Origin of the sequence: Peribacillus sp. NPDC101480 (assembly GCF_050277335.1) — a bacterium.
Classification (GTDB): Bacteria; Bacillota; Bacilli; order Bacillales; family DSM-1321; genus Peribacillus.
On sequence record NZ_JBNNSB010000005.1, the window covers coordinates 115,344 to 173,014 of the forward strand.

Sequence of the window (57,671 nt, forward strand, 5' to 3'; positions counted from 1 at the left end):
CGGGTATTTGCGGAGCTGCTGCCATCCTGGCAATTTCCTCCCAAATAAAAGCAAAGGAAAGAGATACAGCAATAGCTGTAGCGACGGTTGCTGTTTTAGGCACAACCTTCACTTTCGGATATACGATCCTATATCCATTATTGGAGTTATCCGATCAAGGATATGGTATTTTTTCAGGTGCGACACTTCATGAAATTGCTCATGTCATCGCTGCTGCAGCACCAGGGGGAAATGAGGCAGTCGACTTGGCAGTGGTGGTCAAATTGACAAGGGTGGCCCTGCTCATTCCCGTCGCCATTTTGATTGGGTTCATCATGAATTGGAAAGACCGATCAACAGTTACCGGAAAGAAATTTTCCTGGAAGTCCATTCAGATACCGTGGTTCATTTTTGGATTTTTATTAATGAGTGCCATTTACTCTACTGGTGCAGTTCCCGAACCTTTAGCTGATAAACTTGTTATGCTTTCCTATATCCTCATGGCTATGGCCATGGCAGGACTAGGATTGAATATTGACCTTGTAACTTTTAGAAAATATGGCGGTAAACCTTTTTTAGCTGGACTGATCGGCTCTATCTTATTGACATGCCTCGGGTATGTATTGGTGCAGGCATTCCATTTAAATTAACTTTTCAAAAAAACAAGCATCCCTTAATCGGCATGCTTGTTTTTTACTATTGGATGCGGAACATTGGCACCATAAAAAATTTCATCCATCTCCGTTTGAAGTCTTTCTATAATTTCTTGCCTTTCCTCTTTATTCAGCTTTTCCTCTGTATAACCGAATAAGTAATTATTAATATCGAACCTTTTCAGCTTACATTTTGTATGGAATATATTTTCCTGGTATACATTCACATCAATCATGTCATATAAACCCTTTACTTCATCAGGAATATAGTTTTGAATGGAATTAATATCATGGTCAATGAACAATTTTTGCCCATCTTTATCTCGTGTAAAGCCCCTCACTCGGTAATCGATCGTGATAATGTCTGTATCGAAGGAATGAATGAGATAATTAAGGGCTTTAAGTGGTGATATTTCCCCACAAGTAGAGACATCGATATCGGCTCTGAATGTGCTAATGCCTTCATTTGGATGGTATTCAGGGTATGTATGTACGGTAATATGGCTTTTATCCAGTTGCATGACCACATTATCAGGCAAAGGCCCTGGTGATTCCTCATAAGTCCCCATAGGTACCTCGACGACAGGACCTTCTGAAACAAGAATGGTTACACTGGCGCCTTGAGGGACATAATCCTGTTTGGCCGTATTTAAAACATGTGCCCCTATTAAATCAGAAACGTTGTGCAAGATCTTCGAAAGCCGCTCTGCATTATATTGTTCATCGATATAATCCAGGTAGGCCTCCCTCTCTTCCCTGGTTTTTGTGTAACAAATATCATACATATTAAAGCTTAAAGATTTCGTAAGATTATTAAATCCATGAAGTTCAATACGCTGCTCTGGTGTAAGTTTCATGATTGATTCCCCTTATATTTTTTTAGGACTATCCTTATAGTTACCCTTTTTCTGAAATAAAAAACTAAGTCTGCGAGCCTAAGCTTCTGCCTTTTTATCGATAAGCCAAGAAAAAGCCATTGCATTAACATGCAACGGCTTTTTTATTATCCTGATTTGTTCTATGCAGTATGAATTTTTTTCTTTTTTATCGGTGAAAGAATTCGTTCCAGCCATCCGAGTACAAGATCTGAGAGAATGGCCATCAATGCCGTCGGGATTGCTCCAGCAAGTATGATTGCCGTTCCATTTGAAGCATTCGTCCCCCTGACAATGATATCCCCCAGTCCGCCTGCCCCTACGAATGTACCGACAGCAGTTACTCCAATTGCAACGACAAGCGCTGTACGTAAGCCAGCCATGATGACAGACAGAGATAATGGCAGTTCGACCATTCTAAGTAACTGCAGCTTCGTCATCCCCATTGCCTTTCCAGATTCCAAATAAGCATGATCTATACTTGTAATACCGACATAAGTGTTCCTCAGGATCGGCAGTAAGGAATATAAAAACAATGATAAGATTACTGTATTTGTTCCTAACCCCATTACTAGCATCAAGAGTGCGAGCATAGCCAATGCTGGTGTGGTTTGTATGACATTCGTTATCGAAAATACCCAATTACTCAATTTCTTATGTTTTGCAATGAAAATGCCTATCGGGATGGCTACAATTGCTGCAAATAAAACCCCATAAGCTGACATTAAAAAATGGCGATAAAATTCAGTAAGTACATACATCCAATTCTGTGAATAATAAGTTCCCAGCTGTTGCAAGGTTTCCATAAGTTTGCACCTCCCATTTATTCAAAATATTTATGTGCTTTAAGGAATTCTGAAGCTACGACGGATGGCTCCTTCAAGTTCCCATCAACTTCATAGTTCAGTTCCTGCATGGTTTCAGTAGTGATTTCGCCAATTAACTTATTAAGTTCATCTTCAATTTCAGGATATCGCTCCAATAATTCTTCGGTAACGACCGGTGAGCAGTCATATGGCGGAAAATATTTTTTATCATCTTCTAAAAGCTTCAGATCATTAACCTTAATCCGTCCATCTGATGAGTATGCAAGAACAATATCCATCTGTCCATTTTTGACTGCATCGTATACCAGGCCTATCTGCATCGGATAAGTTTCTCCAAATTCCAATCCATATGTATCGACGAACCCTCTATAACCATCCCCTTTCCTTTTCAGCCAAGCACTATCTACACCTAACCTTAAATTATCTGCATCCTTTTCTAGGTCAGATATTTTCTGATACCCTTTTTCCTCAGCCAATTCATTTGAAATCGTAAAGGCATACGTGTTATCGAACCCATAGGAATCAAAAAATTTGAACCAATATTGTTCTTTGAATTCCCTTTGAACAATTTCCAACGCCTTTACTGGATCCTTTTCGATTTCCTGTCCCAGGACACTCGTTAAATCCGTCCCTGTATATCGAGTTGCTGCTATGTCTATATCACCGGTCTCCATCGCTTTTTGCTGAACGAAATTGGAACCTAGATTTTTGATGATTTTCGTATCAAGTTCCGTATTCCTTTCAAGGAGTTGAGCAATCATGTTCGCAAGTATTTCGGATTCGGTCATGCTTTGGGCACCGATCTTTACAGTAGTTTCAGAAGATGACCCTAAACCAGGCAAAGAACAGCCGGTGATCATTAATGAACAAACTAAAAGGGCCATTAAAATTGTACGTCTCATTTTTTTATACATGGTAATCCTCCTCAAGCAACTTCCTTCATACCTTTCAATCCTTTTGGAACGACTTTTCGTTCAATGATCGAGAATACATAATCCACAAGGATAGCCATGATGATTACCGGAACTGCACCTGCGATGATATATTCTGTTTGGTATAAATTCAAACCGATAAAAATGTAATCTCCAAGTCCTCCGCCTCCAATAAAGGAAGCCAAGGTGGCCCACCCGATCAAATAGACGGAAGCCGTACGGATACCAGCCATAATGACTGAAAGTGCCAGCGGGAATTCTACCAGACGAATCCTCTCCCAGCTTGTCATCCCGATGCCGCGGCCGGATTCAAGCAGATTTTCATTCACGCCTTTAATGCCTGTATATGTATTCCTGAGTATGGGTAAAACAGAGTAGAAAAATAACGCAATGATTGCGGGAGTTTTCCCAACGCCGAGGAAAGGAATGAAAAAGGCCAGGACTGCAAGGCTCGGCAGTGTCTGCATTATGTTTGCAATTCCGATTATTATCGAAGCGCTCCTTTTCATTCGGGTCAACATAATTCCTAGTGGCACGGCAACTATTATTCCGAGGAAAACAGCGATCATGGATATATATAAGTGCTCCCATGCCTTATAAATCAATTCCTGCCAGTTCGTTTGTAAAAAATTGAGCAAAGCTTCCATCTGATTCACCTCCTAAAACATTTCTGCCATTTCTGCCATTTGATTTTCTTCCTCTCCCCAGATGCTGTCATATACGATGTCGACCAATGTTGCCCTAGTGACAATTCCGACCAAATGTTTATTCTGGTCAACCACAGGCACATATTTGAACCCTCGCTTTAAAATCTTCTGAACGGAATCACGGATTAAAGTATCCTGTTTGACTGAGTAGACTTCAGTATTGATGACTTCACTGATAAATTTAGCTTTTTTTCGATATTCACTGATCGTTTCAACATCAACGAACCCTTTCAAAATATTTTGCTCATTAACCACAAGTAAAGAATCGACCCTTTTATCTCGCATTATTGTAATTGCATCGGTAAGGGATTTTTCTTCTGTAATGGATATTGGATTTCGACTCATGATTTGTTCGACCAACTCAACATTCGGTCTTGTTTGAAGCAAACGATCTTTTCCGATAAATTCTTCCACGAACTCATTGGCTGGGTTTCTGAGGATTTCATCCGGTGTTCCCACTTGGACGATTTCACCAGCCTTTAAGATGACGATCCGGTCGGCTAGCTTAATGGCTTCATCCATATCATGGGTAACAAAAACAATCGTTTTATCAAGTGTGCGCTGCAAATTTTTAAATTCCTCCTGAAGAGCATCGCGGGTGATTGGATCTAATGCGCCAAAAGGTTCATCCATTAAAATGAGTGGAGGATTGGAAGCAAGCGCTCTGAGAACGCCTATCCTTTGTTGCTGCCCGCCGCTCAATTCATAAGGATACCTTTCCAGGTATTCAGGGCCCATATCGACAAGCTTAAGCAATTCCAGTGCGCGTTCCTTTTTCTTCTGTTCATTCCATTTTAGAAGTTTTGGAACGAGGGTGATATTTTCAAGAATCGTCATGTGAGGGAAAAGTCCGATTTGCTGGATAACGTACCCAATCTGTCTTCTTAGCTCGACTGGATCTTTATCCATGATATTTTCACCATTAATAAGTATTTTGCCTTCCGATGGTTCGATAAGGCGGTTAATCATTTTCATTGTCGTTGTCTTACCACATCCACTCGGACCAATGAAGCAAATGAACTCCCCTTTTTTAATATCCAAAGATATATTCTTTACAGCTTTCTTTCCTCCCTTATAGATTTTCGATACATTTTCAATTTTTAACATAACAAGCACCTCCATCATTCGCATACAATTACAAATTTTACAAATATATTAATTTTTCATATGCACAGTCTTTTGTACCCATTAGATAAGCTGAATAAACCTTTTTATTTAAAAGACTAGTCATATGTAATTATATTGAAAAAATGTCATAAAAAAACTACCTCATATTAATTGAGGCAGTTGATTGATTTAAAGTATTAATAATGAATTAAAACCCGATATTTTTAGCAATCAGAATTTTTACGGTTTCATCTGTCCCTGTAAAGAATTTTGAAAAAGGATTGTCCCGGTGACGCCGGGTAATATTATCGTCTTCCATATGTCCGTATCCATCATGTAACTGCATGCACTTTTCAGATATTCGCTTAGACATCTCTGTTATCCAATATTTAGCCATCGATACTTCAGTTATGATATTCTCCCCAGTCATATGTTTACAGATCAACCCATCAACAAACGTCCTTCCCAGTTGAATATCGGTCGCTATTTCAGCAATGGTAAACTGTGCATTTTTAAATTTACTTATTTTCTTTTCAAATGCTTTTTGTCCTTTTATAAAATTCATCGTTAAGTGAAGCATGTCCTTCGCTGCTATTAAAGACCCAATCGCACACATTAGTTTTTCCTGTTGCAGTTTTTGCATGATATATGAAAGACCCTTCCCTTCCTCACCAAGGAGGTTGCCAACAGGTACTAAAGCATCATCGAAAAATAGCTCGGCTATGCCTGAACTTCCCTGTCCAGCATTACCAAGCTTTCTTCCTCGCGAAAATCCTGGCGTATCTTTATCAATGAGCAGCAAACTGATTCCGTCCTGAGAAGGAACAGCATTAAGATCAGTTTTGCATGCTACTATCATGAAATCAGCTGTAAAGCCATTTATGACAAACGTTTTAGCTCCATTAACATTATAATATCCATCTTTCTTGATGGCAGTGGTTTGAATATCCGCTATTTCCGAACCCATTCCCGGCTCTGTGAACGCAAAGGCGGAAATCATTTCTCCTGTAAAGAACTTTGGTAAATACCTTTGTTGTTGATCTATTGTTCCGAATGTAGCTATATAAGGGGCTACAACATCCGAATGAATGGATATTCCACCTAAAGCTGAACCAACCATTTCCAATTCCTCTGCCAGCACAACTGAATATCCAAAGTCCGCTCCTATTCCACCGAATTCCACATCAAGCCAGGGACATAAAAATCCATTATCTCCAATCTTTTTCCAAAAGGAGCGAGGTATTCCCCCCTCTTTTTCCCACTGATCATAAAAGGGGACAGCCTCCTTTGCGAGAAATTCACGAATTGATTGTTTAAATAATAAATGTTCTTCCGTTAGGAAGGAACGGGAATCATCTTTATTGATTGCCAGCGTGCTAACCATAGGTTAACCTCCATTCGCTAATGGTTTTATTAAATACATCAATGTCAAAATAACTTATAATCCCTTCCATGAAAATATGTTAAACGCCTTGATGTAAGCGATTACAATAACAAACATCAAACAGTAAAAATGTTCCACAATATTCATGTTCAACAAAAGTATTGAATTCCCTTTAACAAATCTTTTTTTTACCATTTTAATTATGTATTACTTAACTGCTTTGAATATGGGTTTTCTATATATTCTACCGAGGTTATTTTTGGAATATTAATGGGATTACAATAACATCGACTTCTTTTGTAAAAATCAATTTCCCTTTTTTTCGACAAAATGTTCGTTTTAATTGACTCAATATGGAGGTTAGCAGAATAAGAAACAGTTATATAACAACGTTTATGGTATAATTAACAGAGAAAACGTTTACAAAGAAAGAGATACTAATTGTTCGGAAAATTCATTCTTCTAGGAGTCGATGAAAGTTGACAGTTAAAGAACAAACCATCTTTAATCATATTGGAAATAAAATTATAACAGAAGATCGAGAAATTAACGTAATTGCTAGATTAGAAGAACCTTTAATTGTAGTTTTAGGAAATGTTTTAAGTGACGATGAATGTGACGAACTTATTAGATTGTCAAAAGACAAAATGCACCGTTCCAAAATTGGAGTTACACACGAGGTAAATGAAATAAGAACAAGCAGTAGCATGTTTTTTCAAGAAAAAGAATATGACGTCATAACTAAAATTGAAAAAAGAATATCATCCATCATGAGTATCCCCATTGAACATGGAGATGGTATTCAAATTCTTAAATATACTCCTGGTCAAGAATATAAAGCTCATTTTGATTTTTTCACATCTACAAGTCTGGCAGCAAAAAATAATAGAATTAGCACAATCATCATGTATTTAAATGATGTGGAGCATGGAGGGGAAACTTTTTTTCCTAAGCTGAATTTTTCAGTGTCACCGCGAAAAGGAATGGCTGTATATTTCGAATATTTCTATAACGATAAAAACCTAAACGAACTAACTTTACACAGTGGAGCGCCAGTTATCACTGGTGAAAAATGGGTTGCAACACAATGGATGAGGCGACAAAAAAAATAGTCTGCAGCTTGATAATGTAAACGCTGGACTATAAATACCTCAATTTTAGGTGCCAAATGATCTAAGGCACCTATTTGTTCATTTGGAAACTGTTTACTTAAAATGACCAAACGAATGGCATCAAAAAAATAATGTTCCCTTGAACTTCATAGCTTTCTTGATCCTAAACAATTGATTCGTTTCAAAACATACTTTTGCCCTGGAATTCTCGTTAAGTTTGATTTGATTATACTTTTTTTAAAAACGCTCTCATTTACCTTTGTTGCTCTTTCTAAAATTATCGTAATCAGTCTTAATGTAATGAAATACCTTCGCGTTGCCATTATGGTCAGGGTGAGTTATTTTTAATAACCCTTTATATTCTGCTAATACTTCTTTATTGCTCGCCATTTTAGAAAGCCCTAATTTTTTACTATAATCATTTGATTGAGCAGTGGAATCAATATTGTAATTATTTCTGATGTTTTCTTTTAATTTTATCAATTCATTACGTAATTCAATATTTTCTTTTAATAAATCCTTTGTTTCATTTTGTAATTCACTTTTCTCATTCTTTAGAATGGCAACTTCCTTTTTGAACATATCCCTTTGCTGAATCAATATTCTTTTTGCAGTTTCATGAAGTTCTTCGATTCCTTCTATATGCTTATCTTGAGTTTGTATTTTCAATTTTAATCGATGTATGATTTCGTCCTTATTTTGATCTATGAAATCATTTATGGCCAGCTTTGAAGCAGTTTCATCGCTTATGTATCCAGTGTTCCTCTTTCCGTTTCCCGCATTTTTAATTTTACCTTCACGAAGCCAGCGCCTAACAGTTTGTATGCTATTACTTTCTTTTATTCCTGCATCTTTTAACATTTCAAATGCTTGATCTGTGTCATCCAATATGTATCCAGTTTCTCTAATCCCGTTTCCTCCCTCATATTTAATCTTACCTTCACGGAGCCAGCGTCTAACAGTTTGTATACTGCTGCTTTCTGTTACTCCTGCGTCCTTTAACAGGTCGAAAGCTTGATCTGTGTTCACGTTGTTCCCCCTTCCCCCTTATTACGCAACGTAATATTACTTCGATTGCTATTAGCCTATTAAAAGGAATATATTTTGCAAACAATGCGGCTAATTTATATGCCAATGTTTTAAATGATAGCATAGCCATTTTCTAAACAAAGAACAAACAGATGAAGAATATATGACGAATATCACAGAGAGATAACGATAAGGTATCAAACTTAAAAGTGGGACCAGAACATGGCCCGTAAAATTGTAGATAAAGGGAAAATGACAGCAAGACCCCGTATGGCAGTGAAGAAAGCACGTGAATTGACCCGGAGGAAAAGTGTTTTATTTTTGAATCTTTCTGAAGGGGCGGAATGAACTTAGACAAAAGCGATAGGTATCATACCTATAATTCCATAAGGAGTACCGCAAGCAACACGTGGATTTACAATGTTAAGGATATGCCAATATTAAAAAGCCCAATCTCTCAGTGATATATAATTGAGAAATTGGGTTTGCAACTAAGTCACCAAAGCAGCTGCTATTAGTTAACTAGAGATTATTGTTTACCCTCTGTATACACTTGAAAGGTTACACCGAATTTGTCTGTTACAATTCCATATGCAGGGCTGAAAAAAGCTTCCTGCAGCGGCATTGTCACTTCTCCGCCTTGAGACAATGTTTCAAAGATTCTTTTTGATTTTTCAATATCGTTTATTGAAATACAGATCGTGACTTGATCTCCAGAGTGACTAGGTTGACCTGGAAACGTATCGGAAAACATGAGATCCGTTTCCCCAACCTTTAACATTGCGTGTGCCACAAGATTTTTTGCTTCTTCTGGCAGAGGAAATTCCGGGTTTTCAGGCATTTCTCCAAAAGTTTGATTAAAAAGGACTTTCGCATCAAGTGCTTTTTCGTAAAATTGAATCGCTTCTTTTGCATTTCCGTTCATCATTAAATAGGGGGACAGTCGCATGGTCATAAATAGCTCCTTTTGTTCTAATTTTTGTTAGAAAGCATGAGTAACTTCCAAGCCTCTTTTTGAAGTTGTGGACAATAACCATTATTACCCATGACTGTATTTTATAACAAAGAACGTGTGTTCGTCAACGAAAATCACTTGAATACTAACAATTTTTCAGGTGACAGACTGGTTTAAATAAAATATTAAATGATTATCCCACTATCTTAAAGTGTTTGTTTTGTTCATGACCACATTGTTACAAAAACTGAACCATTCACTTTGGAATTTTCTTCGATTAAACACCAACAGAAGCTTTTGCATTAAATTAATCTATTTTTTGTTTGTTATTCATAAAAGCTATAGAAGCAGGAGAAACCACGGTCCTTATCAAGCCTAATGATCATAACACCCAATTACGTTTAATATGGAAGTTCTTGAATCTCATTGCTGGACTAATAGAAAAATCCTTCAGTGTTTCTCTTTTAGCCTTACTTAACTAAAAAAGGAACCTGATGGATTGCATAGACCAATCAATTTTTTTTTTCCGCAGCCGATTCGTCTTAAAATTCCCCGCCCGGTACATGGTAGATTTTCTCTCCTGCACTTTGCCTACCATATGCAGAGTACCAATAAAAAAATGTAGCGAACAAAAAGTAGCCCCGAAATACACCACTTATGTAGTATATTTTGGGGCTACTTGACGTTTACTTAAATACTGAGTAGCCAGTCATATATTCGGACTATCAGTTCTTTTCATTCCCAAATTTGAAAGTTTGTCTAGTCTTTTATCTTTTGTAGCTTAGAATCATGCTAATTTGCCTCTGGTTGATTAATGGCTCTCAGACTAAATTTGTATCCCACTATTATATAAGTTACCCATCTCGTTTAAATTCTCACGTTCTAAAAAAGATGGAAAATAGCTATAGAATGTTGATATAAGAGGTAATTAATCTTGAAAAAATAAGATATTTATTGTTTGTAGTACAGATTTAACTATATAACCGAAAAAAATTAACGTTTTTCTTCTAAAAATAATAGAAGAATTATAACCAATTTCACTTCCCAATAAACTATAAGTATTAAATTATTTCATGTACAATTCCTAAACTCAAACCTTCGTCATTTGCAAACATGTACCATTCTTCATCTTCCTTTTCAGCATACAATTCTTCTGAAATGTTGGTATTTTCCACAACAAACTTCTTAATACGATTATCTAAACGGTCATAGAAATTCATTGTATTTTTAGCCTTCTTAGAAGTTGATTGAACAGACATACTTCCATCATGAATAAGAATTATTGTATTGGGATATGCTTTTCTATAATGTCCACTAATCAACAGTAACGCACCCATAGAAACACAAGATCCTACACCAATGGTTTCAACTTTCGTTTTACTTGATTTAATTGCATCAATGGCAGAAAAACCAGCCACTACATCTCCACCATCAGATGTTACATAAATTTGTATTGTCTTTCTTTTATCTATTGGAATATTTAACTCTTCATCTTCTCGATTCCATTCTTGAATCCAATAAACAATTTTATTTACAATGGTTGTATCCACATCATAATTATAATAAATTTTCCGTTCTTTCAGTCCAAGGTAAAACTGATACTCCTCAAGAGAATCAGGTAAATTTCCTATTATTTCTAAATATTCATTATTGAATTCAACTTTTTTCATTATAAATCCTCCTTAATAATATGCTGTGTTATAGGAAGAAAAAGTGTAATACACAATCATATCTATTTATTAATTTATTCAGCAAGTACAATCTTCGCAACAGCATTCATCATCATTTTAAAGTCCATTATTTTTTAGAACATAGAAAAGTGAAATGAGAATGTAGAACCTTTTACAAAGGAAAAAACACAATAGCCCAATTTTGAAATTCCAAACCATTAAACCCTGACTCGATTTTCTTTATCGATTATTTGCATACAATAGTAGAAAAAATCAAAGGTTCTGGTGCATTTCAACAGAATATCGCTCCATCAAAAAAAGGACCTAATCGATTAGGTCCTTTTTGACTTTAGTCTATTCGTTTCAATTTGGTGAGCTATAAACTTAACACTGTGATATTGTTTATTTTTATTAACTTGCTTTCATTTCTGAATCTTGTCCTCTTTTAAGATTAGGTAACTTAGAATCTATCGATAGGAATCGACTTCCATTTAAAACTAGATGAAGTGCAATAATCATAAGAACGAGATCCAGTTCGTACCCTGAAGCTTCTCCATTCCCCATAAAACCTGCAGGGAATTTCACATAAACAATTGCACCAGCCATGATGAATACAAGGAGGGCAGATATTATTCTTGTTCCAAGACCTAATATTAAAGCAATTCCTCCAAACAATTCAATAACACCGACTACATAGGCCATAAATCCCGGTATGCCTATACTTTGAAACCATCCTGATGTGTTCTCCAACCCACCTTGGAATTTTGACAATCCATGTAGCAAAAATGAAATTCCCAACATAACTCTTAATAAAAAGGTACCGATCTCTTGTTTATTCATGTCACATCTCCTTTTTTTATTTTACACTACAAAGTGTAGTGCAATGTGGTAAAAAAATCAAGTGAAAGTCATCAGACAATCACTATAGTCATTCCCAAAAGTATAAGCAAAACATAAATAGAAACAAAAATCGTAGTAGTTTCAGCCCTCAAAGGAATTTTTTTATGGGGATCGATTAATTGCTGAAGTCTATAGTTAACTGATTCATTGGAGAAGTGGACAAGGACGGGCGAGGATTTATCAGTGTAACCATGTTTAATTAACTTCAACAAAGCAGTACTTATGCCTAATTCAGTCCCCATTTTATTTATCGCATTTTCATCGGCTGATAATTCACTTATTATTTTGTAATTTTTATGACACCATTTTGTAAGTGGGACAAACCATAAAGCATCTGATATCAACTGTAAAATAAATATTACCAGCGGATGATATTTTTTTTGGTGAAAGGCTTCATGCTCTACTACCGCTTCTAGCTCATCCTGGTCCAATAATTTAATTAAACCAGAACTAAACACAATGAATGGCCGACAAAAACCAAGCGTAAACGCAAGAGGCTGATCAGCATTCACAACTAAGATATCATTGTTGACCCGGTTGAATGTTTCATTTATAAACCTTGTCTTTTCAAAATTTTTGGAAAGAAAAAGCTTTTGTTTAAACCTTCTGGATAAGAAATATTGCTCTGCAATTTTGAAAAGGGTGCTCAATATGCTATAGGATATTATTATACTGAGCAGGGTGACGACTACAAAATAGTATACTGAATCTTCCTTGAATAGACTAAAGCAAAATTTAAAAAAGTTGGCTTTAATATTCACACCAAAAAAGATATGTACCAAAAACGCTCCCATTTGGCACCATACTACACAGGCAATTAAAAGACTCAGGCTTATCACAAAATAAGACTTACTCTTCCACATTATAATTTATCCTTTTTTAACGATTGAATTTTTTGTTCCAATTTTTCAATTAAACCTTGGTCAGCATCTTTCATGGCATCCAGCATATGGCTTATGACCGCTCCACCAAATTCATCGAGCAAATTCTCAGTCAGTTTCTTTGACTGCTCTTCTAAAAACTCCGCTTTGGATTGAACTGGGCGAAATAATGAGAGCCTTCCTTCAGACCTCTTTTCAAGAATGCCTTTTTCGACTAAACGATTCATGACGGTCATTACCGTGTTGAAATTGATAGGTTTGTCAAGTTCCAATGATTGCTGAACCGCTTTGATGCTCTGTTCATCTTTATCCCATAAATATTCCATGATATTTGCTTCCAATGGACCAAAGAAACGATTCAGTCCAACTTCATCATATTTAAAATTTTTAATATTCATCCTTTACCACCTCCCACTACAAATTGTAGTGGATATCACTGTTACAATCAAGTTTCATCTGGAAGATTTGAACGTTTATAAATAAAAACAGTAGGCAAACTGGTGTTTCTTCGAGTTTGACTACAGTCTGAAACGAGCCTTTTACAGGCACGTTTCAATAATTAATAGTAATCCTTTGTCCTCCATTTCCTCAAATTTTTTGACCTTGCTGTTTCTTCTGGTTAACCACCTCTATTACTCTCCACTACCTTTTTTCTGTAGCAATGTTCATCCGTTCGTTTTTCCTTTTAAGCGTTTTAGATTAAAAAACGAGCCTTTTGCAGGCTCGTTTCACTAGTTAACCCTTTGTGCAAGTTTCTCTATTTCATGAGAATCATAAAAATGATATCCTTTAGCCATCGTTTGGGCTGCAGCGTACATTGCAGCAGCTACTTTGTTTGCTTCTATTGCACGATATGGACGTAAAGGGCCTACAAAGACAAATTTCACAAAAGTACTTAGCAGCCCCGAAATCTTTTCACCTGCCCTGAATTCCTCGCGTTCTCCTAGAAGTAAGGAAGGGCGGAATATATGTACAGTATTCATTTCCAAGCGTTGTAGTGTTCCTTCCAGATCTCCCTTGACACGACTGTAAAAAAACTTTGATTTGGAATTGGCTCCCATGGCCGTAATGACGAGTAATTTTTCAACATTCGATGTCTTCGCCATTTTAGCTGCTTCGATTATATAGTCATAATCAACTTTACGAAAAGCTTCTTTCGATTTAGCCTTTTTGATCGTTGTACCCAAACAAATGAAAACATCGGTGACGTTGAATAAATAGGCATACTGGGACAAATTATCGAAATCCACAACATGTCCTGTGCACTTGGGCTCCGTGAATTTCATTTCCCTTCTTGTCAGCAAATGGATTTCACTATAGATTTTGCTGTTGCTTAGCTGTTTAACCAACTGGGTGCCTACCACACCTGTAGCGCCTAAAATCAATGCCGTCTTATTAATCATGATTTCCCACTTTCCGTCATTAGCTGCTGAATAATATAGGACTAAGATAAATGATGCACTTGATTGAAATCATCAATTATCCAAGAATCGACTTCAAATCTTATCGTACTCAAACACGCATTGAACAAGCGCATTTCATTTGATACGATTGACTCGTTTGACATCAAGCGTAAAATAAAATGAATGACTGCACCATGTGCAACAAGTATAACTTTTTTCTCAGGATACTCCTTCTGAATTCCCTGAAGCCCATTCATCAGCCTGTTTCGTAAAGATTCCTGATTTTCCTGACCAGGATATTCTTTATCAATGAATGCTGACGCCCTTTCAGCTGCTGTCATTCCTTCGGCAACGCCAAAGTTTTTTTCAATGAATTCCTTTTTTTCAATGACCGGGACTTCAATATAATGCGAAATGATATCTGCCGTTTCCCTTGCCCTTTTTAGAGGGCTCGAAATAATCACATCCCAAGAAGCTTCTTTTGACAAGAATTCACCACATTGCCGTGCCTGTATCTTTCCTAGTTCATTTAAAGGAATATCAGTCTGCCCCTGCAGTTTCCCTAGTGCATTCCAATCTGTTTGACCATGCCGCACTAAACAGATAGTAGTAATTGTCCTCAAACCCTTCTATGTAGAATGTTAATTTTTCACTTCTTCAATGATGGAGTGTCCTTCAGTCTGATCTAGATCTGACCATTTCCATTTTTCATGCAAGCGTATCCTGCCATCTGGCAATAATTCAGGAGTGGAAAGACAGCTGCCTCCTCTAATTTCACCTTTTTCATTGATATGATTATACCTGAATTCCAAGGAACCATCCATATTGACAAGCCCTATTAAAGTTCCTTTAACAATCTCACCACCATGATAACTTGCTGAAAGAATTGAGCCTTCTTGTGAATAGTGGAAGGAAGTATTTCCCGATACTTCTCCATTTTCAGAATTGACTAGAGCTTTGAAAATCCTACCATCATAATTAAACATCATCATTCCTCCATATGAATTAATAAGGATAATGATACCAAATTAATCAAAAAATGAATATTCAAAAATCTTATAGGATTGTTAATTCTGTGTCCAGAAAATGACACAAAAAATACATAATATTCCCCATTGAATTCCCCTATTATGATGTGGTTAGATTATGGAAGATGTTACTTATGGAATGAACAATTCCCAAGGTGAAACGTCTAATCAAACTGGAAGATGTTGGTGAGGTGCTCAAGTGAAAGAAATACTTCTGATTCTACTATTACAACTTATTTATGTTCCGATTTATACGTTGCGAACCATTTTCTTAGTAAAAAATATTACCATACTTGCCTCGATACTGGGTATCGCAGAAATGTTAATATACGTTTTTGGATTATCCTTAGTATTTGGCGGTGACCAAAGCATACTCGCCATGGTTGTATATGCAGTCGGTTTTGGAATCGGAATAATTTTTGGTACGAAAATTGAGCAAAAACTTGCCATCGGTTTTATTAATGTAACCGTTAATACTCAAACCAAAAATGAACTTTTGGTAGATACATTGAGGAATAACGGATTTGGTGTAACTCTTTATACGGGCGAGGGCAGGGATAGCAACCGTTATCGGATGGAAATCTTGACAAAACGCAATCGGGAACAAGAATTGATAGCAACCGTTGAAAAGTTTGAACCTAAGGCTTTCATCATTTCATATGAACCACGTTATTTTAAAGGTGGTTTTTTATTGGACCGGTTGAAAAATAAAGCAAGCTGAACCGAAATGCAAAAGCCCATCTTGTTATGATGGGCTTTTGCATTATTTCGTTTTTGATTTTCTAATTCTCACTGCCCTCGTTACCGGCTGTTTTTTGATCCACTTTAAGTATTTTTTTAGTGCTTCATCATCTTTTAACAAAGGCACGGTATATAGTCGGATGGCCAGCTCTCGGTTTGAATACAGTGCGTGAATCTGTTTGTGACAAGATTTACAGAGATAGGCAATGGGTAAATGGCTGCCACCTAATTCTCTAGGTGTTAAATGATGGATGGTCAGTTCTATCTCACCCCTGTCACAAAGCTCACAAGTACCTTTCATCTCATTGATCGGCCGTTAAGGCTTAACGGATTTTCCTTCTTCAACAATATGAAACATCAAATGGGCAAGATGATGGATTGGTCCATACTCTTCATTGGCATCATCTTCTTCATCTTCCACTTCGACTTCATCCATGCCTTGTAAATAAAGTGCCATGAACTCATAAAAATCATTTTTAGTAAAAGAGTAACAATCACTTGGATCCTGATTATCTTCTTCATACTGTAAAACTAGATGAGATAAATCACCCTCATCATCTTCAGCATCAAAAAATACAAAATATCCGATATTTGTATCCAGTTCAAATAGTCTGCGAAAACCGCGTGATGTTGCTTTTTCAAACTCAGCCGCCGACAATTTTTGCACTTGCATGCTGTCTACATTATCTTCTTGATGAAAGCCCACGATAAATGTGTTCATAATCAAACCTCCTGTTGAATATGGATAACCATTAGTATCCCCATTTAACCGAATTTATTCCATTTATAGATTTGTTTCCAAGACGACCGGGCAATGATCGCTGCCCATGACATCGCAGTGAATATGAGCATCTATTAAAGATTCCGCCAGACGTTTTGAAACAATGAAATAATCGATTCTCCACCCTATATTCCGCTCCCTAACTTTTGCCATATATGACCACCAAGAGTAGGCCCCTTCCTGGTCTGGATAAAAATGGCGAAATGTATCGATAAACCCTGCATCAAGTAATTCAGTCATCTTTCCACGCTCTTCATTAGTGAAACCGGAATTTCCAATATTGGATTTTGGGTTTTTTAAGTCGATTTCCCGATGAGCAACATTGAGGTCCCCACAAAAGATAACCGGCTTCACCAAGTCCAGTTCACTAAGATAATCTATCATCCCATTTTCCCATTCGAGACGGTAATCAAGCCTTGATAAATCCCTTTTAGCATTTGGGGTATAAACGTTCACCATATAGAAATTTTCGAATTCAAGTGTTATGACCCTGCCTTCCGGCTCCTCGTCCAGCTCCCCAACACCATATTTCACGGAAAGCGGTTTTTCCTTCGTGAAAATGGCTGTACCTGAATACCCTTTTTTCAGTGCATAATTCCAATATTGATGGTACCCTTCCAACTCAAGTGTAATCTGTCCTTCTTGAAGCTTAGTTTCTTGCAGGCAAAAAATATCTGCATCCACATCTTTAAAGTAATCTAAAAATCCTTTTTTAACACAAGCTCTAATTCCATTCACATTCCAGGAAACCAATTTCATATTCTCTTAAATTCTCCTTATGGCCAATTAATTTCTTTACATTTCAACTATACTATTTATCTGCTATTTTTCCCATTAGAGTACATTCGAAAACAATCTGGCAAATGATTCTTTTGAACGTTCCAGCAACCCCCGATTGTTATACCTAATAGGATCTAGTTTGTCACTATCCATCATATCCTCTTTGTAGTGAGTGATGAGATCTTCAATGGAACGGCTGCCCATTAGAAAGACATTCACTTCAAAATTCAGATGAAAACTCCTCATATCCATGTTTGCCGTGCCTATGGAAGCCATATCACCATCTACGATAATAAGTTTTTGATGTAGAAATCCTTTTTTATAAGTGTATACCTCTACACCGAATTGAAGCAGCTCCCCGAAATAGGAGCGACTGCCGTATTGGGTTAAAAACCCATCATTTACTGCCGGAACCATAAGCCTAACTTGTATCCCCTTAATTGCGGCATGTTTAATTGCTGCTTTAATCGCTTGATTTGGTACGAAGTATGGACTTGCAATCCAGATTGATTTTGTGGCGCTAGTAATAAGTGAATAGTAAAAATCACTCATGATTCCCTGTTGTGTATCAGGTCCGCTTGCCACCACCTGGACAGCTCCATCCCCTTGTTCCACTGTATTGTTGAATTCTGGACGCTCTTCTAATACATCTTCCCCACTGACATATTCCCAATCCAAAAGGAAAACAGTATGAAGCATATATACCGCTTCACCTTTAAGGACCATATGTGTATCTCTCCAAAATCCGATCGTTTTATTTCGCCCTAAGTATTCCTCTCCTACGTTTAAACCTCCAACAAAACCAACTTCCCCATCAATGATGATTATTTTCCGGTGATTCCTAAAATTAAACTTTTGATTAAAAAAACCATGTTTCAATGGTGAAAAGGGATAAGCCTTTATCCCTGCATTTTTCATCCGTTTAACTTCATTATTTGAAAGGCTTAAACTACCGGCAGCATCAAAAATGAATAAAACTTCAACACCATTTTTTGCTTTTTCAATAAGGATATCTATAATTTCAGTACCAAGCCTGTCGGAACGAAAAATATAATATTCTATATGAATGAACTTTTCAGCTTTTTTTAATTGTTTAATGATTTCGGTGAACGTTTCGTTACCATTTTTCAACACTTCCGTTTGCGATGATGTACTAATGGTGGTCTCAGATGCATTTTTGGCAAAAGCTGCGAATGATTGCTGATGGTTATTCAAGAACGATAGATTTGGCGATGATACATGTGTAACAAGACTCTTCCATTCTTCGCGATCTTTTTTCCTTTTACTTCGAAATAAATACCCTTTTAAATAGAGCTGACCTGAAAATAGATAAAACACATATCCAAATACCGGGAAAAACAAAAGTACATACATCCATAAAAGGGTCTCGTGTGCAAATCTATTTTCCAGCATGAGTGAAAACATGGTAATAAACATGACAAAAATATACAATCCAATAAAAAATAGCTTCACGTCGAAGCTAACATGAGTGAACAGGATCATATAAACTGCAGCAATCAAAATAAATAAAAATACAAATTCTATTCTTCTTCTTTTCATCGTTTCATTCTCCTACACAGCAATATTTTATATATCTAAACATATACCCATATTTGATGGTAAAAGAAACAAAACACTTACGAAAACAATATTCGTAAGTGTTTTTTGTGTATTACCTATCCAATTATCACTTCATGACAGGAATCAAACTTTCATATAGCTCAATATACTTTCTGGAAGATGATGTCCAACTGAAGTCTAACTTCATTGCACTTTCGGCCATTTTCCTCCATCTTTTCGGCTGGAATTTGTACAGGCCAACAGATTGCTCAATTGTATGAAGCATATCGTGTGCATTATAATTCGTAAAACTGAAGCCATTGCCTTCACCAGTAAATTGATTATACGGGATGACCGTATCACGAAGTCCGCCAGTTTCCCTCACTAAAGGCAGGGTACCATAACGGAGTGCCAATAGCTGGCCGATGCCACATGGTTCGAATTGGGACGGCATCAGGAATATATCAGAACCTGCATATATCTGTCTTGCTAACCCCTCATCAAAATATGTATTGACTGATACCTGATTTGGATATTGGTCAGCTAAATGGCGAAATGCCGATTCATATTGCTCTTCACCCGTACCTAAAAGGATGAATTGAACTCCTTGATTCATTATTTCATGAAAAACATGGAGAATAAGATCTATTCCTTTTTGATCAACAAGCCTGGTCACCATGGATAGAACCGGGACCCCATCATTGACAGGAAGATCCAGTGTTTCCTGTAGCTGACGTTTATTCTCCATTTTACCGTCATAGGAATCGAACGGAACTGCAAGATGTTCATCTGCCGCAGGATTATATTCCTCATAATCGATTCCGTTTATGATCCCTTTAAGGTCACCATTTCTTTTGCGTAAAAACCCATCAAGGTTTTCCCCAAAATAAGGACTCTGAATTTCTTCTGCATAACTTGGGCTTACAGTTGTGACTATGTTAGAGAATGCAAGGCCGGCTTTCAAATAACTGACATTCCCATGGAATTCAAGACCATCGATATTAAAATATAACTCACTCAAATCGAGTAATTCAGCTAAAACAGCTTTAGGATAAACTCCTTGATAGCGTAAATTATGTATGGTAAATATCGTTTTAATATCCTGATAGAATGGATGGTTATGATAATGAGCTTTCAGCAAAACGCTGACAAGGCCCGTTTGCCAATCATGACAGTGTATGACATCCGGTTTTACTTCTAAATAAGGTAAAGCCTCTAAAACTGCACGGGAAAAGAAGGCGAACCTTTCGCCATCATCAAAGAAACCATAACTGCCATGTCTTTTGAAATAATATTCATTATCCAGAAAATAATATGTAATTCCGTTAGCAACAAGTTTTTCGATGCCACAAAATTGCTGGCGCCAACCGACAGGAACTTCAATACTCGTCATATGTTCCAATTCCTGTTTGAATCGGTTAGGTAGATCCCCGTATTTAGGAAGGATGACACTTACATGGACTCCCTGTTTTTTCAGCGCTTTCGGGAGCGCGCCTATAACGTCTCCGAGCCCTCCCGTTTTTATAAAAGGGGCGCATTCTGAAGCAGCAAATACAACATTCATTGCCGCACCTCCTCTATTAAATTACTTCCGCTTTTTTTATTACAGTAGGCTGTTTTAAACCAATAACTGATTTTTCACTAGTAATTCTCACTTCTTTATCAGTTATGGTATTTTCAACGATAGCTCCTTCTTCAATCACGCCTTTTTGCATGATGATGCTATTTCTTATAATGGCACCCTTTTTCACCTTTACCCCACGAAAAAGTATACTGTTTTCCACAGTCCCTTCAATATCACACCCGTTGGCTATCAATGAATTGGTAACCTTCGAAGAACTTGAATATTTGGTTGGTGCCTCATGTTTGATTTTTGTATAAACATCCCAAGTATCCCCGAAGAAAGAACGGATTACCGAAGGATTCAGGAAATTCATATTACTGGAATGAAAGCTTTCAATGGAATGGATGAATGGCATATCTCCAGTAAAATTGTAGCCTTTGACGGTAAAACGATGAAGATTGGCTTTCACTGCGTCTTTCAAAAAGTCATATTCTCCACTGGCAACACAGCTTTTGATCAAGTTCACCAATAGAGTTTTACTTATGATGAATGTTTCCAGGCAAACATGGTCACCAGGTCTAGGGATGGTATAAAAGCTAATGTCAGTAATGTCTTCATCCGAATCTACCGAGCAGGTGTGATAGATTGGTTTCTCAATCAATTCCCCTACATAATCCTTATATACGACCGTGATATCCGCTTTATGTTTTTTGTGATAATCAAGCACTTCATTAAAATCCAATTTGCATACATGGCTTCCAGGGGAGATGATGACAGTATCTGCCTGTGCACGTTCGAAAAAGCTGAGATGATCATAAAATTGCTTCATATCGCCCGTTACCGTTTCATCCGGATGGATAGGGGGCAAGATATATAAGCCTCCTGACCGCCGATCCAAGTTCCATTCTTTACCTGAGCCAAGATGATCCATAACTGAAAGATACTTTTCTTTTGGAAAAACGGCTACTTTTGATACATCTGCATTAATGAGATTCGACATCGTAAAGTCAATCAAACGGTAGCGTCCGCCAAATGGCACAGATGCTACATTACGGTGAGCAGTCAGATCTTTTAAATGTTGTCTTTCATTGATTAAATTAATAATACCCAACACATTTTCCATAGCCATCTTCCCCTTTTTCTAGTTAAGAGTAATCTTTTTTTTGTTTGGATTGATAATGGTCTGATTTTCACCAATTAAGGTAATATCTGATGTAACCGCTGAATTGCCAACTACGGCACCATCTTCAATAACACAATTGCTGGCTATGATGCTTCTTTCTATATGAACATTTTCACCAATCGTAACATTAGGCATGATGACTGAATCTTTTATGGTTGACCCATAGCCCACCTGTACATTATAGGATAAAACCGAATGTTCAATGTTCCCATGAATCATGCACCCTTCATTGATGAGCGACTGACTGACCTTGGCATCCGGTGATATATATTGCGGCGGGTGATTTGCATTTCGGGCAAAAATTTTCCATTGCTGATCATCCAACTGGAAATTTGGCGTATCCTCCAATAAGTCCATATGGGCCTGCCAAAGGCTTTCGACCGTTCCAACATCTTTCCAATAATCATTAAAACGATAGGCATATAGCTTTTTTCGGTCTTCAAGCATCTTTGGAATGATGTTGCTGCCGAAATCGTTGGAAGAATTTTTATCTTTTTCATCATTTATTAAATACCGTCTTAAGGTTTTCCAATTGAAAAGGTAAACTCCCATGGAAGCAAGATTACTCTTTGGATACTTTGGTTTTTCATCGAATTGAGTGACTTTATCATCATCATTGGTATTCATGATTCCGAAACGACTTGCTTCCTGCCACGGTACTTGAATGACAGCTATGGTCGCCTCGGCATTTTTTTCGATGTGATAATCCAGCATCTTACTGTAATCCATCTTGTAAATATGGTCACCAGAAAGAATCAATACATGTTCCGGATCATAGTTATCAATGTATTGGATATTTTGATAAACAGCATTTGCCGTCCCTTTATACCATTCACCGCCTTCTTTCCCTTGATAAGGAGGAAGTACGGAAACTCCGCCAACATCAAGATCAAGGTCCCAAACTTTCCCATTACCAACATAATCATTTAGAATCAATGGCTGGTATTGGGTTAGTACCCCAACCGTATCAATACCAGAATGAGTGCAGTTACTTAATGGAAAATCGATGATTCTATATTTACCGCCAAAGGGAACAGCTGGTTTTGCCAAACCGATTGTCAATTCACCTAACCTTGAACCCTGGCCTCCTGCCAATAACATTGCTATCCATTTTTTTGCTCCCATTATTCGTTCACTCTCCCCCGTCTTTTTTTTGTTTGCTTCATAAAAATAGAAATGCCTAATGGAGGTACAGTTATTTCCATGCTGTATGGTTGATTATGGTATGGTTCCTTTTTGACATTAATGGGTTCTTCATTGATTTGACCCGATCCTCCGAAAGCGGCTGAATCACTGCTGAAAACCTCTATATATTTGCCTTGGGATGGTACACCTATTAGATATTGAGCATGAGCCTGCGCAGAAAAATTACAGACAACGATGCAATAATCGCCTTTCCGTTTACCTTTTCTCATAAAGGTAATGACACTCTGATTACTATTGTTCGGATCTATCCATTCAAAACCCTCCGGGACATGATCCAATCTCCATAGTGAGGAAGTTTGCCGATAAAAATCCTGGAGAGTTCGGAAATAATGGGCCAGCTTGTCGTGTGATTCATATTCCAAAAGCAGCCAATCCAATTGTTCCTCATCTTTCCATTCTATGAATTGGCCAAATTCACTGCCCATAAATAGAAGCTTCTTGCCAGGATGCGTCATGAAATACCCAAAGAGTAACCGTAAATTTGCGAATTTCTGCCAGTAGTCACCTGGCATCTTATTCAGTAATGACTTCTTGCCATGAACCACTTCATCATGTGAAAAGGGCAAGACGAAATTTTCTGAAAAAGCATAGAAAAATGAAAATGTTAAGAGGTTATGATGATATGGCCTTTCATGTGTTTCAAGTTTCATATAACGAAGGATATCATTAGTCCATCCCATATTCCATTTGTAATTAAAGCCCAGTCCGCCTATATCGGTAGGAGAAGTTATGAGCGGCCGGTCTGTTGCTTCTTCAGCCATCATTAATGCATTTGGATATTTTTTGAAAACCACTTCGTTAAGTTTTTGTAAAAATTGTATGGCTTCCAGGTTTTCCTCACCGCCAAACTGGTTTTTCAGCTTGACCGGCAATGGATTATCATGATTTAAATAAACCATTGACGAAACCGCATCGACACGAACCCCATCAATATGGTATACATCCATCCAAAACATTACATTTGATATAAGGAAACTGACTACTTCCGGTTTGGTAAAGTCAAAATTGTATGTCCCCCATAACGGGCGATCTGCTCTAGTATGATCAATTGGTTCATAGAGAGGCGTACCATCGAAACGGGAAAGTCCATGCGCATCTTTACAAAAATGGGCGGGAACCCAGTCAAGGATTACTCCTATGCCCTTTTGGTGACAAAGGTTAATTAGATATTTAAAATCTTCCGGTGAACCGTAACGGCTGGTTACGGAATAATAGCCCGTGACCTGATATCCCCACGATTTATCAAATGGGTGTTCCATTATGGCCATGATTTCAATATGTGTAAAACTATTATCAATCACATAATCAACTAATCTATCAGCCAATTCACGGTACGAATAAAATTCGCCATCTTCTTTTTGTTTCCATGTTCCGGGGTGCACTTCATAAATGGACATGGGCTTATGATAAATATTTTCCTTTTTCCTATCGGCTATCCACTTCGAATCTTGCCATTCAAAATTATCCAGCCTTTTAATGACCGAGGCTGTATTTGGTCTGACTTCCGAATAAAAGGCATATGGATCGGCTTTTAGGATACGTTTATTTCCAGGTGTATGTATTTCGTATTTATAGAGTTCCCCTTCTTGTAGTCCTGGTACGAACAACACCCAGATACCTGAACGCTCGATCCGTTTCATCGCATGGTCTTTTCCGTCCCAATTATTAAAATTACCGACAACTGAAACTTGCTTGGCATGGGGGGCCCAAACGGTGAAGCGTACTCCTTCAATACCTAATGATGTTACAATGTGTGCCCCAAGCATTTTATAGCTTTCATAAAGGGTGCCTTCATGAAACAAATATAAATCGAAATCGCTTGGATAATTCTCTTGCAGCTGGTCCATAATTGTACTCAATAAAACCCCTCCATCAGTATTAACTCGATAGTATTTTACCCATCCTTCCCCAGTTATTATATATATTCGGTAAAAATGGTATTAATCCTTCAAATGGAGGTGAATATATTGTAATAAATGCCCGTTTTTTTAATAAATAAAACATCTTTTCGCGAAAAATAGCCATTTATTGTAAAAATATTATTATTTCAATAAAAGCTCTCCCCATTTTTGGGAAGAGCTTTATGTTATCATGTATGAATTCTTCATTTTATTTGTTCAGTTCGAATCATCTGAGTCTTCGTCAAGAATAAATAGGATAATGAGACTGACCATGCCAAAGGAGTATTCCTGTTTGGTATATTACTGCCTCCTATATATAACTCAGGAACTTCCCAATTTTCTGGAATGATCATTTTCGTTTTATCTATATATTCCTTAACTTTGTTCATCATGCCAAGTTCAAGGTAGCATAATCCCAGCCACGGAAGCCCGAAACACCATTCCGCTTCTTGACCGTCATTGTAATAAAGGTCATTCTCATATCTAATGCAACCTTTTGTTCTTTCTAGGCGCCCTGTGACATTCTTCAATATTTTAAGTGCTATTTCACGGTCTACCAGACGATAAGGATAAATTAAGGATAAAAGGGCTAAATCCGTCTCTTTTGAATAACTTTCCCTTGGAAGCAGGAAACGAAGAGCTTCTTCTCCCTTTTTAATGAGTCCTTCCTTGACGTTGACCAGCATTTTGACTGAATTCAAACCGGCAACACATGCCCCTATGCTTGAAGCATGGATTTCGATATTCTCTTCCCACATCCCGTTATCTTCCGCTTGCCAATATTGCAGGCATTCCAAGTAACTGACCAACTTTTGAACGATCTTTAAATCACGTTGATTTCTTATCACCTTTTTCCCATGCCTATATCCTTCACCGACACCCCATAAAAAGGCACCTATCGCATCATTTTGGGCATGGCCCCACTCATCTGGCAGTTCTTTAAGCTCAGTGGAATACCGTGCATGGATATGTTCAAATAGAAATTGGGGTTTCTGTTCCGTATGAATATCTATCTTCCACTCATAGGATTGAAATAAGTCGAATAAAGCATGATATGCTTTCTCGTACCGATTGGACGGATCATTTATAAAAGGTATTACTGTATAAACGACATCCCTTATCCAGACATAATTATAATCATCGGAAACACTTGCAGTATATGCGCCATTAGGAAGCCGCATGCGATCAAGAACCTCTAGGGCACCATTTACATTCATTAATTGAACACCTCCATAGTTATTTGCTTATTCCCATTGTTGACAGACTCCCATTTTCTAAACGTTGGTTGTTTCATTTTTCAATTAAAAGCGCTTTCAATTCAGCTAGCCATAACGACTTTTTCAGAAGTTCATTCACCACAGTTTATGTAATCACTGCCGTTTTTGATAATCAAGCTTCCAATGTTCAATAAAAAAGCGTCATTTGCCTACCCGTAATGAAGTTGCCGTTATGAAATATGTTCTTTGGAAAATAAAAAACCAGTAATGGCAATCCATTACTGGTTATATCGGCCTATCATTCAAATGTTTAGTAGTTATTAAAAGAATAATCGTATCATCAATGAAAGCATGCCAATCATTACCGTACTCCATAGACTTCTCGTAAACATGGCAACCAGGAAAGCTGGTAAAAGCTGAAGCCAATTTTAAAGCATTACCCTTAATTTAAAAAACCTGTTCCGATAATAGAAGTTCTTGAACCAATGACGCCTCCATTACGGCCACCGTACATGCTTTAGCCAATCTATGCCCTTGGAATCTGCATATTACTAATCAGCATCAAATGAACGATTCTAGGTATGAAAGTCACAATTGAAGCCCCAAGGATATACCTGCTTATTTCCATCTGTCAATCACCATCCCCTATCGCTGAAGCTATAACCGTTGCAACTATGACGCCAGTACTGCCAGGAAAGAAGAAACCCTAATGCAACAACGATTAATATGCTGCCAAAAAACGACTGCAAGATCTATAAAAAAGTCTTTTTTCACTCAATATTCAAAACTAAGAAGACCGGTAAACATGGCTGTCAGGGCAGAAACCGCTTTTGCTAGTGACCAATTTATATAGGCTTCAAGATTGTGACCAAGCATAATAAAATCAAACCGTTTCCTCTTCTGTGCCGTTGTGGCCGCCAACTCCAAATGTTTCATCCGTTAGTAAGGCTCCAGTTATCAGTTTTTGTTTTCCAACCTTGCTGCCTGAATTAAGGAGCTAATGCAGCAATAGATGACGACTGTTAACAAAAATATACGTAAAAATCATGGCCGAGACCGGATGACTTGAGGCCATAATCCATGCCGCCATGAATTGTCCAGACCCTGCATAGAGTAAAAGCGACATTAGTGCCACTTCAATCATACTTAATCATGACTTTCTTTCGCGACCCCTTCAGCAAAACCGATACTTAGGTATACAATCCTTTACTCCTTGCCAAAAGCCTTCCCCATCATCGGGAAAGTCATCGTTTTTCCAATCCACCCTTATATTAATAAGTGCCTTTAATTGCTTTTCAGCTTGCCAAGCAGAATTGGCAACTCACTATATATTTCGATGATCTCATCTATCGGCATTCTAACTAAGCCGCTGGAAGAAGGGGCAACGAATTCCATGGATTGATTCGATGAAGGTTCTTCTTGCAGCCCCCAAGAGATTTTTCGTAATTGACGGTATTCCTGATAAACACCCTTGCCTACAAAACAGACAAGTCTAGGTTCATACCTTTCAATTTTCCTTTTTAATTGCTGCCTTCCTATTATGTACTCTTCTTTAGTGATATCTTCCGCTCCTTTTGTAGGCCTGGAAACGATATTGGTAAAACCATAACCTAAATCCAGTAATGACGAGTCTTCGGTTGGAGCATATTTCCTTGGTGTCAGCCCGGACTCGAAGAGGATTTTCCAAAAGCGGTTGTTTGGATTCGCATAATGATGGCCAGTCTCGCCTGAACGGATGCTTGGATTGAAACCTACGAACAAAACATCCAAATTTTCCCTTAAATGATCAGAGATGCCTTCCATTTTAAAACTCCTTTTCAAATTCATATTTAATCATTGTACAAAACTGAAAAATAATTAACTACCTTTTCCGACATTTTCACAACATATATCCAAAATTTAAACACGTTTCTTGTAGAATGTGGGATGATTGTTTCAAATTAATAACTCTAATATTGATGACATATGATTCCGCTTTTAAATTACAAGCATTTTACACGTTCAAAAAGAAACAGCCACCTTATAGATGGCTGCTTCTTCATATATCTTATTGTGCGTGACTAACGCGAACAAAGCTTATTTCACTTAGTGGAATGGTTATGATATCAAGATTGCCTTCATAACCTGGAGAGGTTTCTGTTAATTGACAAATATCATCTGTTACTTCAAATAACACTCCCTCGAATAAATCACTGCTCGTTGCCACTTCGACCGTGTTCCCAATGTAATGTTTTAATTGTACATAAAAAATACTAGCTAACAATGCATTCTCCTCCTTATATAGGCTCTCTAACAGAATTGATGGAATTGAACGGAACAAATACTACAGTTCCCGCAGCTTCAGTAATTACGATATAATTAGTTTGAATTGAACTCAATATTCCCGTTACCGGGGCAAAATCAGTTGAAGCCGTTACCGTTCTTCCTAGTAATGCTGCTAAAGCACCTCTTAAATCAATGAATGGATCTCCTGAAGTGCCAGGTGTTCCTGGTCTTGGTTTACCATTTTCAACAAGCCATTTATAGTAGAGATAGTCGTAACTATTCTTTTTACATGGCTTCTCACTTTGCTTCTCACTTTGATTCTCACTTTGCTTCTCACTTTGCTTCTCAGTGCTCATTATTTTACCACCTTTATATTGTCTATTTTATTACCTTCGTCATGGTTCTCTTCTTTTTTCCTTCATCCCCATGCTCTCATTTCTTTACCTTCGCCTTTTTGAAACGGTCCCCCCTTCTTATCTTTCATGCAGCACTGAACTCGTTGTCGATCGATAATGTGAATCCTGGTATGGTTCAAACCGAAAATGAATTTTCGACCTTGCTAATATTTTTGCCTTGATTCGATTTCCCCTGAATTCATTGATCCACCAGATACATTTGATTCCTTTGAGGATCTTGACAATTTGCTGCTGCTTCTATATCGCTTCAAAAGTAGTATATTGATGACTGATGTTTTCGGCTTGGACTAATCAACCTTTTTTTAAATTACTTTACTTTTTTTTGAAGGTTTTACGAAATCATGTCCATTTCTCTAATGAATGAATATGATACGGTTGAGGTGATAACTATGACGAACAAACAAAAAAAGGATTATATAGGCATTGTAATCCCTTCATGTCACAAAAAGTCTGCATTAAAAGCAGAACGTATGGAACAAGCAAAATCCCCTTTTTTCAATTGTTCACTTCCTATTAATAAAGGTTTTTCTGAAGCGGACGATACTAATTGTTGTGCATCAATAAATGAGCCAGGTTCCCATATTAAATTGTTACTTTCACCATTAAATTCAAATAAAATTCATCATCATACAGTTACTGGATCTGATGAATTTTCCCAAAGAGGTAAGGCAGCATGAAATCAATAAGAGTCCTGATGGTGTTAGATACAATGGATGTAAGCGGAACGGAAACGCATGTATTGAGTCTTGTGAAGGAATTACAATCTAAAGGAATATATACAGCAGTTGTTACTGGAAAAGGCAGCATGATTAGCCGGTTACGAGAAACGGGATGTAAAGTTCACCAAATGAATTTCCCTAAAACATTAACGATTAACTCGAATGAGGAATCTCCATTATTGAATAGCTTGGTAGAATTGTTACGAAAAGAACAGATTACACTAGTGCACGGGCACCAAATTATATCCGGCTACCTCTCTGCAAAGGCAGCTAAGCTCTACAATATTCCCTTCGTCTTCACCCTGCATGGGACATACTTCCAGAAATCGGATATAAAAAGTGTGTTACAGTTTACAGATGCTGCGGTTGCAGTTAGTGAACCGGTAAAAGAACATATTCAGCCATTTTTCCCTAAGAATATTTCAGTCATTGCAAATGGAATTGATACAGCCGATTTTTCCCCTTCCCTTTCATTGGAATTAAGAAAAAAAATGAATATTCCCCTTGATGCAAAAGTAATTCTATACTGCAGCAGGATAACACGGCATAAAGCAAAAATCTGCATGCTTTTAATCAAAGCTTGCAGGGATTTAAAATTAAAGGATATCCCCAACCTTCATGTAATCATCATCGGTAACGGCAGCCAGCTCAAGGACATTAAGAATGTTGCTGCGAGCATCCAATCTTTATATAAAGAAGAGTTCATTCATTTCACTGGGGAACAAAAGAATGTGAGAGACTATTATGCACTTGCAGACTATGTTGTAGGTACAGGCAGGGTTGCTTTGGAGGCTATGGCATGTGAAAGACCCGTTATTTCATGTGGAAATCTAGGGTATTTTGGGGAAGTGAATAAGAAAAACTTTCAACAAGCCTGGGAATGCTACTTTGGGGATCACGCTGCAAAACAGACTTGCAGCCAAGCCATTCTTTATCGGGACTTACGCAACCTTCATCAATCAAACGCCGGGGTTCAAACAGGCAGGGATTTAAGGAAATTGGTATTGAAACAATTCGATAGTAAAAAAAATATATTACCGCTAATTGAATTATATGAAAGTACAATTCAATCATTTGAACAGCAGCAGGCCATAAATTAATGGTTCTGCTGCTATTCAATCTCTCACGATGGCCATCAAGGGTTCTATTAATTCTTTATTAGGGGAATAAACTACATAGAAATTGGAGGCATAGATCTCTCGATTAATAACAGCCAATAAATGATTCTAGAAAATGAATGAATCTATTAAATAGAGTTTAGAACCTTATAAAAATTTAAAGGCGCTCCCATTTAACAAATGGCTTAACTCGTAGGTATTTATGTACCTACGAGTTTTTATGTTACGTATCGCAAATTCGATTCTATCAAACTCGGGGTTCAGGAAACATTCTGCCGTTGTTCGATATGATCATGTTTTCTCGCATTGGACATCTTATTGATGGTAAGAAGTATTCCAGAAAGCCATATAATCACGATGCCGGTATAAATATATATGTGTGCTTCAATCGGAATCCATGTAGCTAATAATGTTCGTACATTAATCAAGATAATGAAACCACCGACTAAAACACCCATTAATTGAGCAGGAAGCATCCGGACTAACCAGGCTGCAATTGGTGCAGCAACCACCCCGCCAATTATCAACGCTACGACCCAAAGCCAATTGACTGCTTCCCATCCAAGCGAAATGATAAAACCAAGACTTCCGAAGAAAGCAATGGCAAATTCACTCGTATCAACTGTCCCTACGGCTTTTCTCGCTGTCATTCCTTTTTTTGACAATAAAACAGGCGTTGCAATAGGTCCCCAACCGCCTCCGCCTGTTGCATCACAAAAGCCTGCAAAAAGGCCTAACGGAATGGATTGTTTTGCGGTCAATGGCCTTACGGTTTCAGTGTCCTTTGACGGTTTAAAAATGAATAAAAAGCGGAATAAAACGTATACACCAAGGCCAAATAAAAATATGGCAATATACGGTTTAGCTAATTCGGCTGGCAGGTTGCTCAGGAAACATGCACCTACAAATGCACCAACTGAACCTGGAATGATCAAGCGATAGACCATATTTTTATCCACGTTCCCAAACTTTATATGTGAAGCTCCAGAAACTGCTGTGGTCACTACTTCCGATAAATGTACGGATGCTGATGCTACTGCAGGGGCAATTCCGAATGTCAACAATAAGGAGGTGGAACTCACTCCATACCCCATTCCAAGCGAACCATCGATTAATTGGGCTAAAAACCCGATAAAGGCTAAAACGATTAACTTTTTCATGACATTCCCCTTTTTCAACTAAAATAGAACCTAGATAACATCGACCACCGTTTGCCTGTATAGATCAGTTTGATCTTTAAGACACAAAGAGGCACCTAACCAAAATGAAATAACATGTTGGTTAGGTGCCTTCAGTTTTTCTGATCAGCCCATGATTTTTTTATTCAGCTTCTACTGGCATAAGCCTAGCTAAGAAACGATATCTTTCTTTTAGGGAATATTTATAAATATCCTCTATTGAATCTTTCAATAACTTAGATTTTTCTTCTTTTGAAAAGGAACCACTTTTAATGATCATCCTTGCTTCGAAAAGGAATTCAAGATAATCTTCATAAGATTCATCATATACTTTACCTAGGTCATTCCGAATTTTTTTAGCGAGAGTTGGACTTGCTCCATTGGTAGAAACACTAATGGAAAGCATGCCTCTTTTCAATGTGGCCGGTATATGAAAGTTACCCAGCTCATGATTGCTGATTACGTTCACCAGCTGACTTTGGGATGCATTCTCGTACACTCGTTCATTAACTTCCGTAGAATTCGTTGCAACAATAATTAAAAACGCATCTTTATAGTCAGTTTCTTCCACTTCTTTAAGTAAGACTCGAATCTTACCTTCTTTCTCCAACAGTCGAAAATCCGTGCATATCTCGGGGCTTACGACGGTCACTTCGGCACCAGCTTCCAATAAGGGGCCCGCTTTAAAGTAACCTATTTTACCACCGCCGATGATGACACACTTTCTGTTCTCAATATTAAGCGTAATTGGATACATAGGCTCCCTCCCCACTCACTTCTTGAATTCGTTCAGATATTGCTTGTTCGATCTTTGGATGATAACCTAGATATCGGCAAAGAATGATTTTTTGCTTCCCCTTTTTTTGGAGCTTTTTTATACTATTTTCAATCGACTGCATTAAGAGACCGGTAAACAATAGGTAAGGAATGATAAATACTTGGTTTGATCGAGATTCCCCTGCTAATTCCAATGCTTCTCCAAAGCTTGGAGTGGCAGCTGTCAAATAACATTCTTGCACTCGGATTTTAGGAAACCTGTTCCTTAGCAAATCGGCCAATCGAGACAAATCCCTTTTCACGTCGGGATCACTGCTGCCCCTTCCAACCAATAAAACCAAGGAATCCTCCGTAACACTTACATTTGTTTCCTCCAACCGTTCCACTAAAATGTCAACCATTTTATCACTGACACCAATCGGTCTTCCATATTTCAATTCAACGGCAGGGTACCGTTCTTTCATTATGTTCAGGATGACCGGAATATCATGTTTTGCATGTACAGCCGTTAGCAATAGAACTGGAATGGCAATGATTCTCGTCGCACCTTTTTGTACGCATCGGTCGTAGGCCTCTTCTATCGTAGGAGTTTCCAATTCCAGGAAGCAATACTCCTGAATGGAATTCGGCTGTGCTTGCATACAAACTTTAATAAAATCAATGGCTTGGGCTGAAGCTTCTTTAACGCGGCTTCCATGGCAAATATATAAAATGGCTTCCATTAAAAGGCCTCATTCGCCAACAAATTTTCGGTTTGTTTTCCTTCAAACCATTTGATTTTTTCCCGTAAATTAACGACATCGCCCACGACTATCATGCAAGGATTGGAAATCTGTTCGTTATTGGCGGTTTCCACTACATTAGCCAACGTACTGACAGCTGTTCTTTGTGTTTTTAATGTCCCCCAATGGATAAGGGCTACCGGAGTCTCTGGATTTTTTCCATGCTCCAAAAGTTTCCCTTGAATATAGGGCAGGTTTTTAACACCCATGTAAATGGCTAATGTATCGATTCCTTTTGCAAGGGATTCCCATTTGATATTATCCTCTTCATCCTTTTTCCGATGGCCGGTAACAATTGCAAAAGATGAAGCGTGGTCCCTGTGTGTAACTGGGATTCCCGCATAAGCTGTAGCGGCGATTCCAGCAGTAATTCCTGGAACGATTTCAAAGCTCACGCCATTTTTGGCAAGGGCTTCCGCTTCCTCCCCGCCTCTCCCAAAGACGAATGGATCTCCGCCTTTCAAACGGGTGACCACTTTTCCCTTTTTTGCATATTTGACCAGGAACCGATTGATGGTATCCTGCTGCAATAAATGATAATCCGGCAGTTTACCGCAATTAATCAGCTCTACACCATCTTTTGCATGATTCAAAAGTTCTTTATTGACAAGTCGATCATATAAAATGACATCAGCTTCTTGAATGCATTTTAATCCTTTTAATGTAATTAAATCTGGATCTCCGGGACCGGCTCCTACTAGATATACTTTCCCCATTTATGCAACCTGCCTTCCCTTAGAGAATCGTTTCGAATTCCGATAAAACGAAACCTGCTCCATTTTTAATTTTCCTTTTTTCATATAATGAGATGTCATCCACTTCAGGCATTTTCAAAAAATGTTTTTCCAGCTCGATATCAACAAGGTCAAACGCCTTTTCATCCGAATCGGCAACAATGATGACATGGATTGGTTTTTCCTTGATAGTGACTTCGAAACGGTATAGATTCATGGATTGCTTACCTTCCCCTATTAAACGGCCACTTCCGTTAATATATCATCTAGCTTACTTTGTAACTGGGATATCCCTACCCTTTCCACAAAATCAAGAAAGGTTTCGGATAGAAGTTTTGTTTGTTTGAAAAATAGGATCAGTTCTTTCAGAACATGATAGAGCTGTTCAGCTTCCACTTTCCCTTTAAGTTTTTCATTGAACTTACCGCCTTCATTCAGCGTTCCCCCGACGTATATCTCAAAAGCTTCGACCATCTTTTTATCCTGGTTTTTCATTTTTATGCCTTGCAGTCCAATTTCGGCGATGGCTCTTTGACCACAATTATTCGGACAACCCACCATATGCATCCTTACAGGAACATCGAGATCTATTTCCTTGTCCAATGATTCAGAAATGGTCCTCATTCGTTCTTTTGTTTCAACGAGTGCCAGGTTGCAATACTCGATGCCTGTACAAGAAACGGAATAACCAATGAATTTTTTTGGGTGGTATGGAAATCTTTCAAAGATGGATTCCTGTTTTATTTCCTCAAGTTTTGCATCCGGCACATTTGGAATGATAAGATTTTGAGAATTACAGTTGCGGATTTCACCATTTCCATATTTCTTCGCAAGTTCGGCAAACTCAATCACTTCGTCTGGATTTAGTCGACCAACTGGTATATTGACTCCAACATAGTTCAGACCATCTTGTTTTTGTTTATGGATGCCGTAGAAATAACCTGCATTCCATTCCTTCACCGCACTTTCACCCTTTTCAGGAAGCGGACCGGTGTACTCCAGCAATTTTTCCTTGAATTGTTCAGGACCCCAATCAGCTACAAGGAATTTCAAACGCGAGCGATGACGTTTTTCACGGTACCCAAAGTCACGGAATATCGTCGTGATGGCGGCCGCTACTTCGACTGTTTTTTCAGGTAAAATGAATAAGTCAAGTTCTTCTGCCAGCATCGGAACGGAGGATAGTCCACCGCCTACTTTTACGTGAAAACCAACTTCCGTTACTCCATCAATTACTTTAGTAGCCGGATTGAATGAAACACAGTTGATTTCAGCATTTGAAGCATTATGGATATTAGCACTTATGGACATTTTATATTTCCTCGGAAGGTTTGAATAGTCTTCGTTAAGACGGAAATACTCAAATACATCATAAAGTACCTCGCGTGTATCAAAAAGTTCGTCAGGATCGATGCCTGCCAATGCATTACCGATGATATTACGTGTGATATCACCACATGCACCGGCCGTAGTCATTCCGACCTTTTCCAAACGGTTTAATATATCCGGGACTTGTTCGATGGTCAGCCAGTGGAATTGAACGGCTTGACGGGTTGTAATGTCATATACACCCCTCCCATAATCTTTAGCGATGTTAGCAAGAGTTATCTGTTGATCATAGGTCAGGATACCTCCGGGAATAACGACACGCATCATCCAGTAACCTGCTTCTTTTGGCCGTTGCAGGTATAGACCTGCCCACTTGAACATATCCCAATTCTCTTTAGGGATGGAATCAAAACCATTTACAGCGTAATGTGGAATATCATCGAATATCTTCAATCCATCTTTTTCCAATTTCCAGATTTCCGTTTTATTTTTAGCGATTAGTGGATTTTCCGACCAAAATTTCTCGTAAACCATTACATTTCCTCCTTGATTAGATCGCTTTCTTTGCTGTCAAATAGCCGATTACCTGTTCAACGCACTCTTCAATGCTGTATTGGTCGGATTCTAAAGTGATTTCCGGTTGTTCAGGTTCTTCGTATGGAGAGTCGATTCCGGTAAAATCTTTAATGATTCCTTTACGCGCCTTGTCATAAAGACCTTTTGGATCACGCACTTCGCACTCTTCGATCGGACACTTTATGTATACTTCAATAAACTCCCCTTCATCGAGTAAATCACGTACAATCTGCCGATCTGCCCTGAAAGGTGATATGAAGGCGGTCAATACGAACTGCCCACTATCCACGAATAACTTGGAAACCTCACCGATTCGTCTAATATTCTCGGTTCGATCTTCTTCAGAAAAACCTAAATCTTTATTTAATCCGTGGCGGATATTATCACCATCCAAAACATAACTTCGAATATTCCGATTATATAACTCTTTAGCGACCGCGTTCGCAATCGTTGATTTTCCGGAGCCCGAGAGACCAGTGAACCATAGAACTGTGCTTTCATGGCCGTTTTGCTTCCGGCGGAGCTCCTTGGTCAATGACGTTTCATGCCAAGTGACATTCGTACTTTTACTCATTAATAATCCCCCTCTTCATGTGGTCCTTCAATTTATGTCCGATCAGTTATAAACTTCATTCTTTTTTAGACCTTCGATCAATACCTCGATGACTTCTTTACGGCTAAAGGTAGCTGGAGGAATTTCTCCGTTACGCAGCATTTCCCTTACTTTCGTTCCAGACAGGATGACATGGTCTTCCTTGCCATGAGGACAAGTTTTAGCGGAAGCCATATTGCCACATTCTTTACAATAAAAACTATGTTCAAAGAATAATAGCGTGATCCCTAACTCATCTGCGTTGAAATTCCCAAAGATTTTTTGAGCATCATATGTGCCATAATAATCGCCCACACCCGCATGATCACGTCCGACGATAAAATGGGTGCAACCATAATTTTTACGGACCATGGCATGGAAAATGGCTTCTCTAGGTCCTGCATAACGCATGGCAGCAGGGAAAACTGCAAGGGAGACGCGATCCTTAGGATAATATTTTTCAAGCAGCACTTTATAGCTTTCCATTCTTACATCTGCCGGAATGTCATCTGATTTAGTGGCACCTACGAGAGGATTTAAGAATAAGCCGTCGACAATCTCCAATGCTGTCTTTTGAATGTATTCATGTGCACGGTGAACAGGGTTCCTGGTTTGGAAGCCGACAACCGTTTCCCAGCCCTTTTCAGCAAAAGCTTTCCTTGTCTCGACCGGGTCCAAATAATTAGCTTGAAACTGCGGACGCTCTATTCTCTTGATCAACTTTATTTCCCCGCCGGCATATACATCACCGCGGTTATATAAATTTTTCACTCCTGGATGCTTCTCATCATCCGTTTGATAAACTAATGTCGCTTCCAATTGCTTATCTGGTGTGTATATATCGGAAACGGAGAGAACCCCGTATGTTTCACCTTCATGAGTCAACGTTACTTCTTCACCTATAGTAAGGGTTTCGGCAGTTTCTTCGGTCAAAGGCAGCGTAATCGGGATGCTCCATACATGACCGCTGCTAAGCCTCATATCCTTGACCACTGTCTCATAGTCACTTTTTGTAAAGAATCCTTTAATTGGACTGTAGGCACCAGTGCCTATCAATTCAAGATCACTTAAAGCAATTTCATCGATTTCGATCGACTTTGTTATTTTACTAATATCATAATTTGGTTCCCAAAGATCGATTAGTGTTCCTCCGTGCGGTAAACTGATTGTCATGCTAATTTCCCCCTATGGTTTCTATTTATTTAAGATAAATGCAATCCGCATTCCGTTTTTTGAGCTCCTTGCCAACGGCCAGAGCGTAAATCATCTGCATTGAAGGCTGGTGCTGTACATGTTTTACATCCAATGCTCGGATATCCATTATCATGCAGGATATTATATGGAAGTCCGTTTTTATGGGCATAGCGCCAAACATCTTTCCATGTCCAATGTATGAGTGGACATATTTTAACTGACTTGAACTTATTATCCTTATTGATATACTCGGTCGAAGCCCTTGTCTCGGATTGCTCCCTCCGCAGTCCCGAAAGCCATGCTGTTGCCGTTGAAAGCACATCGGTAAGCGGAATGATTTTACGGATGTTACAGCACTTATTTGAATCTCTAACCCATAATTCATCCCCATATTCCGCTGCTTGTTCCTCAAGCGTCAAGGCAGGTTTCTTCATTTCTATCGAAAGCTTTGGATATCGCTTTTTCACTTGCTCGATCAATTGATAAGTTTCCTCAAAATGAACATCTGTATCAAGGAAAACTATTTTGGCAGAAGGATTGACCTTCGCCAATAAATCCGTAAGCACGATGCCTTCAATGCCAAAACTGCAAGCATAAATCAGTTCGTTTCCATAATGGTCATTCGCCCATTGCAGAACTTCCAAAGCACCTTTTGTCTCACTGTCTTCGGGAAATACAGGGAAATCCCCAGTGTTGAAATTTTCATAGTTTATTAATGCAGCCAACTTTGTAGCCCCCTCTAAAACTTGCTGTATCAGGTTAGAGTAACTGTTGATCAATACCCGTTGTAATCTTCTCCAGTTTATTTGACTCTAGGAAAAAAGAGACGAATCTAACCAATACTCTCTTTATATCAGTTAAACCCGCCTCTAGTTTTTCTAGTCAGCAGATACCTTATTTAATTCTTAATTTTTCATTTCTTTCCATTTGAATGATTTTACCATCCTGGACAATAAGTGTAATGGACCCATATTTCATAGAATTAAGCATTTCTTGAAGTCGTTCAAATATTTCTTCAAGCTGATTCTCTTTATCCAAGCCTGTTCCTCCTTTAAGAAAATCCGCGAATTTCTTATTTTCACCGCTGATCAAATGAATTTCTTAGATTTATATAATTCCAAACAACCTTACATTGTTATGGTTTGCCTACAACTTTCCAAAAAGCAAAAATCTTTCCATGATGGAAAGATCCCAAGGTAAATATCTTTACCTTATCTTCCAAAATGATCAACATTTTGTTGGAGGTAGCACCTTGCATCGACCATGCAGGTTGCTGGACTTCAAAGGGCCAATTCCCTCCGTCGCTCTGGATAAGTTTTATTATTTTAAATATTAACATATATTTAATCCTTGTCAATGGAGTTTTCTTATAAAATAACTTGGTTTAATATTATGGATGAACTGTTATTTTTATACACACTATTCCGATTATGATTTTATGTTCATGTAAATATGAAAATAGACTCGTCTTTTTAGATAAAGCCTCCAAAAAAATGAGTCTATTTTCATTAACAAGCCTATAATTGGCGCCTGTCATCTATCCGAAAAAATAATTTCTCGAATTCCAGTCCTTTTAAACGAAGGGATTACTCGAATTCATTAATTTCTTAACTGTATCGCTTCTACAAATTCTTGAACTTGACTCTGGACCCGATCAATTAAATGCAAATCATTTATCGGTTTTTCTGAATTCTGTTTATCTATTTCCTTATCAACAAAATAAATGCCCTGCAGCGGCTCGCCTTTTAATATTGAAATTAATGGTTTAAGTGCATAGTCAATCGCCAATAGATGCCTGTTACTTCCGCCAATCATGATTGGCAGTACTGGCTTACCCTTAAAAGCACCTTCTGGCAGCAAATCAATCAAGGCCTTCAATACACCTGTATAAGAAGCCTTATAAACCGGTGAACCAATAATGACACCTCTAGCTGCTTGAATTTTCTCTGAAAGCTTTAAGATATCTTCGCTATTATATTTGCCTTTGAATAAATCATCTGCTGAGAAATCCGTGATTGAGAAATAAGCTGTAGTAAATCCTTCGTTTTCGACTAATGATTGAATATGTTTTAGTGAAATGTCCGTTCTGGACGGAATAGCCGGACTTCCTGATAAAATTACGATATCGCTCATTTAATATACCCCTCCAATATTACATGATTGCCAGATAAAATCTTCGTAAAGCATTTCGTACAGTATGCATTTATCGTAATAGTCTGAAAAATATAAGTCAAATCTTACACTCTGGACATCTACTCTGAAGGAAAATAAAACGGTCATATTTGCGGCTTGATGCTAAAGCCCTTCAATATGACCGTTTCATTATGTATGTTTTTGTTTTCCATGAATACCATATACCAAAAGTTGAGCAATGCTCTTAATTCGTTCAGAAGTAAAATATGGCTCCTTTTTCTGCTGGTGGATCTCATAATGTGTAGATAATGCCAATGTGAATGAAATGATCCCTACATTAAATAGGATAATATCAGAGATATATTGTATCTCACCACTATCTATTCTCTTCTGTATTTCAATATGCCTGGCATTCGGCTTGAAAATCTGATCTACATATTGCTTCGAAATATCTTGATCGAATTGTGTTTCCCTGAATAGTATCGAAAATTGTTCTTTATTATCAAGAATTTTATTTATCATGGTGCAAACATGATTCTCCACTAGATCATCCGTGGATAGATGGCTAGTCCCATCTTCAGTTTCCTCTTTCTCATCAGGGGTAATTGTAGCTAATAGCAAATCTTTTTTGCTGTCAAAGTATTTGTAAATAGTAGCTTCGGAAACATTGCATGCAGAGGCAATTTCATTCGTTCTTGTCATGTCAAAACCTTTAGTGGCAAAAAGAGTCCGGGCTACATTTATGATTCGTTCTTTCGTTTGCTGCCCTTTTTTCAAAAATATCAACCTTCTTTTATGATGATAAGACCGGTGTCACCAATCTATTTAACATGATATCCCGATGGTATCAATCGGTCAATATTACCTTTGATTCATTAGAATTCAATATTCCCATATATCATAAATAGAAAACATCGTCTAAATTGGGACGAAGTTTTCTTTTACAGAAAATCACTTAAAGGATGCATAGCCATCATCGACCATGACTACACTTCCATTGATCGCATTGCTTCCTCTAACGATAATAGATAGACGGCATTTGCAACGGCTTCTGGCTTAATTAATTTACCGCGCATTTGACTTGCATTCAATTTATCGATGATTCCCATATCTTTATAGCCTTGAATGATAGGAGTGTCAACCCCGCCTGGCGCAATGCCCACTACCCGTATGCCATAAGCACCCAATTCCAAAGCGGCGGTCTGTGTCATAATTCTTACAGCTCCTTTAGTCGCCTGATAGGCAAAGGTTCCGTGGGAAGCTAAGTAGCCAAACACAGAAGCGGTATTAATAATGACCCCCTTGTTACCTAGCTCCTTCATTTTCCGTCCTGCTGCCATGATTCCAAAGGCAACTCCGTGCTGATTCACTCCAATCGTTTTGAAGTAACCCTCCATATCTTGATTGGGGATCATACCGCCTGCACCGATGCCGGCATTATTAAACATGATATCGATCCTTCCGAATCTTTCCGCTGCTTTTTTGATTAAGGATTCAACATCCTCCTGCTTAGAAACATCCGTTTTTACAAAAATGGCCTCTCCGCCATCCGCTGTTATCTGTTCAACGGTTTCCTGTCCCATTTCTTCATTAAAATCCGCAACAACGACCTTGTCCCCTTTTGCTGCGAATTTCAAACATGTGGCTCGGCCAATACCGCTTGCTCCTCCTGTACTGCAACTCTTGCTGTCATATACATTCCCCTTTCAACACCGAAATTTAGTGAGTGTTTACTTACCTTTTTTAATTACAAAAGTAAAGAATATTTAATTCAAGCAATATGTATTTATATAGGGTTTTGAGCTTTCAAAAGTAAAGCTGTCCTATTAATAGGACAGCTTCATTTTTTAACAGGTTTTCAATTCGGCCTTACTTATGGATGTCTTCACCATTTCAATGAAAAGCTGCATAAAACGATCATCACCTGTTAATTCTGGATGAAACGCACTAACGAGGACATGGTCTTGTCTCGCAGCCACTACATTCTCTTCATAAACAGCCAATACTTCTACACCTTCTCCAATTCCATCAGCAAATGGCGCCCGGATGAAAACTGCCTTATAAGGAGTTTCCATTCCTTTGATTGATAGTTCAGCCTCGAAACTATCCTTTTGACGTCCAAATCCGTTCCTTTTCACGGAAATGTCCATTAGTCCAAGATAGGCCTTCTCATCGCCAGTCAATTCATTGGCCGCCAATACCATCCCAGCACATGTACCGAAAATTGGCTTTTTATCTTCGAAGAAAGTTTTGACCGGTTCCATAAATCCATAACGATCCATTAGCTTCCTCATCGTCGTGCTTTCTCCGCCCGGAATGATCAAACCATCGATTTCAAGTAACTGCTCCGGCTTTTTTACTATAACTGCTTGTTCGCCGGCAGCTTTGATTTGATTCAAGTGTTCTTCAACCGCTCCCTGTAATCCCAAAACACCGATAGTTATCATATTACCATCCACGTTCCTGCATCCGTTCTGCCGGAGCTAGTTTGGAAATATCAATTCCTTTCATTGCACTTCCTAACTCTTTGGACAACCGGCCAATCAATTCATAATCCGTGAAATATGTAGTCGCTTGAACGATTGCGGAGGCGAATTTTTCTGGAGTTTCAGATTTAAAAATACCAGACCCAACGAAAACGCCATCTGCTCCCAATTCCATCATCAATGCAGCATCTGCTGGAGTGGCAATTCCGCCGGCTGCAAAGTTAACTACAGGCAATTTACCTGTGCGTTTGATTTCTCTTAAAATTTCATAAGGGGCTCCAAGATTTTTTGCCTCTGTCATTAATTCATCATCACTCATGATGCTCACTTTGCGAATTTGTGACTGTACCTTTCTCATATGACGCACAGCTTCCACAATATTACCTGTTCCTGGTTCTCCTTTTGTACGAAGCATTGATGCTCCTTCACCAATACGGCGCGCAGCTTCGCCTAAATCACGGCAGCCACAAACGAAAGGTACTGTGAAATCACTTTTTAGAATATGGTATTCTTCATCCGCAGGAGTCAGCACTTCACTTTCATCTATATAATCCACTCCCATTGATTCCAGGACCCTTGATTCAACGATATGGCCAATCCTTGCTTTAGCCATGACCGGGATGGACACTGCATTCATTACTTCCTCGACAATTCGCGGATCTGCCATTCTTGCTACGCCGCCAGCCGCACGGATGTCGGAAGGAACCCTTTCCAATGCCATGACAGCGACAGCACCAGATGCTTCTGCGATTTTTGCTTGTTCTGCGTTAATGACGTCCATGATCACGCCACCCTTTTGCATTTGTGCCATTCCTCTTTTTACTGTGTCAGTTCCTAATAATTTTTCCATTTTTTTCTTCCCCCTAATATTTGCATTTTTTAGATTTGTTAGGCTTAGTATAAAAAAGAGTTGACCGCATTGAAAGTGTCAGTTTTAATAAATTTAATGGGGTCAGTAAAAATTTATCAAAAAGGTGGCAACAAAATGAATATGCTTTCTTGCGATTTAAATCGGTTAAGTGAAGTACCTTTGTACGAACAATTATATTCATATATTAAAAAAGAAATCATTGAAGGCCGTCTTCTTTACGGCACAAAACTGCCTTCCAAACGGAAATTGGCAGAGTTCCTGCAAATAAGTCAAAATACTGTGGAGACTGCATATGAACAATTGACTGCTGAAGGATACGTTGAAGTCATACCAAGAAAAGGGTACTATATTCAAACATTCGAGGATTTAGAGTATACACAAACTAACGAAGTATCAGTGGAACAAATCAATCATAAAGAAGGGGAATTACTATATCATTTTCATCCCAGCCAAATTGACACGGAACATTTCCCATTTGAAAAATGGAGAAAATACATGAAAAGCAAAATCGATGAATCACATCAAGATCTTCTATTACTTGGGGATTCTCAAGGGGAATATGAATTACGATGTGAAATTGCCCATTATTTGTATCATGCACGTGGTGTACAATGTGTTCCAGAACAGATCATCATTGGTGCAGGAATGGAAATTTTATTACAGCAGCTTGTCCTGCTATTCGATAAAAATGCCATCTATGGTGTTGAAGATCCCGGGTATCACTTGATTCATCGGATTTTACGCAGCTACCCAAATGAAGTCCATCCACTGCAAATTGATGAAGAAGGCGTAAAGGTGAACCAAATTGAAGATTCAAACATCGACGTTGTATATGTCACTCCCTCACATCACTTCCCCAATGGGACAATCCTATCCGTTAACAGACGGACGCGATTGTTGAACTGGGCTCAAGGGGCAGCAAACCGCTATATTATCGAAGACGATTATGATAGTGAATTTCGTTATAGTGGAAAAACAATTCCTTCCTTACAAAGTATGGATGCTGGTGATAAGGTGATTTATTTAGGGTCATTTTCAAAATCATTGATGCCATCAATTCGGATCAGTTATATGGTTCTTCCCGCTCCATTGTTACAAATGCATCAACAGGAATTATCTTTTTACCATTCAACCGTTTCACGGATTGATCAGCATGTGTTGACACAGTTCATGAAGGAAGGGGATTTTGAAAAGCATTTAAATCGGATGAGGAAAGTGTACCGTCGGAAGTTGGAAAAAGTGATTGATCTATTTAAACCCCATCAACAAATAAAAATCATTGGAGAGCGGTCAGGATTGCATATAGTCCTCATCGTTAAGAACGGCATGGATGAACAGACACTTATTCAAAAGGCAAACGAAGACCATATTAAAATTTATGGATTATCAACATATTCAATCGAGAAAATTGACGAACATCCTCCAAAAATTATATTGGGCTTTGCAGGGATTCCTGAATCCGAATTGGAAAAAGCCATTCACCTTTTATTGAACTCATGGGGTTTATAAAGAAAAAAGAAGCTCACTTTCGTGAGCTTCTTTAAGCTTGTCGATAAAATGGGATTCGGAAAGGTCTCATTCTGGTTCCTTTCATGATTTTAAACAAGACTTTTATTTGGAATGAAACCATAATGGATTGAACACACTCTTGCCGAATGACTGGTTAGCCGCGAGGAGGCTGGGCAGGAAGGCTCGGGGACCGAAAAATGCGTTGACGGTCGAATAATGTGTAGTGTAGGTCGAATATATTGCGTGTAGGTCGAATAAAGCACGGTGTAGATCGAATAATGCACGGTGTAGGTCGAATAATGCACGGTGTAGGTCGAATAAACTGCTTTGGCTAAAAAAACTGCAGGCAAACTCGCTTTTCTTCGTGTTTGTCTACAGTCTGATTAATTAACTCTAGTGAATCTTTAACTTTTAGATAAATACTGTTCCATCATATCCTTTGGTACCATGCTCCCGCCGGTCGCCCAGATGATATGTGTGGACTGGTTCATTTTATCCACCAGTTTTTGGTCCATGAGATATTTCTTTCCTTCTGCAGCTTTAAAAAGTTGTATCGGACCGAATGCTCCTGCGAGGGCAGATGGCTCTAAATAATGACCTTCCGTCTCTGCCATTCCCCTGAGCAGATCGAATAACCTTTTATCTTCTATGGTATAGCTACCGCTTAACATGGTCGTCATCATACGGGAAACCAATGCTGAAGGCCTTCCGACAGCAAGACCATCCGCTTCCGTCTTATTATCGATGCCAAAGTCCTGCACCGAGATTTTGTCATGAAGGCCTGTCATCAATCCGAGCGTCATGCTTGGTGAATGTGTCGGCTCTGCAAAAAAACAATGTACATTATCTTCAAAGGCTAGCTTGAGCCCATATGTAATACCACCGGGCCCGCCGCCGACTCCGCATGGCAAGTACACAAACAAAGGGTGATCTTCGTCTACTGGTATGGACATATCTTTCAGTTGTTTCTTCAGGCGCGTTGCAGCTGTTGCATAACCTAGCAGTAGATCCATTGAATTTTCATCATCAATAAAATGGCAATCGGGATCAAGTAATGCTTCATTACGGCCTTCTTCTACAGCTTTACTATAATCATCATCATATTCCTTTACAATGACTCCAAGACTTGTTAATTTATCCTTTTTCCACTGTTTGGCATCTGCCGACATATGGACCGTTACTTTGAATCCCAGCTTAGCGCTTATTATTCCAATACTCATTCCTAAATTGCCGGTTGAGCCGACTGCAATCGAATATTTTGAAAAAAGCTCTTTGTATTCATCACTTGCAAGTACCCCATAATTATCAGTCCGTTTTAATCCACCATGCTTCATTGCTATTTCCTCAGCACGTTTTAAGACCTCATAAATACCTCCGCGAGCCTTGATGGAACCTGATATTGGTAAATGACTGTCACATTTTAGCAAAAGATTCCCAGCCATTTTAGTTCCATAGGATTTTTCCAAGTTTTTTTGCATGGAAGGAATCTCGACTAGTGGTGATTCAATGATCCCCTCCAGTGGTTCGGTTTCTGGAAAGGCTTTAATTATATAATCGGCAAATCTATTTAATCTTTCTTCAGCAGATTTAACTTGTTCAGCTTGGACGATTGGGTTTTCTTGCTTGTTACCGTAATCTGGATTCGTCCAGAAGACTTCGTTCATCTTTATCACATTATTAAGTATAGGATCCTTTGCTTTCCAATCCATGATCGATAAGCCTGCGATTTTATGCATCTCCACAGCAGTCCCTCCCGGAAATGTAGTTTTCATCATCTACTATAACTCAACAAACAGCAATAAAGATTACAATTTTCACTTTTTTACGAATAATCAGCTTAGAAAGTCAAATTCACTTTTAATTTCCCACGCACACTATTAATAAACCAAATTTCCTCAGCGTTATTAAGGTCAGCTTTTGAAATGGGTTTTTCCTTGATCTCCTTCTTCCTGATCAGGTCTTGACGAAATGTTCCAGCAAGCAGACCTGCTTCCACCGGAGGGGTATAGAGGTCACCATTTATCTTCACCACTACATTTCCGTTCGTGAATTCCGTTATGAATCCTTCTTCATTCCAAAGCAAAACATCATGGAAGTCAGGATTATTCATTTGAAATCCTTCATATACATCACGATTGGTGGTCTTATGAAATAGAAATGGATTTGCGCTTGATATTGGAGTTTCAGCCAAGATTGCCATAAATTCTGAATCAAGGGGCTTGATTGCTTGTCCAGAGACTTCAATTTCACCATTTTCATGAAGTAATACCCTCACCTTTTGTAACGTCCCTTGATTCATATCCGCATACTTTTGGAGTTGATCTCTAAGATTCAATTCAGGGAACCGGTAATCGAAGTAATCAGCGGATTGTTTCATCCGATCGATATGATCAGTCAACAAATAATATTCGCCATCGCTGAGCTTCATTGATTCCAATAGTTTGTAAGCTGGCCTTTCCACCGTCAATAATTTGGCTTTTAAAAAAGCTTCGTCATATTCTTCCGATAGCTCGGAATCCCAAGTGATTCCCCCGCCTACCCCATACTCGGCTTTCCCAGTTTCGTTATCGATCACGACCGTACGAATCGGCACATTAAAGATTGCTTCGGATTCAGGTGTGATGAACCCGATTGCACCGCAATAAACATCACGTGGTGAATTCTCGATATCAGCGATGATTTCCATCGTTTTAATTTTAGGTGCCCCTGTTATCGATCCACAAGGGAAAAGGGCCTTGAATATATCGATGATTGTTGTTCCTGGATTCGTATCGGCCGTAATCGTGGATGTCATTTGCCAAACAGTCGGATATTTTTCAATTGCCTTTAGCTGTGGAACCTTGACGCTTCCTGGTTCTGCAATCATTCCCAAATCATTTCTGAGCAGGTCAACAATCATGTAGTTTTCAGCTTGATTCTTTTCCGAGGCTGCTAACCAGTCTGCATTAAGCTGATCCATTTTCAGTGTCGTTCCCCGCTTTACCGTTCCCTTCATTGGCCGAGTAATCAGCTGACCATCTTCCCAACGGAAAAACAATTCGGGTGAAGCCGATAGGATTCGATGTGTCCCCACATTCAAATATGCACTATAGTTTGAGCGTTGAGCTCTCTTCAAACGATCAAAAAAAGCGAAGTCATCTCCTTCGAACCTGGATTGTAAACGCATCGTGTAATTGACTTGATATGTATTGCCTTTCTCGATTTCCGATTTTATCCTTTGAAACCCGGAATGATAGTTATGTGAGTCCGTTTCTGATTGCCATTCAGCTAAATTAAAAGCCCCTGTCATTTTTTCAGGTAATTCTTCTTCAGGTTTATCGAAAATCCCGAACCATAATAATGGCATTTTGGCTCCATCTTTTACTTTAAAAGATTTTTCAAAAGCAGGTGCCGCTTCATAGGAAACGTATCCCGCTGCATAATGCCCCTGTTCTATCGCTTCCTGGACTTTTTGGAATTGGGGAATGACATCCTCAATTGTATGGGCGGTGAACACTTTTTTCGGGTTCATAAAATATAGAGGCCTGCTGTCACCTTGTTTATCTGTGAAGTGAAATATTAAGGATAAAGGATCTTCTCGTTTCATTCTTCTCTCCTGACTTTGTTTATGAAGTAAATCGGTATGTATTTTATAAAAAAGCTTGCAGACACGGAATCTGCAAGCTCATTCTTTGACACTTATTTCATTCCAGTAACTTCTGCAATGATTTCATAAGAACGAAGGCGTGCATCCTGATCATAAATGGCAGAGTTTATAATCATTTCGTCCGCCTGTGTTTCATTTAAAAATGCCTGCAACTGCTCTTTTACCTCTTTTGGATTTCCTATGATGGAAGCGTTCAGCTGCTTCATGACAATGGCCTTTTCATATTCTGTCCAAAGGCCTTCCATTGTATCAACTGGAGGAGCAAGTTGACCGGGCGTGTTACGTATTAAATTCAAGAACTGCTGTTGATAAGAAGTAGCAATCCTTTGCGCTTCTTCTGTAGTATCAGCTGCAAATACATTGACACCAACCATGACATAAGGTTTATCAAGAACGTCGGATGGCTGGAAATTATTGCGGTAACGGGCTAAAGCCGGTTGAGTATTTTCAGGGGAAAAATGGCTTGCAAATGAAAATGGCAATCCCAGCTGTGCTGATAATGCTGCACTGAAGCCGCTTGAACCAAGCAGCCAAATCGGAATATCCTGTCCTTCGCCAGGGATGGCGCGAACACGGTTATGTTTGGAATCCGCATCTAAATAACTACGGAGCTGCGCCAATTGTTCAGGAAAATCCTGACCGTTATTACGTACATCACCCCTGAGTGCCATGGCTGTATATTGGTCGCTTCCCGGTGCACGGCCCAGTCCTAAATCTATTCTACCAGGATACATTGCTTCCAATGTACCAAATTGTTCTGCGATAACGAGCGGTGCATGATTCGGCAGCATAATGCCTCCAGAACCGACACGAATTCTTTCCGTCTTTCCTGCCACATAGCCTATAAGCACTGACGTTGCAGAGCTTGCGATTCCTGGCATGCTATGGTGTTCTGCAACCCAGAAACGATTATAATTCCATTGCTCCACATGCTTGGCTAATTCTACTGTATTTTTAAAAGCTCCCGAAACTGTACCACCTTCAACAATAGAAGCTAGGTCCAGAACGGAAAAAGAAATGTCGCTAAGTTTTTTTGCATGTTGATCAGCATTCATATCTTCATCTTCTTTCTTTCAATTATGATAAATTGGACGCAAAGCCATCATATAGAAAATGCACACAAAATGCACACAAAATGCTCGAAGGAGTTAACTGTTAAGAATTTCCTTGGCAATCAAACGAAACGAATTAAGCCTATCCTCCAACTTATGAGTGATGGTTATCAGCATGATTTCATCTGCTTGGTATTTCTCCTGAATCTCCAAAAGACGATACCTTACTTGTGAAGGGGTACCAAAAATCAGTTTTTCATGCATGGTTTTCATCAATGCTTTTTCTTTTTCAGTCCAATCATGGTTCCTTACCTCTTCTATGCTTGGAACCTGCTTTCTTTCACCATGTCCACTTTGAATTTTCCATAGTATGTTGCTAAGGGCGATTTCTTTCGCATGTTCCTCCGTTTCTGCGCAAATGGCCGAAACTGTAACAATAGTTTTAGGTTCTTTAACAAACCCTTTTGTTTGAAAGTGTTCACGGTACTGATGAAAGCTTTGAACTCCATCATTTTCACTCATGAACTCACCAAATGCGTATGCAGTTCCATTCTCAGCCGCAAGTTTTGCACTTTTCCCGCTTGTTCCCAAAATCCATGGTTCAGGCGGCACCTTTGGGATAGGAGCAGCAGAGACATTTGAAAATGGATGTTCATTCGGAAATTCATCTTTTAGAAAATTCAACAGTTCTTGAACTAGTTCAGGCATTTTGTAAACATTCTGCAGAAAATTATCGGATAATGCCATCGTTGCTTCGGCAGATCCACCAGGAGCACGCCCGATTCCCATATCAATCCGGCCAGGAAAAAGAGTAGCTAGCATATTATAAGTCTCTGCTATACGGTATGGCTTATAATGTGGAAGCAGCACTGCCCCTGAACCAATCCGGATATTTTTTGTTTGTGCACCAATATAGCTTATCAAAACCTCTGGAACGGAACATGCCAATCCCGGGAGATCATGATGTTCAGTTAACCAGATTCTGCTATAACCAAGTCTATCTCCTTCTTGTGCGAGTTGCAGTGAAGCTTGCAAGGCTTCTTGTGCTGATTGTCCTGATGCAATTGGTGATTGATCCAAAATGCTAAGTTTCATTTTGTAACCTACTTTCTTGTCTTTCGTAGCTTAATGGTAAATCATAACTATTCGAAAGTCCCCTGAAATGCTTGCTTTGTTATTTTAGTTTGCAGCCTTTAGCAAAAAATATAAGGAGTTGATTTCAAATTGGGGAGTATGGAGCTATCAATATATTCTAACGAGGTGTTTGCTTTAATATATTATTGGCGGCAGGTAGATCAAGGACTTATCACTTTATTCTATCGAGGTATTTTTAAGTATATATATGTAAATGAAGAAAAGCCCTTATTAAGGGCCTTTCCCGAGCTATTCACTTTTTTTGAATTGAGATAGTAATTCATTTGCCATGATTTTTGAATCCAAACGAGCCGCTATATATGGAGGCTGGACCCGATTATTGGACTCTACGGGCAGCCCTAGCCAGACAACTCGTTTATCCAAGATGATAAACGAAAAGGAAACAGGTGAACAAATAAATTGATCAGAGTGGATATCAGGGTTTCTTTTTGCTGAAATGATCGTCAATTTCACTGTAGGGTTTCGTTTCATTAAATATTGCTGCCATTCTTCTGACAAACTGTTCAAATCCGGAACAGCAAAAACCATCTCTAGTTTTGTTGATTCAATATCTTCCTGAAAGTCCCCCAATTTACGGGCATGCATCCATTGTAATTTCGGATGCTGATGTTTAATCCATTTTCCAATGTCTTTCTTTGATACAATCTGATCATTTTGAATTTGATGATCGACAAGCTGACGAAGTGTTTTGCTGCGATAAACGTGTTTGTTAACAAATGAAGTGTCACATACATGTATGAACTTACCCTTAGTCCTTGTTATGGCCACGTTAATGAGCCTTTCACTTTCTCTCCCTGTCAATAACATTCCAGCCCTGTTTTGCGGATAACTATCAACTGTGTCAAAAATCATCATCTCCCGTTCACTTCCCTGGAAACGGTGTACAGTTGCAGCGATGATATCCGCCGTTTGCCGTTCTTTGACATATAAGTCATCCAATAGTTTTTCCATCAAATCTGCCTGGGCACGATATGGGGCGACATAACCGATTGACCTTGCCCCGCCCTCATAAGCTTCATGAATCAGTTGAAAAGATAAAAGCAATTGCCATATATTCATTTTCGAGTGGGATGTCCGTTCAGTGATGCAATATTCCCCTGCTAAGCTAGTATCAAGCAGTGCCGCTGCCTTATTGGCAAATGGTTCCGCCAGCATTATTCCCTCCCTGCTGGTCGCAACACTTTTATGATCGCCAACAAAATTGTTATAGACGACACGATTAGTGAATGCTGAAATATCCGGATGCATGCGGCGCTGTTCCTTTAATAGGAATAAATGGGGATGAAGTTCTCCTTCTTCAACAGACTGGGCCACACCAGCGCGATGAAAAATGTCTTCCTTCAGCCAAAGTTTCACTAGGGAATCACGAGCCGAAGCAATAGGTGGCAATTGTTTGAAATCACCACAAACGATAATATGCTTGGCTAACGCTGCAGCAAAAGCCACCTGAGGTACGTATGCCATACTCGCTTCGTCCAAAATGACCAGATCATACTCCTTTTGATAAACCGTTTCATCATTTGCGGCTTTAGCCAAGGTCGTTCCGATGACTTTTGCTTCTTTTACGAATTGAACCTCTTTTTGGCGGATTTTCTCCAAGACTTTGGCCAGCTTTTTCTCTATCTCAATTAATTGATCTGTATCCCTTTTACTGAAGGACCCTGCCAAGTCATGCTTTAACAGACGTTTCTCTTCGCCAAGCTCTTCTTTTTCTTTAACTAATGTCGGTTCATGTTTACCTAATAATTGCCCTGTAACAATATCATCATGGATGGCTAGTGATTCACCGATTTGAGATCCATAGCGAAGCACATCGCCTTCTTTGAAACGATCTTTCTTTTTAATGAATGACGAAATTTCAGCCATCAAAACATCGACAGCCTGGTTGCTATGGGACAAAACCAGAACTTTTTTATCCTGTAAATAATGATTGGCTACTGTACGAGCCAATGTATAGGTTTTTCCTGTTCCAGGGGGTCCCCAAACAAAAGTGACAGGGTTGAATTTCGAGCGGGCATATAATTCTTTTACGCTGCTTTGTTTTTCAATTAAAGGATGTTTTTGCGGCATGGACGGATCCATCAGGCGCTTGATCCGAAGCCTTTTCCTTTTGCTTCTCTTGATTTCATCCAGGCGGATGATCAATTGCTCAAGCAATTCCCAAGGATCGTGGTATAAAAAGGCTTCATCGATCATATCGCCTAGCGAGCGATCAAAAACAATGATTATACTTTTTCCTTCCGATGAGAGGATTCTCCCCTCTTGCTTAATCCCTCCCCATTCCAGTCGAACGAGGGAACCGACAGGGGTTTTTATCGATGAACCTGTTTCGAAATAATAGTTGAAAGAATCGCCACCTGTAAGCAGATGGCCGTTCGAAATCAGGTATTTTGTGCTGCCATATTTTTTCAAATGCAGGATTTCAAGTTGAAGCGCCTGCTGCCATTCTTTTATATAATTAACTGTCGAATTCATTTTTCACTTTCCTCACAAAATATGCCATTGAAGTACAAAGAAACTGGCCCATTGGCTAGGCTCCGAAGTAGGAAATAACGCTGTTACCAAGACTTTTTGCGCGATACCTGTTTCTTAAGCATATAAAATAAGGCCCAATCAATAGATTGGGCCTCTCCTACGCCAATGTTTTAACTATAGCATTTTTTATAAAATCATACCATGGGCTCTTTTGGAAGAAATGGTTTAGATTAGCCTTCTGTCAACTCAGTGAATTGGTCGACAAGATCGCTGAAAATCTTCATTGCGTTTTCGATTGGATCAGGTTTAGTTAAATCTACGCCTGTTTTCTTAAGCAGCTCCAATGGGAAATCGGAACTCCCGCTTTTCAAGAAGGTCAAATAACTTTCAAGTGTTTTTTCGTCCCCTGAGAGGATTTTATCAGCGATGGTGATGGCTGAAACGTAACCAGTAGCATATTTGTAGACATAAAATGGACGATAAAAGTGTGGGATACGTGACCAGCCATACTTCACTTCTTCATCGAAAATTATTTCATCTCCATTATAAGCACGAAATATTGATTCATAGGCTGTATTAAAAACCTCGGCATTTAGAGGTTCATCATTTTCAGCTTTTTCATGTACGACCTTTTCGAACTCCGCAAACATCACCTGTGTGAAGAATGTTCCTTTAAAACTATCTATGAAATGGTTAAGTAAGTGTTTTTTCTTCTGCACGTCTTTTGTAGTCTTAATCAAATGGCGAATCAAAAGGATTTCATTCACAGTGGAAGCAACTTCAGCGACAAAAATGGAATACCCAGCACTTATTTGCGGTTGATATTTTGAACTATAGAATGAATGCATTCCATGTCCAGATTCATGTGCAAGTGTAAACACACTGTCTAAATCATCACGGTGATTTAATAAAATGAAAGGATGAACACCATAAAGTCCTAAATTGTAAGCACCTGACCGTTTTCCAGGTGTTTCCCTTACGTCGATATATCTTTTTTCCTTAAAGGTTTTCAGGATTGTGATATATTCTTCGCCAAGAGGTTTCAGTGCTTCAACCATCAAAGAAAAACCATCATCGTAAGAAATCTCCTCTTTAGCGCCTTCGACTAATGGCACACTTAAATCATAGGCACGCAATTCCTCTACACCAAGCAATTTTTTTCTTAAATGAATATATTTATGCATGGGCCCGATATTTTGTTTAGTAGACATAATCAAATTATCATAAACCTCTTTTGGAACTTGATCTCCAAATAGAGATTTTTCCAAGGCTGATGGATAATTTCTTAGTTTTGAAAGATTCACATTATTCTTGATTGCAGTGGAAAGTGTGGAAGCGATTGTATTCTTCAATTGTACATATGGCTGATAATAGGCGAAATAAGCCTCTTTTCTTTTATCGCGATCATCGTCTTCAATCAATTTGGAATACATTCCCCTTGTCAGCTCTACCCTCTCGCCGTCTTCATTCGTAACCTCCCCAAATTTTATATCAGCATTGTTTATCATCCCGAACGTTTTTTGAGGTGCTGAAAAGGCTTCGCCTATTTGGGAAAGCACCTCTTCTTGTTCTTTCGTTAACACATGGGCTTTATAGCGGAAGGAATCAAGTAAATCCTCCTCAAAATATTTCAAACCCTCGATTTCATTTATGTACCCTTTTAATGTGTGTTCTTCCAGGCTCAAAAGAAACGGCATGAAAAATGCAGAAGCATTACTGATTTTCTGCCCTAACTTACCAGCCCGATCCAATAATGCTTGTGATGAGGTTACCCGAGTATCTAAATCAGCTTGCAGCATGGCAAATACATATAGCTTGTTATAAATGTACCCAAGTTCTTCACTTAATCGTAAATAATCGAACAAATCTTGAGCTGACTGAATCCGACCATCATAAGTTTTTAATTTTTCTGCCATCTTCAGGACTTCTTGATAATCCTTTTCCCAGATAGTTTGATCATCGTAAATATCCTCTAAGTTCCATGTTTCTTCTATTTTTATTTCGTCACGTGATTTAAACGTTTGCATATTATCTACACTTCCTTTCATCCTTTATAGCTTACCCTTTATTATAATCGACTTTCAGAAAAATCTGCATAGAAAAACCAGTATGCTAAAAATACATACTGGTTTTTCTGTTTACAATTAGAATTTTGCTGCAGTTTCAGCAACTTTCGCCAATCCTTCTTCAACGATATCCTGTGAGCGATCTGGATATTGATTATGTCCCTCGATTACAACTGTTTCTGGGTTTGTTATGCCCCATAAGTTTAAATTCATCGTTACGTATTTCTCTGCCATTTCGGCAGCATCCATTCCAGGCAATGCATAATCTGATCCGCGTGCATTAAGTAAAGCCACTTTTTTACCACCAGCTAAACCGACTGGGCCTTCAGCTGTATATTTGAATGTTGTTCCAGCTTGAGCAAGATAAGAGATATAAGTTACCAATGGTGCCGGAACCGTTGCGTTCCATAGCGGGAAGGCAAATACCACTTTGTCGGCAGCAAGGAATTGATTCAAGTATTGTTGCACGATATCGGCAATCTCCACTTCTTCTTCAGTCAATTCCATGCCTTGGTTGCGTTTATATAGGGCAGTGATCGCTGTATTTCCGTAGTAAGGTAAGTTCAGTTTAAATAAATCCAATTCAGTTATTTCATCGTTACTATTTGCTTCCTTATATGTGTTCAAAAACGTTTCATACATTTTGACACTGATTGCTTGATCCGCTGGACGGTCATTTGATTTAACAAATAATACTTTAGACATTTTTGTTCCCCCAATTGTTATTATTGTATGTTTTTTTAAAAATAGCATTTAATCCATATATCTCGAATTAACTGCAATTGCTACTTTCACATTATAAATCTGAAAATCTTATAAGGCAAGAAATATGTTTTTTATTTTGCGCGCCTTTATTTTTTTTCCCGAGGCTTTATAAGCAGGACGCGAAAAAAACCGAGAGCAATTTGCCCTCGGTTAAGTTAACTCTTTATGATGGAAGGGGCACTTACCTTTTATCGGTTCTATATCATCCCCTATGAAAAATTGTTTCCATTCATTATGATTTACATCTCCAAAGTGACTGATATCCGGATGTTTAGGAAGGTTATCCCATTTCTCCACTCGTTCACGAACCTTTTCACGTGACATTATTCCGCCTTTTTCCGTTCCCTCCAAGCCCTCAAAGATCATCCGGGGTTGGAATCCAAGTACAAGGCTATTTCCTAAATCACGCGTTTTACGCTGTTTATAAGCAGGTGCATTACCAAAGACAAAGATTGGTTCCCCTGCAAAATGATAGTCCCATAAATAATGCTCGGGATCTTTCGGCTTATCAATTGGCCAAGGCTTTTCATCCGCTTTATGTAAGTATTGCAGGATATCCCAAAACCTTTTACGGTAAAATTCTATATCACCCTCTATTGATTCAGGCTCCATAAAGACGAAAAGACCGTGCCTGATATATGGGGGTTCCTGAAATAAATCAAGAAAACTTTCCACTGCTTTTGGGAGATTGGACCAATCTTTCTGTGTGATATAAGCATAGCGAAGTTCCCCTTTATTTTCAGCTTTCATACCAAAATAACAAGGAAAGGTTTTATCGGTCACTGTATTATGGAATGTTTGATATTCCTTAATTAGCCATTGCGGCACTCGATCGGGATTTGTCATATCTTCTTTTGTTAACAAACTTGAATTAGCAGTCAGCATCATTTTTCTCCTTAAATCGTTTTATTATATGTTACCCGCTTTAAATAAACTAAAACTTCTACGGACCAGTGCACCCTATATAATTACTTCTTTATTAAAGGGATTATGACTTCCTCCAGTTCATCGGAATTCAATTAAAAAACATTCGATCTGCATGTTAATCATTTTCTCTACAATTGGATAACCTAAGAAAAAAATAGGAGTGGTGCTTAATGGCAAGGAGAAGGAAAATTCTAGTATCTGAAGCGAGAAAAGGACTCGATGATTTAAAAGCAAAAGTTGCTGGTACAAAGAATCCCGAAGAAGCAAAGTTTGAAGTGGCAAAGGAAATTGGCGTACCACTGAAAAAAGACTATAACGGTGAACTGACATCCAAGCAGAATGGAAAAATAGGCGGAAAATTAGGCGGAGGCATGGTCAAGGAACTTGTCAAGATGGCACAGGAAAACTTAGGGAAAAAACATTAACAAGATTCGATCCCGTTTGGTAGTGCTCCCCTTTAAAAGCTCATATATAGAAACTGGACTTAACACGTTGGATGGCATTAAACCATAAAAAAGCCAACCTTAACGG

General features: G+C 38.6%; 58 protein-coding genes, 2 pseudogenes and 1 riboswitch (1 of these 61 only partly in view). Of the genes and pseudogenes, 8 read left to right on the plus strand and 52 right to left on the minus strand.

Annotated elements, in window-relative coordinates:
• On the plus strand, nucleotides 1-629 hold the 3' portion of the coding sequence (locus tag ACQKMF_RS17650; RefSeq protein ID WP_427574483.1) for a YeiH family protein. Its footprint begins 397 nt before the window's first position; 629 of the gene's 1,026 nt are visible here — the last part of the coding sequence; its start codon lies off the left edge, out of view; the stop codon is at nucleotides 627-629.
• A gap of 23 nt (nucleotides 630-652) precedes the next feature.
• On the opposite strand, the gene speD is transcribed toward ACQKMF_RS17650, so the two are convergent.
• The 6 genes from speD to ACQKMF_RS17680 form a co-directional block, all read right to left on the minus strand.
• The gene (gene speD, locus ACQKMF_RS17655; RefSeq protein WP_260357721.1) at nucleotides 653-1,489 is read right to left on the minus strand and encodes an adenosylmethionine decarboxylase; all 837 of its coding nucleotides are present in this window, start codon (nucleotides 1,487-1,489) and stop codon (nucleotides 653-655) included.
• 161 nt (nucleotides 1,490-1,650) lie between these two features.
• Nucleotides 1,651-2,313 carry an ABC transporter permease gene (locus ACQKMF_RS17660; protein ID WP_230175916.1) on the minus strand — a complete coding sequence of 221 codons (663 nt, stop codon included), beginning with the start codon at nucleotides 2,311-2,313 and terminating at the stop codon, nucleotides 1,651-1,653.
• Nucleotides 2,314-2,330: 17 nt separating this feature from the next.
• A complete protein-coding gene (locus ACQKMF_RS17665; RefSeq protein WP_427574282.1) occupies nucleotides 2,331-3,248 on the minus strand; it encodes an osmoprotectant ABC transporter substrate-binding protein in 918 nt (305 codons plus the stop codon).
• An 11-nt stretch (nucleotides 3,249-3,259) separates the two neighbouring features.
• The gene (locus tag ACQKMF_RS17670; RefSeq protein ID WP_133346510.1) at nucleotides 3,260-3,913 is read right to left on the minus strand and encodes an ABC transporter permease; all 654 of its coding nucleotides are present in this window, start codon (nucleotides 3,911-3,913) and stop codon (nucleotides 3,260-3,262) included.
• A gap of 12 nt (nucleotides 3,914-3,925) precedes the next feature.
• Nucleotides 3,926-5,080, minus strand: a complete 1,155-nt coding sequence (locus ACQKMF_RS17675) for a betaine/proline/choline family ABC transporter ATP-binding protein (RefSeq protein WP_427574284.1) — start codon at nucleotides 5,078-5,080, stop codon at nucleotides 3,926-3,928.
• Between the two features lie 208 nt (nucleotides 5,081-5,288).
• Nucleotides 5,289-6,464: an acyl-CoA dehydrogenase family protein gene (locus ACQKMF_RS17680; protein ID WP_402937116.1), complete on the minus strand. Its 1,176-nt coding sequence runs from the start codon at nucleotides 6,462-6,464 to the stop codon at nucleotides 5,289-5,291.
• A 479-nt stretch (nucleotides 6,465-6,943) separates the two neighbouring features.
• On the opposite strand from ACQKMF_RS17680, the gene ACQKMF_RS17685 reads away from it, so the two are divergent.
• On the plus strand, nucleotides 6,944-7,576 hold the full coding sequence (locus ACQKMF_RS17685) for a 2OG-Fe(II) oxygenase (protein ID WP_101225356.1): 633 nt from the start codon (nucleotides 6,944-6,946) through the stop codon (nucleotides 7,574-7,576).
• Between the two features lie 249 nt (nucleotides 7,577-7,825).
• Here the strand turns inward: ACQKMF_RS17685 and ACQKMF_RS17690 are convergent, their stop codons facing one another.
• Nucleotides 7,826-8,605: a hypothetical protein gene (locus ACQKMF_RS17690; protein WP_230175915.1), complete on the minus strand. Its 780-nt coding sequence runs from the start codon at nucleotides 8,603-8,605 to the stop codon at nucleotides 7,826-7,828.
• A gap of 225 nt (nucleotides 8,606-8,830) precedes the next feature.
• On the opposite strand from ACQKMF_RS17690, the pseudogene ACQKMF_RS17695 reads away from it, so the two are divergent.
• Nucleotides 8,831-8,923, plus strand: a pseudogene (locus ACQKMF_RS17695) (hypothetical protein); the annotation flags it as partial.
• 211 nt (nucleotides 8,924-9,134) lie between these two features.
• Here ACQKMF_RS17695 and ACQKMF_RS17700 read toward each other — a convergent pair.
• The 8 genes from ACQKMF_RS17700 to ACQKMF_RS17735 form a co-directional block, all read right to left on the minus strand.
• Complete coding sequence (locus tag ACQKMF_RS17700) at nucleotides 9,135-9,560, minus strand: VOC family protein (RefSeq protein WP_427574287.1); 426 nt, start codon at nucleotides 9,558-9,560, stop codon at nucleotides 9,135-9,137.
• Nucleotides 9,561-10,621: 1,061 nt separating this feature from the next.
• Complete coding sequence (locus tag ACQKMF_RS17705) at nucleotides 10,622-11,230, minus strand: ClpP family protease (RefSeq protein WP_101225359.1); 609 nt, start codon at nucleotides 11,228-11,230, stop codon at nucleotides 10,622-10,624.
• Nucleotides 11,231-11,641: 411 nt separating this feature from the next.
• Nucleotides 11,642-12,070, minus strand: a complete 429-nt coding sequence (locus tag ACQKMF_RS17710) for a DoxX family protein (protein WP_101225360.1) — start codon at nucleotides 12,068-12,070, stop codon at nucleotides 11,642-11,644.
• A 71-nt stretch (nucleotides 12,071-12,141) separates the two neighbouring features.
• Nucleotides 12,142-12,993, minus strand: a complete 852-nt coding sequence (locus tag ACQKMF_RS17715) for a M56 family metallopeptidase (RefSeq protein ID WP_230175913.1) — start codon at nucleotides 12,991-12,993, stop codon at nucleotides 12,142-12,144.
• A complete protein-coding gene (locus ACQKMF_RS17720; protein ID WP_101225362.1) occupies nucleotides 12,993-13,409 on the minus strand; it encodes a BlaI/MecI/CopY family transcriptional regulator in 417 nt (138 codons plus the stop codon). Before ACQKMF_RS17720 ends, ACQKMF_RS17715 begins: the two co-directional genes overlap by 1 nt.
• Before the next feature lie 333 nt (nucleotides 13,410-13,742).
• Nucleotides 13,743-14,414 (minus strand): NAD(P)H-binding protein, encoded by a 672-nt coding sequence (locus ACQKMF_RS17725; RefSeq protein WP_260357725.1) that lies wholly within the window; start codon nucleotides 14,412-14,414, stop codon nucleotides 13,743-13,745.
• Between the two features lie 41 nt (nucleotides 14,415-14,455).
• Nucleotides 14,456-15,028 carry a histidine phosphatase family protein gene (locus tag ACQKMF_RS17730; protein WP_101225479.1) on the minus strand — a complete coding sequence of 191 codons (573 nt, stop codon included), beginning with the start codon at nucleotides 15,026-15,028 and terminating at the stop codon, nucleotides 14,456-14,458.
• A gap of 27 nt (nucleotides 15,029-15,055) precedes the next feature.
• Complete coding sequence (locus tag ACQKMF_RS17735) at nucleotides 15,056-15,400, minus strand: n-acetylglutamate synthase (RefSeq protein ID WP_260357726.1); 345 nt, start codon at nucleotides 15,398-15,400, stop codon at nucleotides 15,056-15,058.
• A gap of 241 nt (nucleotides 15,401-15,641) precedes the next feature.
• Between ACQKMF_RS17735 and ACQKMF_RS17740 the strand changes: the two genes are divergently transcribed.
• Nucleotides 15,642-16,163, plus strand: coding sequence for a DUF2179 domain-containing protein (locus ACQKMF_RS17740; RefSeq protein WP_101225365.1), 522 nt, complete (start codon nucleotides 15,642-15,644; stop codon nucleotides 16,161-16,163).
• Nucleotides 16,164-16,205: 42 nt separating this feature from the next.
• Here the strand turns inward: ACQKMF_RS17740 and ACQKMF_RS17745 are convergent, their stop codons facing one another.
• The 14 genes from ACQKMF_RS17745 to ACQKMF_RS17810 form a co-directional block, all read right to left on the minus strand.
• Complete coding sequence (locus ACQKMF_RS17745) at nucleotides 16,206-16,484, minus strand: HNH endonuclease (RefSeq protein ID WP_101225366.1); 279 nt, start codon at nucleotides 16,482-16,484, stop codon at nucleotides 16,206-16,208.
• Between the two features lie 15 nt (nucleotides 16,485-16,499).
• On the minus strand, nucleotides 16,500-16,904 hold the full coding sequence (locus ACQKMF_RS17750; RefSeq protein ID WP_230175911.1) for a cytosolic protein: 405 nt from the start codon (nucleotides 16,902-16,904) through the stop codon (nucleotides 16,500-16,502).
• Between the two features lie 63 nt (nucleotides 16,905-16,967).
• Nucleotides 16,968-17,723 (minus strand): exodeoxyribonuclease III, encoded by a 756-nt coding sequence (locus ACQKMF_RS17755; protein ID WP_427574292.1) that lies wholly within the window; start codon nucleotides 17,721-17,723, stop codon nucleotides 16,968-16,970.
• A gap of 75 nt (nucleotides 17,724-17,798) precedes the next feature.
• The gene (gene cls / locus ACQKMF_RS17760) at nucleotides 17,799-19,304 is read right to left on the minus strand and encodes a cardiolipin synthase (RefSeq protein WP_427574294.1); all 1,506 of its coding nucleotides are present in this window, start codon (nucleotides 19,302-19,304) and stop codon (nucleotides 17,799-17,801) included.
• Between the two features lie 127 nt (nucleotides 19,305-19,431).
• A complete protein-coding gene (gene glgA, locus ACQKMF_RS17765; RefSeq protein WP_427574296.1) occupies nucleotides 19,432-20,868 on the minus strand; it encodes a glycogen synthase GlgA in 1,437 nt (478 codons plus the stop codon).
• A 16-nt stretch (nucleotides 20,869-20,884) separates the two neighbouring features.
• Entirely contained in the window at nucleotides 20,885-21,991 is a 1,107-nt protein-coding gene (gene glgD / locus ACQKMF_RS17770; RefSeq protein ID WP_260357730.1) for a glucose-1-phosphate adenylyltransferase subunit GlgD, read from the minus strand.
• An 18-nt stretch (nucleotides 21,992-22,009) separates the two neighbouring features.
• Nucleotides 22,010-23,176, minus strand: a complete 1,167-nt coding sequence (locus tag ACQKMF_RS17775; protein ID WP_311735942.1) for a glucose-1-phosphate adenylyltransferase — start codon at nucleotides 23,174-23,176, stop codon at nucleotides 22,010-22,012.
• A complete protein-coding gene (glgB, locus tag ACQKMF_RS17780; protein ID WP_260357990.1) occupies nucleotides 23,176-25,104 on the minus strand; it encodes a 1,4-alpha-glucan branching protein GlgB in 1,929 nt (642 codons plus the stop codon). The genes ACQKMF_RS17775 and glgB overlap by 1 nt, the downstream gene beginning before the upstream one ends.
• Nucleotides 25,105-25,361: 257 nt before the next feature.
• Nucleotides 25,362-26,375: a glycoside hydrolase family 15 protein gene (locus ACQKMF_RS17785; protein WP_260357731.1), complete on the minus strand. Its 1,014-nt coding sequence runs from the start codon at nucleotides 26,373-26,375 to the stop codon at nucleotides 25,362-25,364.
• Between the two features lie 774 nt (nucleotides 26,376-27,149).
• A complete protein-coding gene (locus tag ACQKMF_RS17790) occupies nucleotides 27,150-27,311 on the minus strand; it encodes a hypothetical protein (protein ID WP_402937134.1) in 162 nt (53 codons plus the stop codon).
• A 61-nt stretch (nucleotides 27,312-27,372) separates the two neighbouring features.
• Nucleotides 27,373-27,519, minus strand: a complete 147-nt coding sequence (locus tag ACQKMF_RS17795; RefSeq protein WP_101225376.1) for an AzlC family ABC transporter permease — start codon at nucleotides 27,517-27,519, stop codon at nucleotides 27,373-27,375.
• A 140-nt stretch (nucleotides 27,520-27,659) separates the two neighbouring features.
• Nucleotides 27,660-28,178, minus strand: coding sequence for a mismatch-specific DNA-glycosylase (locus ACQKMF_RS17800; RefSeq protein WP_402937136.1), 519 nt, complete (start codon nucleotides 28,176-28,178; stop codon nucleotides 27,660-27,662).
• 244 nt (nucleotides 28,179-28,422) lie between these two features.
• Nucleotides 28,423-28,638, minus strand: coding sequence for a hypothetical protein (locus ACQKMF_RS17805; RefSeq protein WP_101225378.1), 216 nt, complete (start codon nucleotides 28,636-28,638; stop codon nucleotides 28,423-28,425).
• 13 nt (nucleotides 28,639-28,651) lie between these two features.
• Entirely contained in the window at nucleotides 28,652-28,996 is a 345-nt protein-coding gene (locus tag ACQKMF_RS17810; RefSeq protein WP_402937139.1) for a hypothetical protein, read from the minus strand.
• Between the two features lie 449 nt (nucleotides 28,997-29,445).
• Here ACQKMF_RS17810 and ACQKMF_RS17815 point away from each other — a divergent pair, with 449 nt between their 5' ends.
• Nucleotides 29,446-29,733 carry a hypothetical protein gene (locus ACQKMF_RS17815; protein WP_402937141.1) on the plus strand — a complete coding sequence of 96 codons (288 nt, stop codon included), beginning with the start codon at nucleotides 29,446-29,448 and terminating at the stop codon, nucleotides 29,731-29,733.
• The gene (locus ACQKMF_RS17820) at nucleotides 29,730-30,875 is read left to right on the plus strand and encodes a glycosyltransferase (RefSeq protein WP_402937143.1); all 1,146 of its coding nucleotides are present in this window, start codon (nucleotides 29,730-29,732) and stop codon (nucleotides 30,873-30,875) included. The genes ACQKMF_RS17815 and ACQKMF_RS17820 overlap by 4 nt, the downstream gene beginning before the upstream one ends.
• A 278-nt stretch (nucleotides 30,876-31,153) precedes the next feature.
• Here the strand turns inward: ACQKMF_RS17820 and ACQKMF_RS17825 are convergent, their stop codons facing one another.
• The 15 genes and pseudogenes from ACQKMF_RS17825 to pdxS all read right to left on the minus strand — a co-directional run bounded on the left by ACQKMF_RS17825 (nucleotide 31,154) and on the right by pdxS (nucleotide 43,524).
• Entirely contained in the window at nucleotides 31,154-32,053 is a 900-nt protein-coding gene (locus ACQKMF_RS17825) for a sulfite exporter TauE/SafE family protein (protein ID WP_260357738.1), read from the minus strand.
• Nucleotides 32,054-32,213: 160 nt separating this feature from the next.
• Nucleotides 32,214-32,828: an NAD(P)-binding protein gene (locus tag ACQKMF_RS17830; protein WP_260357739.1), complete on the minus strand. Its 615-nt coding sequence runs from the start codon at nucleotides 32,826-32,828 to the stop codon at nucleotides 32,214-32,216.
• Nucleotides 32,809-33,570 carry a sirohydrochlorin chelatase gene (locus ACQKMF_RS17835; RefSeq protein WP_260357740.1) on the minus strand — a complete coding sequence of 254 codons (762 nt, stop codon included), beginning with the start codon at nucleotides 33,568-33,570 and terminating at the stop codon, nucleotides 32,809-32,811. The genes ACQKMF_RS17830 and ACQKMF_RS17835 overlap by 20 nt, the downstream gene beginning before the upstream one ends.
• A complete protein-coding gene (gene cobA, locus ACQKMF_RS17840; protein ID WP_427574302.1) occupies nucleotides 33,570-34,346 on the minus strand; it encodes a uroporphyrinogen-III C-methyltransferase in 777 nt (258 codons plus the stop codon). The genes ACQKMF_RS17835 and cobA overlap by 1 nt, the downstream gene beginning before the upstream one ends.
• A 19-nt stretch (nucleotides 34,347-34,365) precedes the next feature.
• A complete protein-coding gene (locus ACQKMF_RS17845) occupies nucleotides 34,366-34,581 on the minus strand; it encodes a DUF3906 family protein (RefSeq protein ID WP_101225386.1) in 216 nt (71 codons plus the stop codon).
• Nucleotides 34,582-34,601: 20 nt separating this feature from the next.
• Complete coding sequence (locus tag ACQKMF_RS17850; protein ID WP_402937149.1) at nucleotides 34,602-36,227, minus strand: nitrite/sulfite reductase; 1,626 nt, start codon at nucleotides 36,225-36,227, stop codon at nucleotides 34,602-34,604.
• A gap of 16 nt (nucleotides 36,228-36,243) precedes the next feature.
• Nucleotides 36,244-36,843, minus strand: a complete 600-nt coding sequence (gene cysC, locus ACQKMF_RS17855; protein ID WP_230175904.1) for an adenylyl-sulfate kinase — start codon at nucleotides 36,841-36,843, stop codon at nucleotides 36,244-36,246.
• Between the two features lie 42 nt (nucleotides 36,844-36,885).
• Nucleotides 36,886-38,034, minus strand: a complete 1,149-nt coding sequence (gene sat, locus ACQKMF_RS17860; protein ID WP_101225389.1) for a sulfate adenylyltransferase — start codon at nucleotides 38,032-38,034, stop codon at nucleotides 36,886-36,888.
• Nucleotides 38,035-38,063: 29 nt separating this feature from the next.
• Entirely contained in the window at nucleotides 38,064-38,768 is a 705-nt protein-coding gene (locus tag ACQKMF_RS17865) for a phosphoadenylyl-sulfate reductase (protein ID WP_397315072.1), read from the minus strand.
• 181 nt (nucleotides 38,769-38,949) lie between these two features.
• Nucleotides 38,950-39,093 carry a YezD family protein gene (locus ACQKMF_RS17870; RefSeq protein WP_072273036.1) on the minus strand — a complete coding sequence of 48 codons (144 nt, stop codon included), beginning with the start codon at nucleotides 39,091-39,093 and terminating at the stop codon, nucleotides 38,950-38,952.
• Nucleotides 39,094-39,263: 170 nt separating this feature from the next.
• Nucleotides 39,264-39,372: riboswitch (SAM riboswitch) on the minus strand.
• 282 nt (nucleotides 39,373-39,654) lie between these two features.
• Complete coding sequence (ssuE, locus tag ACQKMF_RS17875) at nucleotides 39,655-40,188, minus strand: NADPH-dependent FMN reductase (RefSeq protein WP_402937152.1); 534 nt, start codon at nucleotides 40,186-40,188, stop codon at nucleotides 39,655-39,657.
• A gap of 189 nt (nucleotides 40,189-40,377) precedes the next feature.
• The gene (locus tag ACQKMF_RS17880; protein ID WP_101225392.1) at nucleotides 40,378-40,965 is read right to left on the minus strand and encodes a TetR/AcrR family transcriptional regulator; all 588 of its coding nucleotides are present in this window, start codon (nucleotides 40,963-40,965) and stop codon (nucleotides 40,378-40,380) included.
• 174 nt (nucleotides 40,966-41,139) lie between these two features.
• Nucleotides 41,140-41,825, minus strand: a pseudogene (locus tag ACQKMF_RS17885) (SDR family NAD(P)-dependent oxidoreductase).
• 210 nt (nucleotides 41,826-42,035) lie between these two features.
• Nucleotides 42,036-42,635: a pyridoxal 5'-phosphate synthase glutaminase subunit PdxT gene (gene pdxT / locus ACQKMF_RS17890; RefSeq protein WP_260357991.1), complete on the minus strand. Its 600-nt coding sequence runs from the start codon at nucleotides 42,633-42,635 to the stop codon at nucleotides 42,036-42,038.
• A 1-nt stretch (nucleotide 42,636) separates the two neighbouring features.
• Nucleotides 42,637-43,524 (minus strand): pyridoxal 5'-phosphate synthase lyase subunit PdxS, encoded by an 888-nt coding sequence (gene pdxS, locus ACQKMF_RS17895; RefSeq protein WP_101225395.1) that lies wholly within the window; start codon nucleotides 43,522-43,524, stop codon nucleotides 42,637-42,639.
• A 135-nt stretch (nucleotides 43,525-43,659) separates the two neighbouring features.
• Here pdxS and ACQKMF_RS17900 point away from each other — a divergent pair, with 135 nt between their 5' ends.
• Nucleotides 43,660-45,054, plus strand: a complete 1,395-nt coding sequence (locus tag ACQKMF_RS17900; protein WP_402937156.1) for a PLP-dependent aminotransferase family protein — start codon at nucleotides 43,660-43,662, stop codon at nucleotides 45,052-45,054.
• A 404-nt stretch (nucleotides 45,055-45,458) separates the two neighbouring features.
• Here ACQKMF_RS17900 and ACQKMF_RS17905 read toward each other — a convergent pair whose 3' ends face one another.
• The 8 genes from ACQKMF_RS17905 to ACQKMF_RS17940 form a co-directional block, all read right to left on the minus strand.
• Nucleotides 45,459-46,790 carry a D-serine ammonia-lyase gene (locus ACQKMF_RS17905; RefSeq protein WP_402940048.1) on the minus strand — a complete coding sequence of 444 codons (1,332 nt, stop codon included), beginning with the start codon at nucleotides 46,788-46,790 and terminating at the stop codon, nucleotides 45,459-45,461.
• Between the two features lie 101 nt (nucleotides 46,791-46,891).
• Nucleotides 46,892-48,640 (minus strand): aminodeoxychorismate synthase component I, encoded by a 1,749-nt coding sequence (gene pabB, locus ACQKMF_RS17910; protein ID WP_427574307.1) that lies wholly within the window; start codon nucleotides 48,638-48,640, stop codon nucleotides 46,892-46,894.
• Nucleotides 48,641-48,732: 92 nt separating this feature from the next.
• Nucleotides 48,733-49,755 carry an LLM class flavin-dependent oxidoreductase gene (locus ACQKMF_RS17915; RefSeq protein WP_230175897.1) on the minus strand — a complete coding sequence of 341 codons (1,023 nt, stop codon included), beginning with the start codon at nucleotides 49,753-49,755 and terminating at the stop codon, nucleotides 48,733-48,735.
• A 93-nt stretch (nucleotides 49,756-49,848) separates the two neighbouring features.
• Nucleotides 49,849-50,847, minus strand: a complete 999-nt coding sequence (locus ACQKMF_RS17920; protein ID WP_402937161.1) for an LLM class flavin-dependent oxidoreductase — start codon at nucleotides 50,845-50,847, stop codon at nucleotides 49,849-49,851.
• A gap of 288 nt (nucleotides 50,848-51,135) precedes the next feature.
• Entirely contained in the window at nucleotides 51,136-53,382 is a 2,247-nt protein-coding gene (locus tag ACQKMF_RS17925) for an AAA domain-containing protein (RefSeq protein ID WP_427574309.1), read from the minus strand.
• 230 nt (nucleotides 53,383-53,612) lie between these two features.
• A complete protein-coding gene (gene pepF / locus ACQKMF_RS17930; protein ID WP_427574311.1) occupies nucleotides 53,613-55,409 on the minus strand; it encodes an oligoendopeptidase F in 1,797 nt (598 codons plus the stop codon).
• 117 nt (nucleotides 55,410-55,526) lie between these two features.
• Nucleotides 55,527-56,201 (minus strand): FMN-dependent NADH-azoreductase, encoded by a 675-nt coding sequence (locus ACQKMF_RS17935; RefSeq protein ID WP_427574313.1) that lies wholly within the window; start codon nucleotides 56,199-56,201, stop codon nucleotides 55,527-55,529.
• Between the two features lie 162 nt (nucleotides 56,202-56,363).
• Complete coding sequence (locus tag ACQKMF_RS17940) at nucleotides 56,364-57,098, minus strand: YqcI/YcgG family protein (protein ID WP_402937168.1); 735 nt, start codon at nucleotides 57,096-57,098, stop codon at nucleotides 56,364-56,366.
• Nucleotides 57,099-57,310: 212 nt separating this feature from the next.
• On the opposite strand from ACQKMF_RS17940, the gene ACQKMF_RS17945 reads away from it, so the two are divergent.
• Nucleotides 57,311-57,565 (plus strand): alpha/beta-type small acid-soluble spore protein, encoded by a 255-nt coding sequence (locus ACQKMF_RS17945; protein WP_101225403.1) that lies wholly within the window; start codon nucleotides 57,311-57,313, stop codon nucleotides 57,563-57,565.
• The last annotated feature ends 106 nt before the right edge of the window (nucleotides 57,566-57,671 follow it).

Bases quoted from the DNA above. Each gene is read 5' to 3' on its own strand.
- speD (WP_260357721.1), bottom strand. From the start codon at position 1,489: ATGAAACTTACACCAGAGCAGCGTATTGAACTTCATGGATTTAATAAT.
- ACQKMF_RS17660 (WP_230175916.1), bottom strand. From the start codon at position 2,313: ATGGAAACCTTGCAACAGCTGGGAACTTATTATTCACAGAATTGGATG.
- ACQKMF_RS17665 (WP_427574282.1), bottom strand. From the start codon at position 3,248: ATGTATAAAAAAATGAGACGTACAATTTTAATGGCCCTTTTAGTTTGT.
- ACQKMF_RS17670 (WP_133346510.1), bottom strand. From the start codon at position 3,913: ATGGAAGCTTTGCTCAATTTTTTACAAACGAACTGGCAGGAATTGATT.
- ACQKMF_RS17675 (WP_427574284.1), bottom strand. From the start codon at position 5,080: ATGTTAAAAATTGAAAATGTATCGAAAATCTATAAGGGAGGAAAGAAA.
- ACQKMF_RS17680 (WP_402937116.1), bottom strand. From the start codon at position 6,464: ATGGTTAGCACGCTGGCAATCAATAAAGATGATTCCCGTTCCTTCCTA.
- ACQKMF_RS17700 (WP_427574287.1), bottom strand. From the start codon at position 9,560: ATGACCATGCGACTGTCCCCCTATTTAATGATGAACGGAAATGCAAAA.
- ACQKMF_RS17705 (WP_101225359.1), bottom strand. From the start codon at position 11,230: ATGAAAAAAGTTGAATTCAATAATGAATATTTAGAAATAATAGGAAAT.
- ACQKMF_RS17710 (WP_101225360.1), bottom strand. From the start codon at position 12,070: ATGAATAAACAAGAGATCGGTACCTTTTTATTAAGAGTTATGTTGGGA.
- ACQKMF_RS17715 (WP_230175913.1), bottom strand. From the start codon at position 12,993: ATGTGGAAGAGTAAGTCTTATTTTGTGATAAGCCTGAGTCTTTTAATT.
- ACQKMF_RS17720 (WP_101225362.1), bottom strand. From the start codon at position 13,409: ATGAATATTAAAAATTTTAAATATGATGAAGTTGGACTGAATCGTTTC.
- ACQKMF_RS17725 (WP_260357725.1), bottom strand. From the start codon at position 14,414: ATGATTAATAAGACGGCATTGATTTTAGGCGCTACAGGTGTGGTAGGC.
- ACQKMF_RS17735 (WP_260357726.1), bottom strand. From the start codon at position 15,400: ATGTTTAATTATGATGGTAGGATTTTCAAAGCTCTAGTCAATTCTGAA.
- ACQKMF_RS17745 (WP_101225366.1), bottom strand. From the start codon at position 16,484: ATGAAAGGTACTTGTGAGCTTTGTGACAGGGGTGAGATAGAACTGACC.
- ACQKMF_RS17750 (WP_230175911.1), bottom strand. From the start codon at position 16,904: ATGAACACATTTATCGTGGGCTTTCATCAAGAAGATAATGTAGACAGC.
- ACQKMF_RS17755 (WP_427574292.1), bottom strand. From the start codon at position 17,723: ATGAAATTGGTTTCCTGGAATGTGAATGGAATTAGAGCTTGTGTTAAA.
- cls (WP_427574294.1), bottom strand. From the start codon at position 19,304: ATGAAAAGAAGAAGAATAGAATTTGTATTTTTATTTATTTTGATTGCT.
- glgA (WP_427574296.1), bottom strand. From the start codon at position 20,868: ATGAATGTTGTATTTGCTGCTTCAGAATGCGCCCCTTTTATAAAAACG.
- glgD (WP_260357730.1), bottom strand. From the start codon at position 21,991: ATGGAAAATGTGTTGGGTATTATTAATTTAATCAATGAAAGACAACAT.
- ACQKMF_RS17775 (WP_311735942.1), bottom strand. From the start codon at position 23,176: ATGGGAGCAAAAAAATGGATAGCAATGTTATTGGCAGGAGGCCAGGGT.
- glgB (WP_260357990.1), bottom strand. From the start codon at position 25,104: ATGGACCAGCTGCAAGAGAATTATCCAAGCGATTTCGATTTATATTTG.
- ACQKMF_RS17785 (WP_260357731.1), bottom strand. From the start codon at position 26,375: ATGAATGTAAATGGTGCCCTAGAGGTTCTTGATCGCATGCGGCTTCCT.
- ACQKMF_RS17790 (WP_402937134.1), bottom strand. From the start codon at position 27,311: ATGAAACATTTGGAGTTGGCGGCCACAACGGCACAGAAGAGGAAACGG.
- ACQKMF_RS17795 (WP_101225376.1), bottom strand. From the start codon at position 27,519: ATGATTGAAGTGGCACTAATGTCGCTTTTACTCTATGCAGGGTCTGGA.
- ACQKMF_RS17800 (WP_402937136.1), bottom strand. From the start codon at position 28,178: ATGGAAGGCATCTCTGATCATTTAAGGGAAAATTTGGATGTTTTGTTC.
- ACQKMF_RS17810 (WP_402937139.1), bottom strand. From the start codon at position 28,996: ATGAGCACTGAGAAGCAAAGTGAGAAGCAAAGTGAGAATCAAAGTGAG.
- ACQKMF_RS17815 (WP_402937141.1), top strand. From the start codon at position 29,446: ATGACGAACAAACAAAAAAAGGATTATATAGGCATTGTAATCCCTTCA.
- ACQKMF_RS17820 (WP_402937143.1), top strand. From the start codon at position 29,730: ATGAAATCAATAAGAGTCCTGATGGTGTTAGATACAATGGATGTAAGC.
- ACQKMF_RS17825 (WP_260357738.1), bottom strand. From the start codon at position 32,053: ATGAAAAAGTTAATCGTTTTAGCCTTTATCGGGTTTTTAGCCCAATTA.
- ACQKMF_RS17830 (WP_260357739.1), bottom strand. From the start codon at position 32,828: ATGTATCCAATTACGCTTAATATTGAGAACAGAAAGTGTGTCATCATC.
- ACQKMF_RS17835 (WP_260357740.1), bottom strand. From the start codon at position 33,570: ATGGAAGCCATTTTATATATTTGCCATGGAAGCCGCGTTAAAGAAGCT.
- cobA (WP_427574302.1), bottom strand. From the start codon at position 34,346: ATGGGGAAAGTATATCTAGTAGGAGCCGGTCCCGGAGATCCAGATTTA.
- ACQKMF_RS17845 (WP_101225386.1), bottom strand. From the start codon at position 34,581: ATGAATCTATACCGTTTCGAAGTCACTATCAAGGAAAAACCAATCCAT.
- ACQKMF_RS17850 (WP_402937149.1), bottom strand. From the start codon at position 36,227: ATGGTTTACGAGAAATTTTGGTCGGAAAATCCACTAATCGCTAAAAAT.
- cysC (WP_230175904.1), bottom strand. From the start codon at position 36,843: ATGAGTAAAAGTACGAATGTCACTTGGCATGAAACGTCATTGACCAAG.
- sat (WP_101225389.1), bottom strand. From the start codon at position 38,034: ATGACAATCAGTTTACCGCACGGAGGAACACTAATCGATCTTTGGGAA.
- ssuE (WP_402937152.1), bottom strand. From the start codon at position 40,188: ATGAGCGATATCGTAATTTTATCAGGAAGTCCGGCTATTCCGTCCAGA.
- pdxT (WP_260357991.1), bottom strand. From the start codon at position 42,635: ATGATAACTATCGGTGTTTTGGGATTACAGGGAGCGGTTGAAGAACAC.
- pdxS (WP_101225395.1), bottom strand. From the start codon at position 43,524: ATGGAAAAATTATTAGGAACTGACACAGTAAAAAGAGGAATGGCACAA.
- ACQKMF_RS17900 (WP_402937156.1), top strand. From the start codon at position 43,660: ATGAATATGCTTTCTTGCGATTTAAATCGGTTAAGTGAAGTACCTTTG.
- ACQKMF_RS17905 (WP_402940048.1), bottom strand. From the start codon at position 46,790: ATGCATAAAATCGCAGGCTTATCGATCATGGATTGGAAAGCAAAGGAT.
- pabB (WP_427574307.1), bottom strand. From the start codon at position 48,640: ATGAAACGAGAAGATCCTTTATCCTTAATATTTCACTTCACAGATAAA.
- ACQKMF_RS17915 (WP_230175897.1), bottom strand. From the start codon at position 49,755: ATGAATGCTGATCAACATGCAAAAAAACTTAGCGACATTTCTTTTTCC.
- ACQKMF_RS17920 (WP_402937161.1), bottom strand. From the start codon at position 50,847: ATGAAACTTAGCATTTTGGATCAATCACCAATTGCATCAGGACAATCA.
- ACQKMF_RS17925 (WP_427574309.1), bottom strand. From the start codon at position 53,382: ATGAATTCGACAGTTAATTATATAAAAGAATGGCAGCAGGCGCTTCAA.
- pepF (WP_427574311.1), bottom strand. From the start codon at position 55,409: ATGCAAACGTTTAAATCACGTGACGAAATAAAAATAGAAGAAACATGG.
- ACQKMF_RS17935 (WP_427574313.1), bottom strand. From the start codon at position 56,201: ATGCTATTTTTAAAAAAACATACAATAATAACAATTGGGGGAACAAAA.
- ACQKMF_RS17940 (WP_402937168.1), bottom strand. From the start codon at position 57,098: ATGCTGACTGCTAATTCAAGTTTGTTAACAAAAGAAGATATGACAAAT.
- ACQKMF_RS17945 (WP_101225403.1), top strand. From the start codon at position 57,311: ATGGCAAGGAGAAGGAAAATTCTAGTATCTGAAGCGAGAAAAGGACTC.